Origin of the sequence: Paraglaciecola aquimarina, assembly GCF_032464635.1 — a bacterium.
Taxonomy (GTDB): Bacteria; Pseudomonadota; Gammaproteobacteria; order Enterobacterales; family Alteromonadaceae; genus Paraglaciecola; species Paraglaciecola aquimarina.
In genome coordinates, this window is sequence record NZ_JAWDIO010000002.1 from 4,343,529 (window position 1) to 4,401,199 (window position 57,671).

Genomic DNA, 57,671 nt, shown 5'->3' on the forward strand with positions numbered 1-57,671 from the left:
CATCGCTAGCATCTGGCACATTGATGTAATCACCACTCTTTAAGGCTACATTTGCAACCCCATTGGACAGTAAATTAACTGTTTTAACTTCTAGCCCTGTTTGTGGCGTTTTGCGAGAAATTTGGACCATATCGAGCGCGCCACTTGGCATCACGCCACCGGCGATTTTTAAAAGGTCTTGCAGTGTTTCGTTTCCTTTTGCCTCGTATATAGCAGGCCTTCTTACATTACCAGCAATACTCACCAACTTTTGCACGGTAGGTATAAATATAACGTCTCCCTGCTGGAGGCGTTTATCATGCTCTGTATTGCCGAAGATTAACAAGTCATACAAGTCAAAATTAGCCACGGTTTTTCCGGCTCTTTTTAATTCAATATTACGTAAAGAGCCAATTGAATTGATCCCGCCGCTTGCGAACAGGGCATGAGTGATAGTGGACAATGAGTTAATGGTGAATACACTTGGGCGATAAGCTTCACCGACCAAATAAATTTGGATAGTGCGCAGCTTGCCCATAGAAATATAGGGGTAACGCCAATGACTTGTTGATTGTATTTTTCTGTTAGTTGAGTTTTTAGCTGTTGGTAGGTTAAACCTACGGCAGACATCGTGCCTAAATTTGGTATCTGAATAACCCCTTCGTTATTCACAAACAGTTCAAACTCCCCTGTCTCCTTACCAAACAGTCTAATATTAATACTGTCTCCATAGCCCCATAACATAATCAGTAGGTACTGGGGTATTTTCAGTGGGCCCCATCGACACTCTACTTTCTGTTTCTTCCGATGCGTTAAATAAGCTATAGCCAAATGGTTTAAGTTTACTGGTTAACTCTTCTACCGCGCTTTGTTTTGATAGTTGAGCCGAAACTTGCTCTTCGTCTACATCTCTATTTACTTGCGGGTCGGTTATCGTTTGGTTATTTTGTTGGCTATTATCACTTGCTCCCGAAAAGTCAGCAGGATCAATACCTAATTGGCGAGCCAGCGCCTCTTGTTGCGCTTTAGACATGTTTTTGAATTGATTAATTTGTTGTTGGCTAGGGGTGAAAGCTTGGGCACTTACTTGACCGGCAAGAATAATAGTCAATAACAATAAAAAAATATACTTAGGCTTATTTAACATACAGCATTCCCTGTTTAAGACAGAATCTTAAAGGGCCTCCCCTTCAACTTCAACGGTGCGGGATAATAACGGAAAACTTACCGTTTTGGAATGCACATGAATGAAATTTAAAGAATTGCTTTACCAGTTTACCTACAAATAATTTCTCACCTTACTATCACTTTTCTGCATCGAATAAATTCAATCGTGCTAATTAAGAGGACATTGAATTTGCATGTGTAATTTTTGTTCATAAAACGCGCATTGTTCACACTATAAGTATGATTCTAGGCACCTATCCCTAGGCGAACTAGTAGTAACAAAGCCTGAAAGGCGTATTCGTCAGAAAAACTAAAGAAACAACGCAAAATTTTACATTGCTACAGTACTTTCTTATTTCATCACGCTTTCAACTAACACAATGACATCACACCGCCTTTTGAGTTTTTATATACTGCGCTGTACTATGAGCATATATGCACTAAACATCAACAGCCTCGGTTAAGCACAAAATTACCCAGCGTGTTAGCACCCATAAAATATGGCACAAACCACATATAAAAAAGTCTCAAAATTTTATCTGTACACCCAGTTTTCTTGAGTTGTTGCCTAGACTCTAGTATAAACAAAACGTTTATAAGAAAGACTTGATCGTAATAATAACATGCACCTTTCAGGGAGGCGTATGGTTACCTTCAACTTTCATTGACCAAAACTATAAAAATATTAAAGGCTGTTTAAATGACAACAGAATCAACGAACAACGATTTAGATACCGGTTTTTTCGGTCATCCTAAAGGATTATCCACACTATTTTTCACCGAAATGTGGGAAAGATTTAGCTATTACGGTATGCGAGCGTTGCTTGTTTTATTTATGACCGCCAGTATTCAAGAGGGCGGATTATTTATCACCGTGGCGTCTGCCTCAGCAATTTATGGCTTGTACACAGGGTCTGTCTACCTTATGGGATTGCCCGGCGGGTGGATAGCGGATCGCCTTTTAGGCTGTCAAAGAACCGTATGGTATGGGGGCTTGATTATTTTTGCTGGGCATTTGGTGTTAGCCATACCTAACGACTCGACATTTTTTGTTGGTTTAGTATTAGTCGTTTTGGGTACTGGTTTACTTAAACCCAATATTGGCGCGATGGTCGGCCAACTGTATGGCAAAACAGATAACCGACGAGATGCTGGTTACACTCTATATTACATGGGAATTAATATTGGTTCTTTTTTAGCCTACTTAACCGTTGGACCGTTAAAAGAACAAGGGCTATGGCACTGGGCTTTCGGCTTAGCAGCACTAGGCATGGCGATAGGGTTAATCCAATACCGTAAGACCATTTACAAACTGGGGGATGCTGGTGCTAAGCCATCTGTGCAATCATCGCCAACCATGATCCGTACCAGTTGGACAGTAATAGGTGCATTTTTAGTAGCCTTAACTGTCATTGTAGGTTTAATTATGGCTGGCAGTATCGTAGTAGATCCGGTGGCAACAGCTGAGTATGCAGCGGTCATTATTACTGCTATATTTTTGGCTTACTTTGCAGGGGTGTTTTTCTTTGGCAACTTAAGCAATAACGAAAAACGTAGTCTTAGCGCCTTATTCTTGGTGTGTTTAGCGTCGGCAGTTTTTTGGGCAGGTTTTGAACAAGCCGGCTCGTCACTCAACTTATTTGCTCAAGACTATACAAATCGACTGATTGGTTCTTTCGAAATTCCTACCATTTGGTTTCAACTCTCCAACTCAGCTTTCATCATTACCTTGTCACCTTTTATCGCGGCATTATGGATTAATTTAGCCAAGAAAATGATTACCCCTTCTTATGGCATCAAATGTGCCTTGGGCTTAATTATCATGGCCAGTGGATTCTTAGTTATGTTCTTTGCCGCGCAATATGCTGCCGCCGGTCTAAAAGTAGCGCCCTACTGGTTAGTGGCTACTTACTTTTTACATACGGTAGGTGAACTATGCCTTAGCCCCGTTGCGTTAAGTGCGGTAAGTAAGCTTTCACCAAAACGTTTTGCAGGACAAATGATGGGCGTATTTGTTTTAACCTACTCGATTGGTAACGTAGTGGCTGGACTACTCGCTGGCAATTTTGACCCGAACAACTTAGATCAAATGCCTGAGCTGTTCATGCAAATTTGTATAGTCAGTGCTGGCGTGGGCGTGGTCGTTGCTGTGTTTACCTTAAAGACAAAGAAGTGGGAAAAATTAGCCGACTAGTCGCTGATACCTATTCCATTAAATAACTATGCACTCAGAATATTTAGTTATTGAAGTTAGCATGACTAAATTTGTGGTGAAGTTAATTAAAATTTAACCATACCGCAAATTTAGCATGCTAGAATACACGCCCAACAGTTAAAATAGTTGGGCGTTTTTGTAACGACCAATTGAGCGATGGCAAGTAGGCCTTTAAAGAATGACCTTGTATTTTTCAACTAAAAAAATTCCCCAGCTACAGCATTTAACATTGCCGCAAAGGTTAGAAGCCCTGCAAATCGCAGAGCGTAAGTTAACCGGCCCCGAAAAGTTACTACTTAATATTTTAAAGTTACTGGTAGTCATTCCAGTATTTGTATTGATTATTCAAATATCCACTAATTGGATGGCCATTTTTTGGGCATTGTTGGTTACATTGTTATACCCACTGATCATCAAACCAGTTCATCATGGTTTATGCGTAAAATACATTCCTAACACACACAGACAAGGAGATTAAGTATGCAAACAATTCTAGTAACAGGCGGTGCAGGTTACATAGGTAGTCATACAGTATTGCAATTATTAGAAGCCGGTAATCAAGTTATAGTGCTTGATAACCTGTGTAATTCGTCTCAAGAATCACTCAAACGAGTAGAAGAATTAACGGGTAAAAAAACAATTTTTGTGCAAGGTGACATTCGCGACCACACCATTTTAGAATTGTTGTTTTCTAAACATAAGATTGATTCTGTCATCCACTTTGCTGGCTTAAAAGCGGTTGGTGAATCAGTGGCTAAACCGTTAAATTATTATAATAACAATGTATACGGCACCCTAACGTTATGCGAAGCCATGAAAAAGTATGGTGTGAAGAACTTAGTATTTAGTTCTTCAGCAACAGTTTACGGCGATCCAGTAGAGTTGCCTTTACGTGAAGATATGCCAACAGGCCAACCGACTAATCCTTACGGTATGTCAAAATTAATGGTTGAACTGGTTCTACGTGACTTATACAAGTCAGACAACGAGTGGAACATTGCCTTACTCAGATACTTTAATCCGGCTGGTGCTCACCCATCTGGACGTATTGGTGAAGATCCAAACGGCATTCCAAACAACCTTATGCCTTTCATCACTCAAGTAGCAACAGGTAAGCGCGAATCACTTTCTATCTATGGTAACGACTACGACACACCAGACGGCACAGGTGTACGAGACTACATTCACGTAGAAGATTTAGCCGCAGGTCACTTAAAAGCGCTAGAAAAACTACAAACAGGTGTAGGTATTGTGACGTATAACCTAGGTACAGGTCAGGGTTACAGCGTTTTAGATATGGTTAAAGAATTCGAAAAGCAAAGTGGCCAATCGATCCCTTACCAATTTGCAGAACGCAGAAGTGGCGACGTCGCATCATGTTATGCCGATCCTAAAACGGCCAGTGAGGCATTGGGCTGGAAAGCAACACGTGGACTTCCTGAAATGTGTCGTGACTCATGGAATTGGCAGTCTTCTAACCCAGAAGGTTACTAACTGCCAATCAAGGACGAGTGGCGCAGAATGAAGCTGTAAGCAGCATAAACTGCCCCACTCTGCCTTTGTTTTGTATCTGCTAATACGCCCAAAGGGCAAGCTATACATTATCCTGAGTTCTGGATAAAGTTCTGGATAAGAAGTACCGTTTAAGCTAAACACTAGTTTACGCTAAGCAATATCATTCAATGGCTTAATATGTTTTTGTCTACATAACCTCAGCTAAATGTTACTCGGTAACGAAATTTTCGGTGTATAGCAAGGCGGATTGTTTTACGTAATAACGTGTTATTGCTTAACAATTCAACGCCGCTAGACACAAAAAGAGCGTTATCCAGAGGTTCGGCTTATCCAAGATTCAGGTTACATGACTAAATGTCTGCTACAAATCTTCTAAAAAAGCATCCAGTTCATCATCTAACGCTTCTTCTTTAGCCGACTGCTTCACTTCACCATCGTTAACTTTAAATTCTAAATTTTGAAAGTAAGCACTTTTCACAAAAGCGTATGGATCAACTGACGAGTTCAACTGCTGCTCTTGTTCAATCACCGAGGCCCGGGTTTCTAGTACTTTTATGCCTGAACGCAAAACGGTTAGGTAAAAGTTTAATGTATCGATAGGCGAATAAGCACTATCAACCACATCTCCTACACCACTGCGAATATCGCTAGGGCCCATGGCCGGGATCATCAAATAAGGGCCGGTACCTACGCCCCATTTACCCAAAACCTCACCGAATTCTTCTTCCTCAGGCTGTAAACCAATTTCACTCGCCACATCAATTAAGCCTAACAGGCCCACAGTGGAATTAAGTAAAAAGCGGCCTAAGCTAATAAAAGTGCCGTCTATTTTTCCCTGCAATAAATTATTTAACGAGTTAGATGGCTCTTCCAAGTTTTCCGCCACATTGAGTAATCCAGTCCGCGCTATCTGGGGCATATAATCCACATAAGCAATAGTAACAGGGCGCAAAAAATAAGCGTCTAATACATCGTAGTTGAAATCCCAAAGTGTTCGGTTTACTGACTCAAAAGGATCATTTGGATCTTGATATGCAGCCGCTTGCTGTTTAGTTGCCCCCGACGCACAACCCGCTAGCAACAATACAGCGACTAAACCCAATAAAACCTTATGACTCATTTCAACACCTTATTAATTACAATATTTTCTTTGGTTAATTCACTATCACTCAAACTCACTTCCAGCTCACCTTCTAACTCTCCAGAAGCAGGCATAACATTTTCATCTGCTGAAATCCTAGCCACTAGCTTAGCTTGCTTTAATTGCGATAGCGTATAATTGGCCATCATAGCATTCTGATTGGAAAGCTCGACCACCACTGGCAAGCCAGGCAAAGGCATTTTGACTACCGCAGCCGGCATACGCACCTGTCCTGTTGGATCTTGAGCAAACACAAATAAATAGCCAGCTTTAGGAAGTTGACCTTCAAGTTCACTAGCCAATGTGACCGTAACAGCCACTCTTTTATTGCCTGAGTTTTCTACATCTTTCGCACTATTCTCAGTCAAAGGTGCCTCCGCCCCTTTTGAGTCAGCTTGACCGCCTTGTAACTCTATAGTCAATTGCTCTATTCTTTGCCCTATCGCTAAGTAATTCGGATCTTCTTTCGGCACAAATTGTCGCAACTTTTGCCAATTATCTAAAGCAAGTTGTTTATCACCCAGTTCTGAAGCAGCTACGGCTAACATCCCCATAGCGTTGGTGTTATCTGCTTCTACACTTAACACATGCAATAACACTCGCTTGGCTTGCAATATTTGTTGCTCTTGACCCGTCATCAGCAACGCTTGAGCGTAACTCGAAAGGGTGCCAGTATTGTTTGGATCAAGTTCGACTGACTTCTCAAACGCTTTAATTGCATTGTCTACACGATTGATTGCGGCAGATACTCTGCCTAGCAACATCCAGCCAATAGGATCATCTGGCTCTTCAATTAAACGACTACGCAACCCTAACGAAAAGTCCTGCATATCTTCTAAGGTTAAATTTTCATCACCTTGCAGGATCCGTTGTCCTAGCTCGCTGGTAGATTGTTTGGTTTGTTGCCAATGTACAATTTTATCCACTTCATTAGCGTGGTAATACACCGTTAAGCCAACAGCAAGACTGATAACCAAGGCAACCAATACCGCTAACTTACCACTCGACGATTCGCTATCTTTGCTTTTAACTTCATCAAGCAAAGCCATTTTAAATTCATTTTCCGATAGCTGTCTGTCCTTTTCAGACAATAAGCCTTGGTCCTGTTCTGAGGTCAATTCATCAATGCGCTGACGAATAATACCTGTATTGGTTAACGTATCTTCTTGCTTGGCGCTATTTCTTCTTAGCCATGGAAAAATAATGATTACAACTGCGGCCACCAATAACAGAGCGGCGCCTACGTAAAACTGATTCACTCGTCACGCTCCAGAAGTGCTTGGGCTTGTTTAAGTTTTTCGTCATCAACAACGGGTTGTTGTTTTTTCGGCTCATTACAATCCAAGTGAGAGTAACCAAAATAAACAACAGTGGTAATACCCATAACCAAATGGTCATAGAATTTACCGGCGGTTGATAATATACAAAATCTCCGTAACGCTGCTTCATAAAGGCAATAACCTGTTCCTTAGTCTGTCCTTTTTGTACTAAGTCATGAACTTTACGTTTTAGGTCTATCGCTATCATGGCATCCGAATCTGCGATATTTTGATTTTGACATTTAGGGCAGCGCAATTCTTTAGTCAGCTCTAAAAACAAAGCGCTCTGCTCAGGATTATCAAATTGGAACTTATCTTCTATGGCCTGAGTTGCGCTAACAAACAACACCAGCACGCTTACTATTAAGTACTTAAACATATTATTCAGCCACCAACTGGTCGTACAGTGGGGCAAACTTTTTCTCCCACACACGAGGATTAACATCACCAATATGATGTATACGAATTTTACCCTGTTTATCAATCAAATACGTTTCGGGTGCACCTGTCACCCCTAAATCTAACGATAGATCCCGTTTTACATCAAAAATATTGAAGGCATACGGGTTACCTAATTGCGCTAATTTCTCAACAACTTCTTGTTGAACCCTTTGCACCGTTTTAATCCCAAAATCGGGATCAATATCTTGATCATAATACAAGCCCACAATGTGTTTACCTTCTTGCTCTAGCTGTTTCAGATAGGGCAACTCAATCGCACAAGTAATGCACCATACTCCCCAAACATTGAGTAAAGTCACTTTGCCTAAAAAAATATCTTCATTATAGGTCTGTTGAGTATTCATTAAGTCAGGCAACACAAATGCAGGCATTGATTGCTCAAGCAAGGTGGATTCATGTTCTCGCGGATCGGAAAACAACCCTTGGTACAAAAACGCTAACAAGCCCAAAAACATGACTAATGGAATTAAAAAGAATAATGTCTTTTTCAAGATACTTGCTCCTTTAATGGCTTAGTTAAACGACTGTCAGCCTGTGTTTTATCGCTCTTAGCAGGCTTAGACTTAGCCAAGCGAGCCATTCGATAACGTTTATCTGAAATAGACAACACCCCACCAAAGCCCATAATAAATGCCCCTGCCCATATCCAAACGATAAAAGGTTTAACGTATATGCGTATAGACCAATCACCATTTTTCAATTGTTCACCCAAAGCAACAAAAAGATCACGCGTAAATCCTGAGTCAATCCCCGCTTCAGTCATGACGTTTCTTTGCACTGGATAAAAACGCTTTTCAGCGGCTAAAGTGACAATTCTCTGGCCATTTTCAAAAACATCCACCTTGGCAACATCGCCGCTATAATTTGGCCCTGAAAACTGTGACACACCTTTGAATACAAACTCATAACCTTGAACGTCTATTTTATCGCCCACCGCCATACGTACATTTCGCTCATCACTGTAAGCACTCACTAAGGTGATACCAATTAGAGCAACCGCAAAACCAAGATGGCCTAACACCATCCCCCAATGACTGCGGGTTAACTTTTTCAAGTCTGCAAAATTGAAGTCGTTATTTGAACCTTGTGGACGTAATCTTTGATTAATTTCAAGCACAGTCGTCAGCACAATCCAAAAACTCATGGTTAAGCCAAGCGCCGCCATATAGCTAGATTGTTCATAACCTAACGTTATCAGTAACGCGGCACTCACACTTAGGGCAAAGGCTAACAGCAACTGCTTATATAGAGCTTGAGGAGACTGATTTTTCCACCGAGAAAGAGGCCCTATCCCCATAAACAATACAAAAGGCACAATCAAATAGGTAAACATTTGGTTAAAGAATGGTGCGCCAATTGAAATAGACCCCATCCCCAACTCTTTATGCACTAATGGAAATAATGTTCCTAACAACACCACCAAAGTCGCGGCCGTTAAAAACACATTGTTGCCCATTAATAACACTTCTCGAGAAAACAAACTGTACTGTCCATTACTTTTAACTTGCGAAGCACGTAGAGCATACAAGAACAATGAGCCACCAATGATTACTGCCAATAAACCTAAAATAAACAAACCACGGCTTGGATCACTGGCAAAAGCGTGAACCGACACCAAAACACCAGAGCGGATCAAGAACGTACCTAAAAGGCTCAATGAAAATGCGGCTATAGCTAAAAATACTGTCCACGATTTGAACACTTTCCGCTTTTCGGTTACCGCTAAGCTGTGCATTAACGCGGTGCCAGCCAACCATGGCATAAAGGCTGCATTTTCTGATGGATCCCAGAACCACCAACCGCCCCAGCCAAGTTCGTAATAGGCCCACCAACTACCTAAGGCTAAACCCAAGGTTAGAAACGACCACGCAGCTATTGTCCAAGGTCTTGACCAACGAGCCCAAGTCGAATCGAGCTGCCCTGAAATTAATGCAGCAATCGCAAAAGAAAACGCTACCGAGAATCCCACATACCCCATGTACAACATTGGCGGGTGTATGATCATGCCAAAATCCTGTAGAAGCGGATTAAGATCTTTGCCATCTATGGGATAAAAGGCAACAAACGGTCAAATGGGTTTGAAGTGAGCAACATAAATAAATAGAAGCCGATGCCAATTGCACCTAATATCGCCAATACTCGAGCAACCATTTTGACTGGGATCGCTTTACTGAACAGTGCAACAGCTACTGTCCATATAGAAAATATCATCACCCAAAGTAAGAATGAGCCTTCATGGCCGCCCCAAACACCTGTGTACTTGTATTGAATAGGCAAAGAAGTACTAGAAGTATTGGCGACATAAGCCAAACTAAAGTCATCGGTGACAAAAGCATAGGTTAAACAAAAATAGGAAAAAGCCGTAAATAAAAACATGCCAATCGCCAACGGCTTAGCCATGGCCATTAAATGATGTTGATTTTTGTAGGCTCCCCACATAGGACAAACGGCTAACAACACAGCCATCATTAACGCCATGACCAAAGAGAAATTCCCGAGTTCAGCTAACATAATTAATATCCACTCCCAGACTCGTTATTACTTTGATTAGGGTTAACGTGTTTAATACCTTTCATTTTTTCGGCTAACTCTGGTGGCATATATTCTTCATCATGCTTGGCCAATACTTCATGGGCCTGAATATGATTGTTTGCGGTTAGAATACCCGTGGCGACTATACCTTGGCCTTCGCGGAATAAATCAGGCAATAAACCATGGTAACTAACAGTCACTATTGGCCCAGTGTCTTGCAGATCAAAGCTCACATCTAGCGTTTCTTGGTTACGTTTTACCGAGCCTGGTACTACCATGCCGCCAATACGCAAACGTTGACCGACTTGTGGGATCACTCCGTCTTTGCCTGTAATAATTTCACTTGGTGTATAAAACAAATCGATATTTTTGCTTAAAGCAAATAGCATTAGACCAATTGCACAACCGACCACCAGCACAATTGCTGACACGACCAGTAACCGTTTTTTACGTCTAGGGTTCATTTTGATTCTCCACTTTCAGGCACCTGAAGTTTTGTTTTTTGCGCTGCAGCCTTAATTCGAGCCTGACGAGTTTGCTCTGCGAGAATTTCGCCAAATAATTTGCGTTTAGTCATAATCGAGTCCAACCATAAAATGATTAAACTTAAAAATCCTAAACCAAAAGACAACCAAACATACAGACCATAACCACTCATGGCCCAAAATTCGTTGATGTTTTCAAAATGCATGTTAAATCCTAATCGCCGTTATCGCGCTTTTTGCGTCTTTTTTGCTAACGCTTTTGCTTGTACGTCGCCGGCCAATTTTACTACCCATGGACGTTTCATTTCTCTTCTTAAAATTTCATTCTGTATACGTAACAATGTAATGGCACCGCAGGCCATTAACCAACCAACTAAACACACTAAAAATGGCAATAGCATTTCTAAGGGCATAGAGGGTTCATCTACTTTCATTAGGGTCGCCCCTTGATGCAAAGAATTCCACCATTCCACTGAATAATGGATGATCGGCAAATTGATTATGCCAACAATGGCCATAACAGCAGCGGCTTTGCCTGCTTGTTGCTTATCTTCGAAAGACTTATAAAGAGACATCACACCAAAAAACAAAAAAAGCAACACCAATTGAGAGGTCATTCTGGCATCCCATTCCCACCACGTTCCCCACATAGGTTTACCCCAAGCAGCCCCGGTTATCAAAGAAATAAATGTAACCAACGCCCCCACTGGCGCCAAGGCAACCATAGACATAAAGGCTGTCTTCACTTGCCAAACTAAACCAACAAATGCTGCGATGGCCATGCTGGTATAAAGGCTCTTAGACAAAATAGCGCTTGGCACATGAATATAAAAAATTCTGAATGCGTCTCCCTGCTGATAATCCGGCGGCGCAAAAACGAGCCCCCAAACAGTACCTACCGCCAAGGCAATTAAGCCCAGCCCTGTAAACCAAGGTAATAAGGTTTGACATAAGTTATAGGTATTTTCAGTTTTTGCGTAAGGATGTAACCACTTCCACATCAGGTTTGACTCACTCTAAGTGCATAGGCAATGGCGAATGGTGCCAAAGCCAAAGAAAAAGAAACATCGCGCCAATAATTGCTAATTGGCCAGAATATTGTAATTGCATTGCCGCCGATTCTACTGCCGAGGTGGCAAAAATTAGCAGAGGGATAAACACTGGCAATAACAGTAAGGCGAGTAACACGCCTCCACGATTTAATCCAACGGTTAAGCCCACGGCTATGGCACCGATTAGACTTAAAATTGGCGTGCCTAATAAAAGTGTGGCTAACAAGGCCCAGTACATTGATTCGTCTAAATGTAAGAACAACGCTAATAAAGGTGACAACACAATTAACGGCAAAATACTAGTTAACCAATGCACAAGCACTTTTACTAGTGCAACTGCCGGCAAGAATGTAGCAGATAAAATCAATTGTTCCAAAGAACCATCTTGAAAATCATCTCGAAATAAGCGCTCTAACCCTAACAACGATGACAAAATAGCCGCGACCCAGATAACCCCTGGGCCGATAACCCTTAACATATTGGATTCTGGCCCAACCGCAATCGGAAATAAGGTGATAACCAAAATAAAGAACAAGATGGGCTGCATCAACTCCGCGCGCTGACGATAAGCCAGCGCTAAATCTCGTGTGAATATTGCTTTGAGTGCTGACATTAAATTCGATATTCCAAGGTTAACTCTTGCGTGGGGTAATCCAATTCCAAACTTTGATGAGAGGTCATGATAACCGCTCCACCTTGCGACAAATATTCAACTAATTTTTGACTCAACACCCTAATACCTTGAGTATCTAACGCGGTAAAGGGTTCATCTAAAATCCACAGTTTTGACTCTGTTTTTAACCAAAACCTAGCCAATGCGGTTCTACGTTGCTGTCCTGCCGACAAACTCCCCACAGCAACATCTTCTAAGCCTACTAAACCAAGTAATTCGAGTACTTCATAGATTTTAGTATCACTAACCTTAACGTTGTGCACGGCACACCAAAAGCGCAAATTTTCTACGGCGCTTAACGTATGGTTAACGCCCAACTTATGCCCAAAGTAGATGAGTTGCTGTTGATAGCGCTGCGCACATTCCTTTATATTTTGTTGCTCAAATAATACATCACCAGAATCAGCCGCAACTAAACCTGTTAACACCCGTAACAAGCTGGTTTTACCGGCACCATTAGGGCCTTTGACGTACAACAAAGCGCCCTGTTGCACAGAGATATTGACTTGCTCGAACAATAATCTATCTCGTTTAACCACGGATAAATTATAGGTAGAAAGTACCGCCAAAAGATTCCTCAAATAGGTGCCAAAAATTTGAAGGATAATATCATAGGCTTTAGGCTCAACCTACTGAACAGATGACAAAATAGTAACAAAATAATTGTAATAAAATTTGCCATTACTCAACTGTTTAAAATTTGCTATAAACTAGTTTAATATTTTACTCTCTAGGCCGATAACAACAACATGCCTACGACTACTCAACCCACAAATAATTCTGCCCTGCCTCAAGCGCTAAATGAATTACAAAAATCTACTGCGACTTTTGACTCAACAAAACAGGCCGTCACGGTAATAGTGAAACATTTGAGTGGCAATCTACTCAATCTATCCTTAGCAACAGGGTTGTTAAACAAGCCCGCTTTATTAGCAAATCCCGTTATTCAAGGGGAATTATCAAATGGCCAAGCTCATCAAATTAGAATCACCGACGGCAGCCCACCAGATATAGCGTTTTTCTCGGCCAATAAACCAGCAGAAAAAACCTTGATAAATCTTAATAATCAACAAGTAGACACGCTAGTAAAGTTGTCAGCTAAACAACTGATGGCATATTTGGCCCAGTTTAAGAGCGTAACATTCAATGCCACAGTATTAGCCAACTCTACCTCACTCATACCCACAGATACCTTAAGTTTAAGTCAACAATCGGCGCAACCCGCTGCCCCTTCTTTGGCACAAGGAGTGAATCAGTTACTGAAACTAAAGTTAACTGGCATGCCCGCGACAGCAGAAATTGAAATTCAATTGAAACAACCGCACAAATTTTCGGGAGGAGAGAAACTAGCCCTGACAGTCGTACCTAAAGGGGTAAATTGGCAAGTTAATTTAGCAACAACTGGCCAACAAGACATAAAACAACCCCAGGCTACTAGCACCAACAGGCAAGCGCCTTTGCCCTATTCACAATCTGTTTTAGTCGCACCAGACCAGTCCTTAAACTTAACAAAATCAGTCATTCAGCAACTTAGTCACTCGCAATCGGCAGACATTCCCCTGTCAACAAAACTCGTGTTACAACAATTAAAGCTCATTGCCAATTCATCTACGGCCGCCACTTCTGCTGTGCAACAATTGACACAAGCTTTGCAGACGCAGCCCATCGATAAATTAAGCCTAGTGTTAAATGAGCAAAGTCACTTTCAGTTGAAGATTGAAACAAATCAACCTACTGCGACAATCCCTATAACCAAAGAAATAGCCCACGCTTTGGCACCACTCAAACTGCCTGAACAACAAAGATTAATTAAACTAATTAATCAAGCAGCCGCCAGTGAACTATCGCCCTCGCCAAGCGATACACAGACCGTCAAACAAACGCCCGTCGACATCCATAGTCAAAGAAGATGCAGCGAAACCTATGACTAAAATATTTAGCCAATTAGGCGAGGCAGCGAAAAAAGTCCTGCAGCTGAATAAAGAGCCCTTAGCGCCAGGGCCACAACATATTCAGAAAAACGAAGATGCTGGCAAATCAACCTTGCTCAAACAAGATAGCCAATTGACATTAAAGGAACTAGCCAACCAATTACTGGAAAGAGTAATAAGTAGCCCCCTTGAGAAAAGCGTTATTACACCAAAGTTACTAACCAGCACGCCACAGCAAGTCGGGTTAATACAACAAATGTTGCGCGTCGCGCAAGCTAAAGCAGAAACCCTCAATGTCGGCATGCAGAACATTGAGCAAGCGCTAACCGACCCAGAACTGGTTAAGCAAGGCACAGATCCCAATCATAAACAGTTGGTCGAGCAACTGCTCCAACAAACCAAAACCACTCTACCTCAAGGAAAAGAAAGCGACGCCCAACAAATAAAACAGTTACTTACCTCACCTGCGATAAATTTAACGCCCTCGCAATTAGTGTCGGCCACTACCAATCAGGGCTTTATCAGTGGTTTAGTTGCCATGTTACAAATGTCGCTCAGTGCACGACTTACCCGAGCTCAAACCAGCAGAGATGATCATGTTGCCAGAGCGCTAAACGCTATTTTACCGCAAAGCGCTAAAGCAAAGTCAGCATTGACAGGCAAAGGACTGAATGAATTTCTACAGCTAGAACAAAAGCATCAATTAGCCCGAGAGATTGGCCGTTTATTTGCCGGTCATCAGACGAACAAATTGCACAATGCAGAGCAATTATTGCAAGGCCAAGAAAGTGTGTACTACAACATACCAGCACTTATGAATGGTACCTTTCAAGATGTCGAGCTATTAATAAAACGAGAAGAACAACAAAAAGAGCAAAATGACCAAGCCGCGAGTAGCCATAAAACATGGCAGTTGACGATGAAACTGACTATTGGTGAATTAGGAGAATTACTTACTAAAGCTAAACTGAGGCCCGACAATCTAGAGGTTGACTTTTATGCATCGAACCAAGAAGTCAAAATTCAAGTTATGAACTACCTACCTTTATTAAAAAGAAAACTAGAATCATTGGGTATAGAAGTCAGTAAGAGTCAATGTCAATTGGGTAAAATCCCAGATTCCTTGCAGCAGAGGCCCTATCATGTGTTTCAAACTAAGGTGTAAAAATGAGTGCTGATCATACAAGTAAGCAAAAACAAAAAACGGCTGTTGGCTTAAAATATCAGCAAGGAAACAAAACCGAAGCGCCCAAAGTTATCGCCAAAGGGTTTGGTGACTTAGCCGATGAAATAGTGGCTATCGCCAAACAAAACGGCGTATTGGTGCACCAAGATCCTTACCTAAGTGACTTTTTAACTAGCTTAGATTTGGGTCAGGAAATTCCCGATCAACTGTATCATGTCATTGCCGAGCTGATTGCATTCTCCTTTGTTTTACAAGGGAAAATACCTGATAGTTGGGCAAAATATCATGGTAAAGTGTCGAAAAAAGTATAGGTCTAGGGCGAATAATGCCAAACCAAAATATTTTAGTTTGTTAGAAACTGTTTTGTTATGATGGCGCGAAGGATGACTTATTCTGTACCCGTGCCACTGCAAATGGAAGGATGAACAATATTGTCTGCAAACTTTAATATTCTCAATGTTTTATATTTGTTCATTGCATCGATACTTGCCATTGTCTGTCATCAAATGGGATCATTCGACATAGAATTACCTCTGCTCGATACGACAATATCTAATGGCATATATAAAGGGATTTCTAACGATGAAGAAAACCTCAGCTATACAGGTGAGACGCCCAGCGCCGTTTGCCACTTAACCCAAATTACTGATGAATACAGCGTGTGCGGCGTGTCTCTGCCAATAGGAAATCAAGAAACAGGGATAGGCCGAGATTTATCTGGGTATAAAAATATAGAACTGAGCGTAAGTATAGACGCCCCTATCGACAATTCTAAAATCCGTGTTTCGCTTCGTAATTTTCATTCCAATTATTCAACCCTCGATAATTTAGTCACATTAAAGTTTAATTCCATTACGTACATACCAGATAAGTATAGTGGCACGATCAAGGTCCCATTAAATGCATTTCAAGTAGAAACGTGGTGGATAGACGAATTTAATATCGATTTCAAAGATGCTTTTCTAGATTTTTCAAACATACTCAGCGTTGATGTTGTTACCGACCAAATGCCCATACCGGGCAATTATTCCATTACAGTGCAAAAAGCAACACTATATGGTGAGCTAATTTCTGAAACAGAGTTGTTACAGATAATTTTGCTGTGCTGGCTGGTAGCAATCATTTTACTTATCTCGATTCAGAGAAACAAATTAAGCCAAGCGTCGATTACCGACCCATTGACCAAATTAATGAATAGACGCGGGGCCAACAGGTGGGTTGCAAAAAATTTAGCGCGATTCTCAGACAACGACCCTTTGACCATGTTCTATGTTGATTTTGACGACTTTAAAAAAGTAAATGATTCATATGGGCACCTTAGTCGGCGATGAGTTGTTATGCAAGTTTAGTGAAACCATCAAGCAAACTATTGCTGATAGTGTTGATCTCCGATTACATATTCTGTCGCTTGTCAGGAGATGAATTTTGCATAGTGATTAAAGACATAACAGCGTCTTTTCAAAGCCAATTTGCCGACACTTTAATTAGCTGTTTAAGAAACGGTATGCTGTTAAGCGTAGGCGAATTGAGAATCAGCATAAGTATAGGAATAGCCACGAGTGAGCCCAATACCAAGTCTTTTGAAGATTTGATGGCTCTCGCGGATGCCGCTATGTATTACGCGAAAAAACGAGGTAAAAATCAATATAAACTATTTGACCAAAGTATTGCGCAAGATGTTCTATTTCGAAAACAGGTGGCCGAAAAACTGCGAGTCGCACTAGAGAATAATGAGTTTCACTTAAATTTCATGCCAATTTATCATGTTGATTCATTAAAGATACATAGTGCAGAAGTGTTAATACGCTGCAATGCCAAAAGTTTACAAAGTATTGGACCTGATATATACATTCCTATCGCTGAGGAATTTGGTTTAATTAAAGATATCGATTTATGGGTTATTGAAACTACCTTTGCTCTGATATCACAGCATTCAGATTTCATTGAGCAAGCTCAACTTAGCATTGCTATTAATATTTCTTCTTTAGAGTTACACAACACACTGTTTATTCAAGATATAAAAAAGCTCATCACCGATTACAATATCGATACTCAATGTATTCAAATGGAAATTACAGAAACCAGCTTAATAGAAACAGATGAGCTGACCATCACAACGCTACAAGCATTACAAAACCTCGGCATTAAATTGGCGCTAGATGATTTTGGTATGGGTTACACCGCATTTAGTCAACTGATTAACTACCCTGTGGATTGTTTGAAAATTGATAAGTCGTTTATTGACAGTTTGATGTTGTACAAAGAATCAGAAAAATCAGTGTTGAAGGCGATATTTTCTATTGCAAACGCTTACCACCTTTCAACGACAGCCGAAGGCGTAGAAGAAGTGGCACAATTAGAATACATCAGAAACAACAACTGTGATTACGTGCAAGGATACTTATTATCTAAGCCAATGCCGTGGGACTCATTTGTAAAAGAAGTCACCAGCCCCAAAACACACGATCTATAACATGCGTTTTATAAAACCCGCTCATCTTGCAGTTGTAGCAGAATAATAATGTAGCGTTACTGGTGTAAGTAACGCTACTTGTCATGCAAAAGATTTAGTCGTGATTTACTGAGCCAATACTATGAATGCTCAAATCAGCGCCATTGTACTCTTCTTCATCCGTCATCCGTATTGCAGTAATTTTACTCAGTAACCCATACACGATGAATCCCCCAATAATTGCTACCACTATCCCAGCTAACGTACCGATTAGTTGCGCGGCAAAAGACACGCCTCCCATACCGCCAAGAGATTCTAAGCCGAAGATACCTGTAGCCAAACCACCCCAAGCACCGCACACACCATGCAATGGCCAAACACCCAGCACATCATCTAACTTTTTAGTTTGCTGGATGAAAGTAAATAACTTAACAAAAATAATACCGGCGATTACACCTACAAATAACGAGCCAATGGGGTGCATAACATCTGAACCCGCACATACCGCCACCAAGCCAGCTAAAGGACCATTATGAATAAAACCAGGATCATTTTTACCCACCCATAGAGCGGCAATAATTCCGCCGACCATAGCCATCATAGAGTTCATTGCCACAAGTCCACTTATGCCATCCATACTTTGCGCAGACATAACATTAAAGCCGAACCAACCAATACACAGAATCCATGTTCCTAATGCCAAAAATGGAATGTTAGAAGGCGCAAATGCAATGAGGCGCCCTTCTTTCATTCGACCGGCTCTCAATCCTAAGAAATATACCGCCACAAGCGCTAGCCAACCGCCCATGCCATGAACCACAACAGAGCCAGCAAAATCATGAAAGGTCGCGCCTGTAGTTTGTTCTATCCAATCTTGAATTCCATAATTGCCATTCCAAACGATCCCTTCGAAGAATGGATAAATGACCGCAACGATGAAAGCAGAGCCAATTAAAAACGGGTAAAACTTTGCTCGCTCGGCGATACCCCCAGAAATGATCGCAGGGATCGCAGCAGCAAAGGTCATTAGAAAGAAAAACTTCACTAAATCGTAACCGTTATTCGATGCTAATTCGCTTGCGCTATTAAAAAAGGTTGTGTCATAGGCAATCCAATAACCTATAAAAAAGTAGGCGATACAAGAAACGGCAAAGTCTGTAATAATTTTAACCAGAGCGTTCACTTGGTTTTTGTGACGTACAGTACCCACCTCTAAAAAGGCGAAGCCCGCGTGCATTGCGAACACCATAATGGCGCCGATAAGTAAAAAGTAGGTGTTGGAGCTTTGCACTAGTGTTTCCACAGCGCTGTTCATATCTTGCATAGTATTCTCAATTTTAAATTTTTGTGATGCTAGTTATTAATAGAGTGCTACGTTTGCGATTTATACCGCGTCGTCGTTTTCTTCACCTGTTCGAATGCGAATTGCTCTTTGTACGTCAAAAACAAACACCTTACCATCCCCTATTTTACCTGTGTTTCCGTGCGTCACTATGGTTTCAATACAGCGTTCAAGATGCTCGTCTTGGATCACGATTTCTAATTTGATCTTGGGTAAAAAGTCAACATGATACTCTGCCCCTCGATATGTTTCTGTGTGACCTTTCTGCCTACCAAAGCCTTTGACTTCTGTGACAGTTAATCCAGTTATGCCCACTTCTGTCAGGGCTTCTCTTACATCGTCTAATTTGAAAGGTTTAATAATGGCTTCAACTTTTTTCATCGTGACTTCCTATTTTCTACCGTTAATTCAGTAGTTTATTATGATTTTTGTAGTGTTGTAGAGTCCAATATATGAACTCGAAACAAATTTAACACAAATAATAAAAGCCATCATTGTTAAATAATTAACAAAATTAGCGATGACAAATAGACGCCCATACTCAGAACATGAAATAATCGACCGTACATTTAAGCGTTAAAAGCAACATTTTACCAAGGCAAGTATTAAATATGACAATGATTAAAAGGGCATCTTTGTTCTCGATTATTACACTGGTAAGTATATTGATCGATCAAGCAACAAAGTGGTACGCCGCTGAATTTTTACCTAAGTTTAAAATGACCAGCTATTTAGCTGACACCTTAAGAATTGGTTATGCGGAAAACACAGGGGCATTTTTGGGCTTAGGAAGTGGATTGAGTGATAGCACTAAATTCTGGATTTTTGTTTGTGCAGTTGGAGTGATTTTATTAGCGTTGTTGGTGTATATTTTTAAAACCAAATCTCAGCCTATTAACGGTATTGCCGCATTGTCATTAATATTCTCCGGCGGAATTAGTAACTTTTATGATCGCGCGACTAACAATGGCGCAGTCATTGATTTTCTCAATTTAGGCATAGGTTCATTTAGAACAGGAATATTTAACGTAGCAGACATGGCGATCATGTTAGGCGTGTTTATATTACTATTTGTGAAAACTGAGGACGGCAAGCAAAACGCACACTAATCTCCTAGATCATTGCTTTGTATTTAAATAACCACATTTAAATACAAAGTATTGGTCAAATTCATAGTATATTTTGTCACTTCGATGATATTTAACTCTCATTTAGTTACCTAAACTACCATTGTTAAAAAAATTAACATTCTGTAGTGCGCTTTTTACTCCATGAATAAGCGCAATTTATTAGCGAGAGTTGACCTAAATGAAAACCCTAATCCTTCTTGTAGCCTTGTCATTTCTGAGCATGAGTTACACAGTGACAGCCAGTTCCAATGCCCAAGTAAGACACGTTTATGACTTTAATTTTGACTGGAAATTTCATTTAGGCGATGTTGAAAGCGCTTTTTTGCCAAATGGAATAACCCCAAATAACCCGGCATGGAAAACAGTACGAGTGCCACACGACTGGTCGGCGTATTTACCTTACACTCAGACAAAATCGGCCTCTAGTACTGGTTTTAAAGCGGGCGGGATTGGTTGGTATCGAAAACAATTTAAGCTTAGTCAAGATGAACTAAATAAAGTCATTTGGCTCGAGTTTGATGGGATCTACAATAATTCACAAATTTGGATCAACGGCCATTTTGCTGGGCAAAGGCCCAGTGGCTACAGTAGTTTCGCCATCAATGTCTCTGAACATGCAGTAGCCGGTGAAAATTTAGTTGCTGTTCGTGTTGACCGCACCGCATACAACGACGCTCGCTGGTATACAGGCTCAGGGATATATCGGGATGTGCGTTTAGTCAAAACCAACGCTAACCATATTGCCCACTGGGGCGTACAAATATTAACCCCAGACGTGTCCGATAAAAAAGCTAAACTAGCCATCAATACTCAACTAAACATATCCCCCGCGAGTTCATCAAACTTGTACTTGGATATCAATATTCTAGACAACGCAGGCAAAGTTGTCGCTAAATCGAGCCAGAGGATAAAAGGTAAAGGTCGGCTAGCGATTGATAGTGAAATATCCATTAAACGTCCTTTACTGTGGACGTTGCAATCCGCCAATTTGTATTCAGCTGAAGTGGTGTTGCGTGAAAACAGATATCCCTTAGATAATACCCAGCATACGTTTGGAATTCGTAGTATTAACTTTGACCCCAACAAAGGTTTCTTCCTAAATGGAGTGCAAACCAAAATTAAAGGCGTGAACTTACACCACGACGCAGGCGTTGTTGGTGCCGCTGTGCCTAAAGAAATCTGGCGTTATCGTTTACAAAAATTGCAATCTATCGGGGTCAATGCAATACGCTTATCGCACAATCCGCACTCGCCAGATTTGCTAGACTTAGCAGATGAAATGGGCTTGTTGGTCATGGCCGAAATGTTCGATGACTGGTTAAAACCCAAGGATAAAAGCGTGGTATTTTTAAGTGACAACGCTGGTAAAGGCGATGCTGTTAAATCTTACACTGAACATTTTTCAGAATGGGCAGAAACTGACTTATCTGACTTAGTAAGAAGAGATTTCAACCACCCATCGGTAATCATGTGGAGTATAGGCAACGAAATTGAGTGGACCTATCCCTACTATCAAAAATCTCTGGTTTATGCTCCTGGCGATAGTGATTATCACAAAGCTCCACCTCTTTATTTACCTCAAGAAATTAAAGAAAAATTCAATAAAAACAAAGGTTCAGAGCCAGATCAATTAGCATTAACGGCGCAGTTTTTAGCTAAGGTAATAAAAAAAATAGATACATCACGCCCTGTCACATCTGGGTTAGTGATCCCGTCAGTAAGTTACGTCAGTGGCTACACCGACGCCCTCGATGTAGTGGGTTTTAATTACCGAAGAAAAGAATATGACATCGCTCACCAGACATACCCAAACAAACCAATCATTGGCTCTGAAAATTGGGGAACTTGGCCTGAATGGCAAGCCGCATTGGAGAGGAGTTTGTTCCGGGCATTTTTGTTTGGACAGGTTTTGCATACAAAGGTGAAGCGGGCCCGTGGCCTCGTAAAGGCCTAGAAATATCATTTTTTGATTATGTGGGCAATAAAACCCCAAGAGGCCATCAGTTCGAAAGTTTTTGGCTCAACCAACCTAAAGTTTATTTGGCCACTATTGAAGCTGAAAAATCTGAATATCAATATGACTCAGAACAAGGTTGGCTATTCACTGAGCGAACCAATCCAAACAAAAGAATGCAGTGGTTACGCAAATGGGAATGGTTTAACGTTCGCGAAACCTGGAATTACCCAGCCAACCAAGATGTGATAGTGCACGTTTATTCGAATACAGATGAAAGCGAGTTATTTTTAAATGGTCAATCTTTAGGTAAACAACGAATCACCGATGACAATGACCGCATTTTATTTTGGCAGTTGCCCTTCACAGCCGGTGAGTTAAAAGTGGTGGGGTATAACAATGGAGTTAAGCAAGCAGAGTACAGCTTAAATACACACAGTGAAGTAGCGGCCATCAAGCTATCCACCAATAAAAAACAGCTTAGCGCCGATAATTATGATGTGGCCCATGTCAATGTAAAGTTAGTAGACAAGAACGGTTTCACGGTTAACGCCCAAGCCCATAAAGTCAACTTTGCACTAAGTGGCAATGGCCAAATGCTTGGAGTGGATAACGGCTGGGAAATGAACGTTGAAAACGCAATTAAAGAAAATGTTCAGTCTTATTTAGGTAAGGCAATGGCAATAATTCAAGCCACTGATGAACCAGGTAACATCACCCTAACTGTGAGCTTAGACAATGGCCTATCGAGTTCCATTACCTTAATCAGCAAAGCAGTCACATCAAAAGAAGGAGGTAAATAATGAAACAAAATCTTCTTAAATTAACGTGCATGACTGGCATCCTTGTGCAATCAACATTAACACTGGTGGTTGCACAAGAATTAACGATACCACCACCGGGTTATACAGACGTGATAAAACGGTCTGACTTCGTTAAACGCCAAAATAGTCAGTTTCCTTTGTCTGACCAAACCAATAAAGGCAAGTGGACGTTAAACCAACAATTTACTGATGAGTTCGATAGCCCAGAACTTAACACTAAGCGTTGGCACCCAACCAATCCATCATGGAAAGGACGGCCGCCTACTTTTTTCATGCTGCCAATACTAAGCTTGAAAATGGTGAATTAGTGATGCGCATCAATCAGCACGGAGATACCAAGCTGCCAGAAGGTTACACCCACACCTCTGGCTTTATCAAATCTAAGCAAACAATCCTATATGGCTATTTTGAATCAGAAGCAAAATTAATGGACGCGCCTTGGGTATCTGGGTTTTGGTTAACAAATGGCACTAAACAGTGGTGGACCGAAATAGATATTGCCGAGAACTGCCCCTGTGTAGATGGACAACGGCATGATATAAATAGCAACGTGCATGTATTTCGTTCACCGAAAGAGCATGGCAATGTCAAAAAACACTTTTCAAAATCTAAAAAGTACTACCACCCAGACGAAATTCAAAATGATTATCACGTGTGGGGCTTAGAATGGAATAAAGATGTGATCCGGTTTTTCATTGATGGCGTCATGTTTAGAGAATTAGAAAACACACACTGGCACCAACCGCTAAGCGTAAATTTAAATAACGAGTCAAATAAATGGTTTGGTGCGTTACCCGACGATAACCGTTTGGACCAAGAATATAGAGTAAAATACGTCAGAATTTGGCAATAGCGTTTATTAAATTTAATTATGGAGTTACGTTTTAATATTTACTTTAGGATTATCAAAAGAGTTAACGATAAAGTAGACTGTTATAAAAACATCAAGGATTTATTAAAATAATGAAAAAACTAGCTGCTTTGATGGCTTTCACCACCGCATCAGGAATAGCCATTGCCCAAAACACCAACGACATTGATCCCAAGTTAACAGAAGTGTGGGATCCTGTTCCGCCAGTCATTACACCATCTCCCGTGCCATCCGATGCCATAGTACTATTTGATGGCACTAACTTAGATCAATGGACAGGTAAAAATGGCCCAGCAAAATGGACAGTAGCCGACGGAGTAATGACCGTAGCCCCAAATACTCATGGCATCACTTCTAAAGAAAAATTTTGTGATATGCAATTACATGTGGAATGGCGCTCTCCACCGAAAGTACCCGGCAAGAAAGGCCAACAAGTAGCTAATAGTGGGATCTTTTTACAAGGGCGCTACGAAATCCAAGTACTGGACTCCTATCAAAACCAAACCTATTCAAACGGTCAGGCTGGTTCGGTTTATAAGCAAAGCATTCCTTTAGTAAATGCCATGAAACCTACAGGCGAATGGAATACCTACGATATAATTTATAAGGCGCCTACTTTCACCGATGAAGGCGACGTACAAAGCAAAGCCTATGTCACAGTGTTACATAACGGTGTATTGATCCAGAATCATACCGAAATTCAAGGTGGAACCACTTACCGAGGAAAAGCCTCTTATAAAAATGCTCATGGCTGTGCGCCAATTTATCTACAAGATCACGGCAACCCTGTCAGCTTCAGAAATATCTGGGCCAGAAAACTGTAAAAACGCTTTTAGATAATCCACAAAAAAGCCTAGAGCATGATCAATGCACTAGGCTTTTTTATTGACCATCAAGCAATATTGACGGCCATCAAATTCACAGTTGTAAATAACTAACCTAAGTTCTGGATAAGAAGTATCGTTTAGGCTAAACAATCCAACACAGCTAGACGCAAAAAGAGCGTTATCGAGAGGTTTGGCTTATCTAGGATTCAGGTTAACTAGTCTTCTTTACTCACACTTTCTTCAGTTGCTGCAGGCTTAGCCAATAACAAGGCTCGTAAACGAGTGTCAATGTCTTTGGCCATTTCTGGGTGTTCTTTAAGGTAAGTAATTGAATTTGCTTTACCTTGGCCAATACGTTCACCATTGTAGCTGTACCAAGCACCTGCTTTTTCAACCATTTTATGAGTCACACCTAAATCGATCAACTCACCATGGCTGTTAATCCCTTCCCCGTACATGATTTGGAATTCGGCTTGCTTGAAAGGAGGAGATATTTTGTTCTTCACCACTTTCACTCGCGTTTCATTGCCGACAATTTCATCACCGGCTTTTACTGCACCAGTACGACGAATATCTAAACGAACAGAGGCATAAAATTTAAGCGCATTACCACCAGTAGTCGTTTCTGGTGAACCAAACATTACCCCAATCTTCATCCGAATTTGGTTGATAAAAATCAACATAGTATTTGATTGCTTCAAGTTACCTGTTAGCTTACGCATTGCTTGGCTCATCATTCTAGCCGCTAAGCCCATATGTGAATCACCAATATCGCCTTCTATTTCAGCCTTAGGAGTAAGGGCGGCTACCGAATCCACCACTATTACGTCAACCGCACCAGAACGGGTCAACATGTCGCAAATTTCTAATGCTTGCTCACCGGTATCGGGTTGCGACACCAATAATTCTTTAACATCAACACCTAACTTGGCAGCATAAATTGGGTCAAGGGCATGCTCTGCATCAATAAAAGCACAAACTTTACCGTTACGTTGTGCTTCAGCGATCACTTCAAGGGTTAGCGTTGTTTTACCACTTGATTCAGGGCCATAAATTTCAACGATACGACCAAGGGGTAAACCACCTGCTCCTAATGCAACATCCAAACCTAATGAACCTGTAGAAATAGTTTCTACATCCATAGATTTGTTATCGCCTAATTTCATGATAGAGCCCTTACCGAATTGTTTTTCAATTTGGCCTAAGGCGGCGCTTAACGCTCTGGTTTTATTCTCGTCCATCAGGTTGTCCTTCATGGTTATGCTACAAACCAAAATGCTTTTTCTATGGTTTGAGTCGTACAGTAGTTATGGCAGAAGTATACTGTATGGTTATACAGTTACAAGTGGAATTTAAAAAAATTTGGCTTTTACGCAGTTTTAAGCAACTTTACCGTATTTGATAAAGCAAACTCTATGGCTTTCATCCTAACAGCTTCGCGGCCTCCATTAAATTGTTGTTTTTTAGTCACCACTTGGTCTCGTACAAAGAACCCAAACCAAACCGTTCCCACTGGCTTATCGGCTGTGCCACCATCTGGCCCGGCAATGCCACTAACCGAAATAGCCACATTGGCGCTAGCTTGTTGCGCAGCGCCTCGCGCCATTTCTTCTACCGTTTGGGCAGACACAGCACCATATTCAATCAAGGTATTTTGTTGTACCCCTAACATTGCTTGTTTAGCCTCATTGGAGTAGGTGATAAATCCTTTTTCAAACCACTGAGAACTGCCAGCCGTACTCGTAATAGCAAAACCGACCCCACCGCCTGTACAAGATTCCGCACAACTGATATGCCACCCTTTGGCAAGTAATTGACCACCTAATATTTGGGCCAAATTGTTAATGTCTTCAGTCATAGGTAGCCTAATCAAGTTTCTATAAAATATAAAAGTACAATATTATGCCGCTAATTGTTATTTACAACCTACTACTTTTCATTTTTTATGGATGGACTAACCAAAAATAATTCTATTTGTACTGACTTGATGGAGAGGACGGCTCGCTAAATCAAAATCATTAACGAAAACCGCAGCGCTAACACAATACAAGGCAAAAGCCCTTTTCGCTTTTAACGACAAGTTCATTTTTTGTTAACTCGGCAAGCAGTTTGAATTCAGCTAAAACATAGCAAAAAACAACGTGAGAATTAGCTATAAAAAATCAAAGAGCCTTAATTATTGGCTCTGGATTTTTTGCTTCACTTTAGATTTTCTAGCTCTTTCTGTATCCCGCTGCATGAAAGTACGAGAACCCTGAATTTCGCCATTTGCGTCTGGTGTTCTCAGCCACTCTTTAGGAAATTTCGCTTCTTTAGAACGTGTCGCTTCACGTAATACTGCTCCAGTTGAAAATCGCTCAGTATAGGGGACGGTAGTTTGACCTTCGTTATTGACTAACTTGGCAAATAACCTTTTTCTTAGATCAGCGATGATCGACAAATAACGTTCATCGTGGATCAAATTGTGCATTTCTTTAGGGTCGTTTTTGATGTCATACAGCTCTTCTGTATCCCAAACACCATGATAAGTAATAAATTTATAATCATCAGTACGTAAGGCAAACGTAGTAGGCGTACTCGGGTAGTTAAACTCCCAGTAATATTCATACAATAACTCATCACGCCACTCAGCTGTTTCTTGGTTTTTAGCTAAAGACAACCAGCTTCTTCCTTCTAGCTGTTTAGGCATATTTTTGACCCCAGCGATATCTAAAAAAGTAGGGGCAATATCAATGTTAGCGGCGATTTCATCGACCTTAATATTTTCCGCAATTATGCTCAGTGACCACGGACTAACAGAGGCACTCGCATTGACTCTTCATAGGCATTACGCTTATCAATTAAACCATGCTCGCCAAACATAAATCCATTATCTCCCATTAATACCACTATAGTATTGTCGTCATTGTCAGTTTTTTCTAACCAGTCAAAGATCCTTCCCAATGAATCATCAACCGCTGATAACGCTCTGTGATATTGCATTTTGTAGGACTGCACATCTAAAGTACTGTGGTAAGGAAAGTCCACTCCATGCCAGCTATTTCGCTGATTTTTTACCCATAGAGGTTTGCCTTCATAATTTTCTTCAGTATTGGCTTGAGATAAAGGAATTGGGATGGTACTTCCTTCATATTGGTTTTCATGACGTTTGGCAGGAGAAAAATCAGCGTGTACCGCTTTGTGAGATAAATATAAAAAGAATGGTTTATCGGTCTTTTGTTTATTAAGCCAATCTATTGAGTAGTCAGTTAACTCATCCGTAATATAGCCTTTTTGAGGTACACGTTTCCCATCTACATTTAAAGTGTAAGGTTGGCCATTTTTTAAAGTAGAAGGGTAATACATCCCCTGCCCAGTAAAACTAACCCAATGATCAAAGCCTGGTTGAGGGGCATCTTTTGCCCCTTTCCCTTGAGACTCTCCCATATGCCATTTACCCACAAAAGCGGTGCTATATCCTGCTTGTTGCAAATAACTTGAGAAAAATGTGGTGCCCTCTTTAGGCGGTTTATTGTTATCTACCACTCCATGATTATGCATGTATTGCCCGGTTAGAATTGACGCTCGGCTAGGTGAACATAATGCAGTGGTTACAAAAGCATTCTTAAAATGGGCACCTTCAGTGGCCATTTTATCCATATTAGGCGTGTCTATCACCGAATTCATAAAACCGAGTTCGTCATATCGTTGATCATCTGTGAGTACAAAAATAATATTCGGTTGTTTTTTTGGAGACGGATAATTATCAGAATTTGCTTGAACAGCAGCGCTGCAACTGGTCAACATCAGTAAACAGGAACCAAATGTTAGCAAATCTGATAATGTTTGTTTGAATTTTCTAACTGTAATTTTATTTATCATTTAATCTTCTCGTAAGTAAAAACGATTGAGTGTTATGTGACCTAAGGTTAAATCTGATTATGCAAAAAAGTATCCCTCAACCTTAAGAATGTGTATCAAATTGTCGCAAAAATATTCTTATACCAGCTAAATCAGTGCTTGTTCAGAGTAAAGACATCCAAAGTCTACAGGGCCGTCGCCACTTTTAATCGACTAGTCCCCGAATAAAGCACACATACAAGTTAACAAACATTTAAACAAAATGTACATTGTAATTTACGTGAGACAAAGGGAATACTGACGCCATCTGTTTTATCCAAAAGAATCAACAAATATGCGTTTCAATTTCACTACACTCCGTGTTATCCATCCTCTTCTCGTTATATGTGCCTGCAATCTTTACAATAAGACAGTTATCGATAAGCTAAGATTAACGCCCGATTATTTGTCGTCGGCTCAAATGGGGCAGGCACTAAAAAGTCAAGAAAAGACTCATGGCAAATTCTAGTCACACTATAAAGTTAGTGGCAAAAACTTATATCATCACGCTGGCAAATACAAAAAAGGGTAATAGCATCACTGCTATTACCCTTTTTAAAAGTGCATCAATTTTAAAAGACTAGTGGCCTTCGCTGACCATATTGACTGTGTATTTAGGAATTTCAACGACTAGATCTTCATCTTGAATAATGGCTTGGCAACCTAGTCTTGAGTCTGGCTCTAGTCCCCATGCCTTATCAAGCATATCTTCTTCGAGTTCATCACCTTCGTTTAATGAATCGTAACCCTCACGAATAACCACGTGACAGGTAGTACACGCGCACACTTTTTCGCAAGCATGCTCAATTCCAATCCCATTTTTTAAGGCTAAATCTAAAACAGATGTGCCTTTTTCACCTTCTAATACTGCGCCGTCTGGGCACAATTCATCGTGGGGTAAAAAGATTACTTGTGGCATAGTTAATTCCTAATATTCGATAATTTAATTTGTTCAACGCTATTGGCAATCATTGCTCGATTATATTTTTTCTACTGATTGTCCAGAAAACGCTTTTTTAATAGATTGATCCATTCTACGTTCCGCAAATACTTGGCTTAATTTATCTACGTTTTCTATGGCGACTTTTATGGCTTCTTTGTCAGTACCTTTCGCTATAGTTTGCAGTTCAGTTAACCCAGCTTCAATAATTTGTTGCTCTTCCGTTGATAGTAATGCTGCATCTGCGTTTAGTGCTGCTTGTAGCGTTTCATGCACTCTCGCCGCTTCAACCTGTTGCTCTTTCAACATACGGTCTTGCATGTCGCTTTCGGCATTTTCCATTGACGCCTTGAGCATTTCGGCAATCTGGTTATCTTCTAGGCCATAGGACGGCTTCACTTGAATTTGAGCTTGCACCCCCGTAGATTTTTCCATGGCGCTCACACTTAGTAACCCATCTGCATCTACCTGAATGTCACCCGAATGTGGGCAGCACCAGCGGCCATCGGTGGAATACCTTTTAGGGTAAACTTGGCAAGAGAGCGACAATCTTTAACTAATTCACGTTCACCTTGTACTACGTGTACCATCATGGCCGTTTGACCATCTTTAAAAGTGGTAAACTCTTGGGCTTTAGCAATGGGGATTGTGGTATTGCGATGAATAACTTTTTCAGTTAGTCCACCCATGGTTTCAATCCCTAATGAAAGCGGTAACACGTCTAACAACAACATATCACTATCAGGTTTATTACCCACTAAAATATCGGCTTGAATCGCCGCGCCTATGGCGACAACTTTATCCGGATCAATGGATGTTAATGGCGTTGTTTGAAAAAACTCACCGACTTGTTTACAAACATAAGGCACCCGAGTTGAACCACCAACCATCACCACTTCAATAATTTGCTCTTTTTCAAGTTCGGCATCTTTTAGCGCTCGTCGACAAGCGCGTAATGTATTCTTAACCAGTGGCGCTATCAGTTTCTCAAAGTCCTCGAGTGTTAGTTCAATAGACTGCATTTCATTGGCATCATCAGCAAAGCTCACGGTAACGTTAGCTGCAAAACTTAGAGCCTCTTTTGCTTCTTTGGCCTTATCTAACAACGTTCGGTGCAGGCGTTTAGATAACGCTCCCTGTTGATTAGTTTGCTGGCGAATATATTCTACTAAGGCCGCATCAAAATCATCACCTCCAAGAGCAGAATCGCCACCTGTAGAAAGCACTTCAAACACGCCCTTACTCAAACGCAAAATAGAGATATCAAACGTACCGCCACCTAAATCATAAACGGCAATAATACCTTCTTGGCCAGTATCTAAACCGTAAGCGATAGCGGCGGCTGTCGGCTCATTTAATAAGCGCAATACATTTAGTCCAGCTAGGGTAGCCGCATCTTTTGTACCTTGACGTTGACTGTCATCAAAGTAAGCTGGCACTGTTACGACTGCACCTTGGAGTTCGTCACCTAAGGTGAGTTCAGCACGTTGCTTTAACACCTTGAGAATTTCAGCGGAGACTTGAACGGGGTTAACTTTGCCTGACACCACTTGCATTTCTGGTGAAGAAGAGTCGGTAAATTGGTAAGGTAAATTTGGATAAGCTTTAGCAATATCCTCTAGCGAGCGCCCCAAAAATCGCTTGGCTGAGACTATGGTGTTAACTGGATCTGCACTCGCTTGCTTCATTGCCGCTTCACCCACCACCGTACCTTCGGCTAGATAATGAACCACTGAAGGTAATAAATGATGACCATCTGGATCAGGCAAAGTCGAGGTTTCGCCACTACGTACAGTGGCAACCAGCGAATTAGTCGTACCCAAATCGATACCAACTGCCAGTTTACGTTGATGAGGAACGGCACTTTGGCCAGGTTCAGAAATTTGCAATAATGCCATGATGTAATTCGTTCTTTTTTTGTGAGGTTAAACGTCGCTGAGGGCTTCTTCTTTTAGCGCTATCTCGGTACGCATTTTATATAGAAATTTTAGCTTACGAACTAATTCAGCTGCTTGCTGATTGCCATTTTGTGCGAGATAGGATGCTAATTGTCTTAACTCTTTAGATATTTCTTGACTGATTGTATCGTCTAGAGCTTCCAGTGCATCTAACGGATCACTTTGATACGCTATTTCAGCCAACTCTTCACGCCACTCCATTTGCTGCATTAAGAATTGTGTATCTTTTACCGTTTGCTGCTCGTGTTGAAGATCAAAACCTCTTAGTTCGAGCAGATATTCAGCTCGTCTTAAGGGCGATTTCAACATAGTATAGGCATCGTTCACTTGTGCATTTTTTTGCACCGCAAGCAGCTTTTGCTGTTCACTGCCTCCGGCAAATTTATCAGGGTGAGTTAAACGTTGAAGTGTTTGGTAAGTTTCAGCAACACCTGCAAGGTCAACATCGAATGATTCAGGTAAATTAAACAACTCAAAATAGTTCATTAATATTGCGCAAACTTACAGGTTATACGTTGAAACTTTCACCACACCCACATTCGCCATTGGCATTTGGGTTGGTAAACTGAAAACCTTCATTTAAACCATCTTTGGTAAAATCTAAATGAGTGCCGTCTAAATATACTAAGCTTTTACCGTCGATAATGATTTTAATACCATTGTCTTCAAACACTTGGTCATCGTCATTTACTTCATCAACAAACTCAAGTACGTAAGCTAATCCAGAGCAACCAGTTGTTTTAACACCTAGGCGCAAACCAATTCCAGACCCTCTATTCTCTAAAAAGGTACGGGCTCTTTGAGCGGCGGTATCAGATACTTTAATTCCCACTGGTTACTCCTATCGACTGATTAAACTTGACGGCTTTTGTAATCTTCAACTGCTGCTTTAATGGCATCTTCTGCCAATATTGAACAGTGAATTTTTACTGGCGGCAATGCTAACTCTTCAGCAATATCAGTATTGCTGATAGCCGTGGCTTCATCTAAAGATTTGCCTTTCACCCACTCAGTAACGAGTGAGCTAGACGCGATAGCAGAACCACAACCATAGGTTTTAAACTTTGCATCTTCAATAATGCCATTAGCATCAATTTTAAGTTGTAACTTCATTACATCGCCACAAGCTGGTGCACCGACCATACCAGTAGCAACACTTGGATCATTTTTATCGAATCCACCTACGTTACGAGGGTTTTCGTAATGATCGATTACTTTTTCACTATAAGCCATTGTCTTTACCTCTGTTGATCTGGATTAAACATGTTAACCCAGCAAAATTTTAAATCTGTTACGTCGCTGTACAATCTTAGTGGTGTGCCCACTCAACTGAATTTAGGTCTATACCTTCTTTGTACATATCCCATAGTGGCGACATTTCACGTAACTTATCAATAGCGTTACGGATGACACCTACTACATAATCAATTTCTTGTTCTGTAGTAAAACGACCAATAGTAAAACGAATTGAACTATGGGCTAATTCATCATTTAAGCCTAAAGCTCTTAATACATAAGACGGCTCCAAACTTGCCGAAGTACATGCAGAACCTGAAGACACAGCCATATCTTTTAATGCCATGATCAGGGATTCACCTTCCACATAAGCAAAGCTCACATTTAAGTTACCGGCGATTCTATGTTCCATATCACCATTTACGTAAACAGCTTCAATGTCTTTGATACCATCCCATAAGCGATTACGCAGTGATAAAATACGATCATTCTCGTTGTGCATTTCTTCTTTAGCAATTCTAAAGGCTTCGCCCATTCCGACAATTTGGTGAGTCGCCATAGTACCTGAACGCATTCCTCGTTCATGACCGCCACCGTGCATTTGTGCTTCTAGACGAATACGAGGCTTACGTCTAACATACAACGCACCAATACCTTTTGGTCCATATGACTTATGGGCAGAAAAAGACATCAAATCAACTTTCAATGTTTGTAAATCAATATCTACTTTACCCGTACTTTGGGCAGCATCCACATGGAATAAAACTTTACGCTCACGGCATAACTCGCCAATTGCAGCGATATCTTGAATGACACCGATTTCGTTATTTACGTGCATAATACTGATCAAAATAGTATCTGGACGAATCGCTGCTGTTAATTTATCTAAGTCGACTAAACCATTTGGTTCAGGATCTAAATAAGTAACTTCGTATCCTTCACGCTCTAACTGACGGCATGTGTCTAACACGGCTTTATGTTCAGTCTTCAGGGTAATCAGGTGCTTACCTTTTTTACCGTAAAAATTTGCCGCACCTTTAATAGCAAGGTTATTAGATTCTGTCGCACCTGAAGTAAATACAATTTCTCTAGGATCTGCGTTAATCAAATCAGCGATTTGGTTACGGGCAATATCCACCGCTTCTTCAGCAACCCAACCAAATTTATGCGACCTTGACGCAGGGTTTCCAAATACACCATCAGTGGTCAAACAGTCAGCCATTTTTGCTGCCACTCTAGGGTCAACAGGTGTAGTTGAAGAATAATCCAAATAAATTGGAAGCTTAAGTTCGCTCATTTTTTACTCCGCTTATAACTGCAAGCTAATATTAATATCGCTCAACGCTATATGATTAAGGTTTTTATTTTTGTCTTGTCGGTCAGCAATTTGTTTTACATCTTGCTGTTCCATTAACTCACCCAGTGTAATGCCATCAAGAAACACACTAATCCGTTCGCTTAAACCTTCCCACAAACTATGTGTAAGACAACGAACGCCGCCCTGACAGCCTCCTTGTCCTTGGCATTTAGTAGCATCAACTGACTCATTTACCGCTCGAATCACTTCACCAATTGAAATTTCACTGGCTTGGCGGCCTAATTTATACCCGCCACCGGGACCACGAACACTATCAACCAAGTTTTCTCGGCGCAGCCTAGAAAACAATTGCTCTAAGTAAGAAAGTGAAATTTCTTGGCGTTCAGAGATATCAGCTAATGACACAGGACCACGTTGAGAGTGTAAAGACACATCCAACATAGCAGTGACAGCATAACGACCTTTAGAGGTTAATTTCATAACGCAACCCAAGATTAAACATGGGAGAATTTTCACATACCCGACTAATTTAGTCAAGTATATAACCTAGTAAATTAGTCAAGTACTTGGCCTACACATCTACAATCAAATGTGTGGGTCAAAAGCCTCACTGGCTTTCTGTATATCCTTTGCTAACTCATTATCAGTAAAGTCTTTTAACTCTAGATTAGGCAAGGCTTTACCACAGACATCACCGCCCATTTTATTGATCTCTTTACACATTTCTTCCACTTTGGTGTCAATAAGATGCACATGATCAACCATCACGCCAATAGCCTGCGCGATAGGATCTGGGTTGTCAGTAGCGACTGCGTAAGCATCAAAGCCATATTTTTCAGCAATTTTTTCGCGATGGCCGTTAGTGGGGGCTTCAGGTTTTTTCTGAGATACCACTACTCGTCCAGTAATACCAATAACAGTTGCCCCTTCAGGCACGTCTCGCACAACTACCGAGTTTGAACCGACTTTTGCACCTTTACGCATGGTAATAGGGCCCAGAACTTTCGCGCCTGCGCCTATGACGACATTGTCTTCTAACGTTGGGTGACGTTTACCGGCATTCCAACTTGTGCCCCCTAAAGTTACGCCATGGTACAAGGTCACATCATCGCCTATTTCAGCGGTTTCTCCTATTACAACCCCCATTCCATGGTCAATAAAAAACCGACGACCAATGGTTGCGCTCAGGATGAATTTCAATACCGGTTAACCAGCGAGAAAACGTCGATATAGTACGCGCCAGCCAGTACCAGTTATTTTTCCATAACCTATGACTTAAACGATGAAACCAAATCGCATGTAAACCCGGATAGTTAGTTAAAATTTCAAAGGTGTTACGAGCAGCAGGATCTCGATGAAATACACTTTTCACATCTTCTTTTAGAGTTTTAAACATGATTACTCTTTTTATCTGGTCAATTTATCCACCGAGGCTAAAATACCCCGTAAAATATTTAATTCTTGGCTTTCTGGTCGTGCGCGGTTAAATAAACGTCGCAATTTAGTCATGACCATACCTGTAGGTGTTTAGCCACGATAAAGTTAGTTTTTGCTAACGTTTGTTCTAAGTGCTGATAGAACCCTTCCAAATCTTCAGATAAAGGATATTCATTGTCAGATACTTGCCCAGACAAGGGATGTCGAGTCGCATTCAAATAAGCCATGCGTACTTCATAACATAGGGTTTGCACTGCCGCCGCTAGGTTTAACGAACTGTAATCTGGATTGGCAGGAATACACACATGAAAATGACACTGTTGTAATTCCTCATTACTCAAACCATTATTTTCTCGGCCAAAAACTAACGCCACGGTATAATTGGCTACTTCTGAAATGAGCTTTTCACCACACTCTCTTGGCTCTAACATGGGCCAAGACAAGGTACGTGAACGAGCACTGGTGCCTATGACTAAACCACAATCGGCAACAGCTTCGGCTAAAGTAGGCACTATTTTAGCATTTGCTAAGACATCACCCGCCCCCGCCGCTAATGCGCTAGACTTACCATCTGGTGGTGAAACAGGATCGACCAACACCAATTGGCTTAAGCCCATGGTTTTCATTGCTCTGGCAGCAGAGCCAATATTGCCTGTATGCGAGGTATTGACCAATACCACCCGGATATTTTCTAACATAATGATTTTGCTACCTGAGCCCTATAAATTGAGGGCGCGGATGATAGCACAATTTACCCCGTTATTTAGCCCATAACCTTTAACTTGTTTCGATCTTTTATAGTTAATTTAGGGATAACTAGCTACCGCTAGTATTTACGCTAGGTGTGTTGAAGGGCGATGTAACGTACCTAAAATGGAAATTAATGCAGATTCTAATTGCTAAATATATTGGCTTTGGTACACTGCGCGGCGATTTTTTGTTCGACTTTTAGGCGTTTGTTTAACGAGTCGACTCATTTACTGTTCTTTTAAAATTGGTGGTTTAACTATGCATCCTATGCTGAATATAGCGGTCCGTGCTGCGCGCGTCGCTGGCAATATCATTGTAAAAGGGTTTGAAAATCAAACCGACTTACTTACTCAAGCAAAAGGCGATAACGATTACGTTACTCGCATTGACAAAGAAGCTGAACAAGCAATTATTCATAAAATTAAACAGTCTTTCCCTGAGCATTGTTTTGTGGGAGAAGAAGGCGGCATAGTTGAAGGTAGCGAAACCGAGTTCAAATGGGTGATTGATCCATTAGACGGCACCACCAACTTTATTAAAGGCATTCCCCACTTTGCGGTATCCATCGCACTCATGCACAAAGGTCGCCTTGACCAGTGCCGTGGTTTTTGATCCAATACGCGGCGAACTATTTACAGCAAGTAGAGGCGCTGGCGCTCAGCTAAATGGCTTTAGAATCCGTTCAAGTAAAGCCAAAGAGCTTAGCCAAACTATTCTCGCCACTGCTTTTCCATTTAAGGACAAAACGAATTATCCGCAGTTCCAAGAAAATTTCAGTAAAATTTTCATGCAAGCTGGTGACATTCGTCGCTCGGGTTCAGCAGCATTAGACTTGGCCTATGTCGCATCTGGGCGTTACGATGGTTATTGGGAGCAAGGCCTCAAACCTTGGGATATTGCTGCAGGTGAATTGCTGGTTAGAGAATCTGGTGGTTTGGTCACCGATTTTGCAGGAGGTAACGATCCTATGCACAAAGGTGAAATTGTTGCCGGTAGCCCGAAAATTGTCCAAACGTTGGTCAAGCATTTAAAGTCATAGACTGGCGCAAGTAGCCCTACCAAAAGTTAAGTAAGTAACCTTCAGTTTCTTGCTTAACTTATTCATATTCATTCAGAATATATTATAGTTCTTTAGTAGCACATTTGGTGTCATTTGTTGACCTAACAATTATCTAACAGATAGAATGTTTTACGTCGTATACGCTACGATATAACAAAACAAATAAAATGTTGGTGAGCAATGTCGAATCAAAGCTTCGAAGAAAAGTTACAAGAATTACGCAATTTTTTCATATCGACTACACTACCGGATTACATGCAAGCTATTACATCTCGTTGGCAAAAGCTTCAACAAGACTGGGATCAAGAAAGTTGTAGAAAATGCATATTCGAACTGCACAGTTTAAAGGGTTCAAGTGGCACTTTAGGCTACGATCAAATCAGTGACGTATTAAACCAATTCATCAAAAACTTAAGAGCGATTGATGCCAGTAGCCAACCTCCTAGCAAATTGCAACTAGTTGAGCTAGAAGTATTGTTTGCGAGTTTAACATTCTCGCATCAGGCATTGTTAAATAAACGCCAACACCCAACCGATCGTCACGCAATAGCCGCACCTAAACATAGTCTTCGCCCCATAACTTTGAATCCTCAAGAAATTAAAATATTAATTGTAGAGCATAAGCAATCAGAAAACGCCAGCATACAGAAACAATTGGCCGAGTTTGGATTTGATACCCACCATGTGCATTCATTAAATGAAGCCAAAGTTTACGTAACGCAATACCCTGTAGAGCTCGTCATGCTTGATCTAGCGATACCCAATGTCGCTGCTGATGACATTTATCAATTCGCCGCCAGTTTAGAAGAGAACGATATTCGTAGTTTTATCGTTTCTGAACACGATAATTTTGAATTGCGCCTTGGGGCAGTCAATGCAAATGTAAGCAATTACGTGATAAAACCATATCAAGTTACTAACTTGGTAGCCAAAATTCGTAGTGCGTTATTACTCGACATGATGCGACCGTTCAAAGTTCTATTGGTAGACGATCAGCCCTTGTGGCTAGCTATTTCAAATCCACACTAGAACATCACGAAATGGAAGTGAATATTCTAAATGAGCCCAGCCAGATACTTGAAGCACTGGTTGACTTTGAACCTGACATATTTTTACTCGATTTATACATGCCTAAAGTCAATGGCCTAGAATTAGCTAAAATAATACGTCTGCTTGATAAGTACGATTCTATACCAATCGTATTTTTGACGTCTGAAAATAGCATGCAGACGAAATTACAGGTGTTAGAGTGCGGTTGTGATGATGTGCTATCAAAAAATATCGCGCCCGATATTTTAGTTAAACAAATAGTCAGCCGCTTGAAACGCGGGAAAACGATAAAATATTTACATAGCCGCGACAGTTTAACTGGACTATTAAATCACGGCCAAATTATGGAAGCGGCCAACAATGCTTTGCAACAAGGTGAAAGACGGGGCTCATCAACCGTCATCGCTATGATTGATTTAGATCACTTCAAACTAGTAAACGACCGTTACGGCCATGCTGCTGGCGACAAGGTAATAATAGGTTTAGCTCAGCTTTTATTGCAACATATGCGACAAACGGATTACATTGGACGCTACGGAGGTGAAGAATTTCTAATAGTCTTTCCTGACGCCAGCATAGACGCAATAGAGAGAAAAATTAATCGTATAAGAGACATTTTATCTACACTACAATTTAAGCACGGCGACAGCAACATCTGTGTCACCTTAAGTGGTGGCATAGCCAGTTCTGACAATTTTGACTCCATGGCGAGCATATCAGCTGCAGCAGATAAAGCTTTATACTCCGCCAAAGAAAAAGGCAGGAACAACATTCAACTAGCTAAGATATAGAAACAAGTCTTAGTGACTATGCATGCCACTATGAGGCTGTTGATGATGCAATAATTCCACATCGCCCACAGGAATCGCGTTATCAATACTGATAAAAGGTTGTTCCCTAAAATTAGCTCCACGCAATTGGATCATCACACGGCCAAAGGCATTTTCACTTTGCATTTTTTTATAAAAACCAAGTACATCATCCCGTTTAACATTATTTAAGGCTGATACAAGGCGATCTTTACTATCAAACGTTACATTATTTAACCGCCAATCATCTAGTAAATACGCAACTTCAGCATGCAAATGTTTGGCTGGCTCGAGCAATTTTCGTAAGACACTATTTTTTACCGTGACGAATTCTTGCTCGGACATTTGGTGTAACTGCTCAATAAAACCTGCCCTGAATTGCGCTATTCTTTGGTAAGCCGTTGCTACCCCCGCTACTGGTGACTGAATATAATAACCAAACAATATCTGCTCATTAATTTTCTGACTAAAAAAGCCTAGAGCATAAGCCAACTGCTCTTCTGTACGAATTTGTTGGAATAAAGCTGGTTGAATAAATTGCTCTAATATTTGCAGAGCGGCAAATTGATGAATATCAAAAGGTGCTAAATAGGTGTCAACAAAAGCCACATCGGTCATATTGACATCTTCGCGCCAATCATACCCCTGCCCTGCTTGAGGGTTTAGTTCTGCAGATAAATAAAAATCAGAAAAATCTCGTTCTTTAGGTAGAGCTTCTAGCACTTTATTAGCCATAAAAATGGCCTCTTCTTGTTGATAATTTCCATAAGCAAAAACACTCAGATTCGCTTTTTTCAATAATCCGTCTTTAAAAGCAAGTAATTCATTAACGCTGATACCCTGCACTTGATCTAACAAATCACTGTCGTTGTAGTTATCCAAATTTAGAACCTTTCTATACTTGGGGAACAATTGGTCTAATAGAATTTGACTTTTTGCGCTTTCGATATCTGATTTAAAGTCGGCAATGTAATTCTCTAAATCAGCTTGAGTAATATTTAGGGAAGATATGTTATCTAAGATGTTTTGCAGCAACTCTCCTTGGCGCTGAGTAAAACCACTGAGTGTTAACGAAACACCGTTGTTGATGCTAACCTTTAGCCCCATACCAGCAATATAAGCTTCTGATTGTAACTCAGTACTTTGTTGTTCGAGTACACGTCCTAGAATATTAGATAGCACATGGTTTCGTGGTGATTGTTTCGCAAAACCTGTATTCAATTCAACAAAGAACAACCCTTTAGGTTCTGCAAACAATTTCGAATGACCTAAATACAGCTTATATCCCAGTTGCTTCACCAAAGCTTTAGGACTTACGGTAAACTTAGCTGGCACGATGGCGAAATCCACAGGCATAAAGTTATTGGCTCTAGGCAGGTGCAAGGTATATTCACTGGCCAATTCTTGCCACTTGTTAAACTGCTCGTCATTAATCTCACTCACCGAATACTGGCCTACAAAATTTTTCATTTTTGTATTCACAGGTTGCTGCTTATCAATGTAAAAAATACGCGCATTGGTCAATCGAAGTTGAGCCAATACATCTTCAATCGCCGCAGCGTCAAAACGCTGATATGTAAAATCGCTACTTAGCACATATTCTGTGGGGACGTATTGTAAGTTGGCGGCAATTTGCATGGCATATTCATAATCGTTGGCTTTTTCTTTAAAACGAAAAGAATTGCGCAAAGATTGACGAATTTCTTTGAAGTACTTCTCGTTCACGCCCTTGTCTCTTAGCAACCCCAAATAACGCTTCACTATTGCCATAACGTGATCTCGATGCTCCACACCGTTTTCAGTTAAATCGATATACAAACTAAAATCACCGGCATTCATATATTTATCGGCATCATAACTAGCATAAACGGCTTCACTTAGCCCTTGCTCTCTAAGCACGGCAGCTAAGGTACCAAGGCATTTCATTACTTAATAAATATTCAACGTAGCCATTAGGATTGACAGCAAATTGAGCAGAGTTATTTTCCATAACAAATTTAATTTGTATCTGACGCATATCTGTTTGCGGCGCATAATGAACAATTTTCTTTACATCAGATGCCTTGGCTGCAGGGGCTGCTAATTTAGGCTTAACCACTTTTTTATTCGGAATTTGAGTGAAATATCGCTGTGCTAAAATTTCCATTTGCTCAATTGGGAGATGACTGATCATACTCGCTTTCATTAAGTTTGCAGAATAATAGGTGTCATAAAACTGTTGCAAGGCTGATTGCAACGATTGATTTTTTCGGTTAGTTAAAGACCCTAAATTACCCCAATTAAATCTAGCAATTGGATGTGCAGAATTTAGAGTTAAACCATTTAATTGCTCTAGGATCACCCAGTCATTAGGGCTTTTCATAGACCATTCAGAATGCACCGCATGACGTTCCTTGTCTGCATATTTGGGGTCTAAATTGGCGTCATAAAAAAAGCCGCTAAAGCGCGATAGCACTTGTTCGAATGCGTCGTTATTGACCGCCACCATATAATTTGTGTGGTCGAGTTCAGTATACGCATTTTGCAGTCCACCATTGCGGCTCACAAATTCACTATAACCATTTACTTCGGGGTAGCTTTTGGTCCCCATAAATAACATGTGCTCTAAGTAGTGAGCGAGGCCTGGGAAAGCATCAGGCTCTTGGAAAGACCCCACCCCGACCGATAAGGCAACGGCAGACTTATCTATACTTGGATCTGAAACCAGCACAACTTCAAGTTCATTAGGCAAAGTGATGGATGCATATTGCCGATTGTCATTTACGCTTTTGATGATCCTGCTTTGCTGGTCAGTAAGGCTTGCTATTGACGTCGCATTTTTTAACGAACAACTACTCAACAACAAACTAGCCGTCAACAGACAGGCCGTGTTCCAACTTAAACCATGCAGTAATCCGATTAATTTCATACCTTTAGCCTTTTAAAACACACTTAATATTTGGCCAAAAAAACCAGCACGATATGCTGGTTTTAATTAGCTATATGCAACTACACCATTTGCCTAAATAACAGCATCTTGATCAGCGCCTTCTTTTTCTATTTCAGTTGGCATTAAATCTTCTTTGCTTATACCTAACTTTAATGCAACCAGGCTTGAAACATAAATAGAAGAATAGGTCCCGATAACAACACCAAACAGTAAAGCTGTAGCAAAACCATGAATGGTTGCGCCACCTAAAGAAAACAACGCAATCAACACTAAAATGGTAGTTAACGAGGTAACAATCGTACGGTTTAAAGTTTGGGTCAAAGAAATATTGATGATTTCTTCGGCTTCACCTTTACGCACCTTTCTAAAGTTCTCCCTAATGCGATCACATACCACTATGGTATCGTTCAGTGAGTAACCAATAACCGCTAACACCGCAGCTAGCACGGTTAAGTCGAATTCCAATTGAAATACCGAAAATAACCCTAAAGTGATAATCACATCATGCGCTAGTGCTGCCACAGATCCTAAAGCAAAACGCCACTCAAAGCGCATAGCCACATAAATGAGTATACACAAAAGTGCGACTAACATTGCCAAACCGCCTTGCTCAGTTAGTTCTTCACCTACGCTAGAACTAACATATGAGCTACCACGCATTTCAGCGGTACTGTCGGCTTCTTGTAAGACCTTAATTGCGGCATCCCCTAGTTCAGAAGGCTTGACCCCTTCACGAGACGCTAAACGTATCAATACGTCTTGGCTACTACCAAAGTTTTGTACAACCGCATCTTTAAAGTCAGAGATTTCTAATTGTTGACGAATTTTATCCAGATCAGCCGCTTGCTGATAGCCCACTTCAATTTGTGTACCTCCGGTAAAATCGAGGCCCCAATTTAATTGGTTTACAGCAAGTGAAGCAACTGACCCTACTATCAATAAAATTGACAATATTGCAGCAGGGGTCTTAAGCGACATAAACGCCACGGTTTCTTTCATATTTAATATTTGCATCAGCCCTTCCCTATATCGACAACTTGGTTAGACGTTTGCCGCCCCACCATGCGTTAACTATTGCACGAGTGACAATAATTGCGGTGAACATTGACGTGGCAATACCTATCATTAAGGTAATTGAAAAGCCTTTGATAGGTCCTGTACCAATAGAAAACAAAATTAAACCGACCAAGAAAGTCGTGATATTGGCATCTAAAATGGTAGAAAAGGCACTATCGTAACCATGATGTATTGCTTGCTGCGGACTCCGTCCTTCTGCTAGCTCTTCACGAATTCTCTCGAATATCAGCACGTTAGCATCAACCGCCATACCTACGGTTAACACAATACCTGCCATACCGGGTAAACTTAAAGTGGCCCCAGGGATCATTGACATAATGCCAACTATCATGACAAGGTTTAAGCTAAGCGCAATATTGGCTACAAAGCCGAATTTTTTGTAATACACCAACATAAAAATTAGAACTGCTACAAAGCCCCAGATAATGGCTTGCATACCTAAATCAATGTTTTCTTGACCTAAGCTTGGTCCAACGGTGCGTTCTTCAATAATTTGTACAGGTGCAATCAAGGCGCCAGCTCGAAGTAATAACGCTAAATCATGGGCTTCTTTTGGCGAGTCTAAACCGGTTGTCTCAAATTGATTGCCAAAGACACCATTGATAGTCGCAACACTAATAACCCGTCTATTTTGTTCAAAGATTAACTTATCTTCAGCGTCTCTCTCACCCGTAGTTTTATACTCAATAAAAACCACTGCCATGGGTTTACCCACCGCTCGTTTAGTGAAATTAAGCATTTTAGCGCCGCCTTTCGAGTCTAATGAAATAGATACTTTAGGCATACCGTTTTGGTCAACACCACTATTGGCATCAATAATTGAACTACCTTTAACAATTACCCGTTTTTTCAGTAGTTGTGGTCCTCGACCTTCATAGTCTATAAGTTCTGAACCAGCTGGAACACGTCCAGTAATAGCATCTCTTACGTCATGCTCGATATCCACTTCACGATATTCTAAAGTCGCCGTAGCGTTCAAAATTTGCTTCGCCTTAGCCGTGTCTTGGATCTCCTTAGCAATTGCACAACGATACGATCTGGGCCTTGTTTTTGTACAGTGGGCTCAGCTACGCCCAATTGATTTACCCGATTTCGAATAATGGTGATATTTTGTTTAACTGCATAATCTCGTGTTTCACTAAGCTTTTGCTCAGACATAGTTACCGAAATAACCAGACCACTTTTTTCTGTGAACACTAAATCACGATTACGATTTTTTAGAAAATAATCCGCTTTATCTAAGGTATCCTGGTCGCGAAAATAAATATCTACCCCGTCATCTACCTGTTTAACGGTACGGTAACGAATGCCCTCTTCACGTAATGCTGTTTTAAAATCGCCTTCCATGTCTTCGAAAGATTTGGCCATGGCTGATTTCATATCCACTTCCATTAAGAAATGTACGCCACCTCGTAAGTCCAAGCCTAATTTCATAGGTGTTCCACCCAATGCTTCTAACCAATCTGGCGTATCTGGAGCCAAATTCATCGCAGCAATGTAATCATCACCTAACAATTTCTCGATTTTTTCTCGGGCAATTAGCTGACTATCAGAGTCATTCAATCGCACTAAAACTTGCTCGTCTAAAAGCTCAATATCTTTGATTGAAATATTGGCTGCTTGTAACTCATTTTTGACTTTTTGGATTGTTGACTCATCAACAACAGCATTTTTACTCGCTGAGATTTGTACGGCATGATCTTCACCGTATAAATTTGGAGAGGCGTATAAAGCACACATGCCGACCACTAGGATCACCAAAATATACTTCCATAGCGGAGTTTGGTTTAACACAAGAAATTCCTTCCGTTTATCTAACAAAAAAGGGCATAAATTTAATTAACGAATTGTTACTTTAAAATTTAGGCCCTTGATTGTTGATGGCTTATATTGCCTTCATTGTACCTTTAGGTAAAACAGCTGAGATCGAAGATTTTTGTACAATAATGTTCGTACTGTCATTCAGACTTAATTCTACAAAATCTTTTTCATCAGATACTTTGGAAATTTTTCCAACCATACCACCTTGGGTTAACACCTCATCGCCCTTACCCAACGAAGCCACTAAATTTTTGTGCTCTTTAACACGTTTAGCTTGTGGACGATAAAGCATGAAATAGAAAATCAAACCAAATACACCCAACATGATTAACATTTCAAAACCGCCACCAGCAGCGCCGCCTGAAGCAGCTTGTGCGTGTGCATCTGATATAAATAAACTCATAATTACCTCTTTAGTTAGTTATTTTTTGTTCGTACCACTTATTTGGATAAGGGAGGCACTGGCATATCTTTTTGCTGATAAAACTCAGCGACAAATTCATCAAGCTGATTAGCAGCTATGGCATCACGTAAACCTTGCATGACTCTTTGGTAATAACGCAAATTATGAATTGTATTTAGCCGTGCTCCGAGTATCTCATTGCACTTGTCCAAGTGATGTAGATATGACCTAGAATAATTTTTACAAGTGTAACAGTCACATTTATCGTCTAAAGGCCCGGTATCTGTCTTATGTACGGCGTTACGAATTTTGACTACCCCATCGGTGACAAACAAATGCCCATTACGTGCATTTCGAGTTGGCATCACACAATCAAACATATCAATACCACGACGCACTGCTTCAACGATATCCTCAGGTTTACCCACTCCCATTAAATATCGAGGTTTATCGGCTGGAATTTGATCGGTGGTATGATCAAGAACTTTGATCATTTCTTCTTTTGGCTCACCTACCGATAGACCTCCAATAGCATAACCATCAAACCCTATTTCTTCTAATCCGCGCAAAGAAATATCTCGCAAGCCTTCGTACATTCCGCCTTGGATAATACCAAATAGTGCCGAACTGCTATCACCGTGTTCTTCTTTGCTACGCTTAGCCCAGCGCAATGAAAGTTCCATCGACACTCGCGCTTCGCTTTCTGTTGCTGGGTAAGGTGTGCATTCATCGAAGATCATAACAATGTCTGAACCCAGATCACGTTGTACTTGCATAGATTTTTCTGGAGTCAACAGAATTTTTTCACCATTAATGGGAGAACGAAAGGTCACACCGTTTTCAGTAATTTTGCGAAGTTCGCCCAAGCTAAAGACTTGAAAGCCACCGGAATCAGTTAGAATCGGTTTGTCCCAGTGCATAAAGTCATGCAAATCACCATGTTGTTTGATGATCTCTGTTCCCGGACGCAACATTAAGTGAAAAGTATTACCTAAACAAATGTGTGCCCCCGTATCTTTTAGCTCTTCAGGCGTCATGCCTTTAACAGTACCGTATGTACCCACTGGCATAAAAGCGGGAGTTTCAACCACACCACGTTCAAAAATCAAACGTCCTCGACGAGCTTTACCGTCGGTATTTTCTAACTCAAATTTCATTAATAGTTCCTAGTGCCAAACACTACATTTCGTAATAAGCATGTTGAGCGACACAACTTATACCAATTCCACTAAATAACTATGCACTCAGAACGACACAGCGCTTTTTGAACAAGACGACGATATGCGAAAGGGTCATTCCCTTCAAATACCGTTAACCTATTGCAATATCCGCTGGGATGTTCCCGTGGTGAGCTTTAGAAGCAGATACTCTGCGTTGCTAAAACGCACTGCCTTCCTTATTTTAATCGCTAGTTACTCATTTAAAACGCTCATTCAGGCGTCTTGATGTTGAGCGATTAAACGCTCGCTGAGTGTACATTTACTTATTGGGGTTGGTATTAGTCACGCCCAGCCCTAAAAGTCGAAGGATTATATACGAAACTGATAGTAATCAATACCACTAAGTGAACACAGAAATATAAATTACAGGCAATAAAAAAGCCGACTAATGACTTAGTCGGCTTCGTTATATGGCGTCCCCAAGGGGATTCGAACCCCTGTTACCGCCGTGAAAGGGCGGTGTCCTAGGCCTCTAGACGATGGGGACAAAAATCTTCTTTGCAAAGCAAACTTTACAGATTTTTTATCAGGTGAAGTGAACCAGCAAACTGAGCAACTTCATCCAACATAGAAACTTTGTTCTCGAAGTAAACTTCGAAATTCTCTGTAAGTTGAGTCATTCCTAAGACAGAAACAACAATCTTAAATCATCTTACAAAAACAAAACTCTATCAAACTTTATATTCATTGGCCTAGGCGGTAATGAATAATCCTTGTTTTGTAACTTAAATCACATCCTGTAATTTAATCAATATGGCGTCCCCAAGGGGATTCGAACCCCTGTTACCGCCGTGAAAGGGCGGTGTCCTAGGCCTCTAGACGATGGGGACAACAATTTTGTTTATCAAAGCAAAAGCGTTGATAAATTGTTGTTAGGATAAGTCAGCCTGCGAACTGAGCAGCACTATCTTTTCCGAACAACTAAAAATATTGTCTGCGATAAATAAAATACTTTAGGCATTCATTTATCTGCTTTATCTTTTTATCTACTGGCCTAGGTGGTAGTAGACAATCCTTGATATTGGTGGAGCCAGGCGGGATCGAACCGCCGACCTCTTGCATGCCATGCAAGCGCTCTCCCAGCTGAGCTATGGCCCCTAATCAATAAAAAGCTAATTGCTCTTTTTGAATAACTGGGTGTCGTTCCGTGACAGCGGGGCGCATTCTAGGCATCTGCTCTTTTTATGTCAACGCTTTTTTTAAGAATTTTCTCTGTTTGCTATAAATTTAAGCGCTTTGGTTATCCGTTGTTCAATTTTGGCCTGATTTAGCAGGTTTAAAGTCACATCTAATGAAGGTGAATTTCCAGAACCTGTAACCGCAACACGTAAAGGCATACCGACTTTTCCCATCCCAACATCTAATTCTTCAGCTGTTTCATTAATTGCTGCATGAATAGTTTCGGGATTCCAATCAGCAATAGCTGCCAACTTAGTTTGCACCAGTATTAACGCTTCCTTTGCAACAGGTCGCAAATGTTTTTTCGCAGCTTTTTCATCGAACTCATCATACTCTTGATAGAAATATGCACTAATAGCCGCTAATTCTTTTAAGGTTTTCACCCTATCAGCCTGAGCGGTAATCACATCCTCCAGAGCCGGACCTTTAGATATGTCGATCCCTTGATGGTCGAAATGCCATTTAGCATGCTCTGCCACTTCACTTGCCGGAAGCGCCTTTATATAATGCTGATTCAACCAAATTAATTTATCGGTATTAAACGCCGATGCTGACTGACCAATAGCGTCTAAGCTAAATAGCTCGATCATTTCTTCCATCGAAAAAATCTCTTGGTCACCATGAGACCAACCTAAGCGCACCAAGTAATTAAGTAAGGCTTGCGGTAAATACCCATCATCACGAAATTCCATTACGCCTACAGCGTTAGTACGCTTGGACAGTTTTTTACCGTCGTCACCCAATATCATAGACACGTGAGCATATTCGGGAATAGGCGCACCTAATGCTTGTAAAATATTTATTTGTCTAGGTGTATTGTTAATATGGTCTTCGCCACGTACCACATGGCTAATGCCCATATCCCAATCGTCTACTACCACGCAGAAATTATAGGTAGGGGCACCATCGGTACGACGTATAATTAAATCATCTAGTTCTTCATTGGCGATAACAATATCACCGCGAATGTGATCTTTAATGGTTACATTACCTTCAAGAGGCGTCTTAAACCGAATAGCAAAAGGTTGTCCTTCAGGGTGATCGGTACGATCACGCCAAGTACCTGGATAACGAGGCTTTTCACCCTTGGCCATTTGTTGTTCACGAATGGCATCAAGCTCTGCTGCAGGCATAAAACACTTATATGCTTTACCTTCTGCAAGAAGTTGATCAATTAGCTGATTATATCTATCAAATCGTTTAGTTTGATAATATGGGCCATCATCCCAATCTAGCCCTAACCATTGCATACCTTCTAATATGGCATCAATAGCAGCTTGGGTAGAGCGCTCTATATCTGTATCTTCAATACGTAAAACAAATTTCCCACCTTGGCTTTTAGCATACAACCAAGAATAAAGGGCAGTACGTGCACCGCCAACGTGTAAATAGCCTGTAGGGCTAGGAGCAAATCGAGTTACCACTGTCATGGAAAAGTTAATCCTCTAAAAAAATTGGCGCTATTTTACCAGCCAATGCCGTTAATTTATATCTAGAAAAATACTTTTACTGAAAACCACAACACTCTCTTCTATTTGAAGTCGGTCTAACGTGCCTCGTAAAAACAAACGGAGTCGTCTTTTGCTTAAAATCCAGCGCTCTGTGAATTTGAAAGGGAACTATCATTCCTGCATACTCACGACTTGCTCAGAGAACGCTGGATGTATTCCTGGAGTCTCTTATAAATATGGGCTGCAATCAGGTGTTTTCTGACACACCTCGCCAGTTTTCTCTCAGATCAGCTAAAGTAGGATCCAAAAATATGTCAGCATTATCTACACATTCATTATTTGTTTCTGGCATAAAAGATACGTTTCCGCTTGTTGTAGCAGCCATGCCTTTTGGACTAGTTTTTGGAGCGATGGGCCAAGCTCAAGGCTTAGCGGACTGGGTCACACTGAGTATTTCAATTTTTGTCTTTGCAGGCGCTTCACAGTTTATTGCAATTACGATGCTAGCTTCTGGAGCGGCACTGCCGATCATAGTATTAACTGTATTGATCGTTAATCTTAGGCATATGCTGTATAGCATTTCACTTATTCCAATGGTGCATGACCTTAGCCAAAAATGGCGTTGGCCCATGGCATTTACGCTTACCGACGAGACTTTTGCGGTGGTTTACCACAAAATGTCTATGATTGGTGCACATCAACATCTGCCCTTTTATTATCTTGGCTCAAGTGCATTTATGTACCTAAATTGGATATTATGTACTTGGTTGGGTATTACCCTTGGCAGCCAACTTCCTACGCTCACTAGCTTCGGACTCGATATCGCCATGGTTGTAGCGTTTATTGGCATTGTTGTTCCTCACTTAACACTACCCAGTCATTGGATTTGCGCGCTCACAGCGGCGATTGGCGGGGTGTTAACCTACCATTGGCCACATCAATCTGGCCTCTTGGTATCTAGTTTATTGGCAATCATAGTAGGGGTTATGACGGAAAACCGCTTAGCAAGTAATGCGCACGATGCGCCAATAGAGCAGTATGACAATGAATGAAGCATTTTTAATCCTTGCAATGGCGACAGTGACTTTTGTTCCAAGGCTGCTGCCTTTTGCTTTAGCTAGTCGCCTAAAGTTACCTAAATTTATGCAACAAGCTTTATCTTATGTGCCCATCGCCATTCTTACGGTGATCATAGTGCAGAGTATTTTTTATCGAGACCAAGGTACTAGCGGTGAATATCACTAATCCATTTTTGGGGGCAAGTGTGGTTGCATTTTTGACTGCATTGCTCCAAAAACGCCTATTTGTAACCATTTTGATGGGGCTGCTGAGCTATGTAGTTTTGAAATTTTACTTAATTGTCTAGTTGTCAAATGTCCCATACCCACACGCTCAATTGCTATAAACAGCTAAAAATGGACAGTTTTTATTCAGTTAAACGATAAATTTAATTTAGATGTTGACAGTTTCAAGTGCATACATATAATAGCGCTCCACTTAAGGCCGTAGGCTTAAAGTGAAATATATATAGACACTTAGCTCAGTTGAAAAAGACAGAGCATCGCCGCTCTTATAAAAAGAATGGCAAGGGTCACTGGTTACAAGCCAGTATAAATAATATCGGACGCTTAGCTCAGTTGAAAAAAGACAGAGCATCGCCGCTCTTATAACAAGAATGGCAAGGGTCACTGGTTACAAGCCAGTATAAATAATATCGGACGCTTAGCTCAGTTGAAAAAAAGACAGAGCATCGCCGCTCTTATGACAAGAATGGCAAGGGTCACTGGTTACAAGCCAGTATAAAAAATTCGGACGCTTAGCTCAGTTGAAAAAAGACAGAGCATCGCCGCTCTTATAACAAGAATGGCAAGGGTCACTGGTTACAAGCCAGCATAACAAATTTGGACGCTTAGCTCAGTTGGGAGAGCATCGCCCTTACAAGGCGAGGGTCACTGGTTCAAGCCCAGTAGCGTCCACCACTTTACAAATTTTATTGGTTTCAAGCCGATAGAACATAAAAAATTCAGACGCTTAGCTCAGTTGAAAAAAGACAGAGCATCGCCGCTCTTATAACAAGAATGGCAAGGGTCACTGGTTACAAGCCAGCATAACAAATTTGGACGCTTAGCTCAGTTGGGAGAGCATCGCCCTTACAAGGCGAGGGTCACTGGTTCAAGCCCAGTAGCGTCCACCACTTTACAAATTTTATTGGTTTCAAGCCGATAGAACATAAAAAATTCAGACGCTTAGCTCAGTTGAAAAAAGACAGAGCATCGCCGCTCTTATAACAAGAATGGCAAGGGTCACTGGTTACAAGCCAGCATAACAAATTTGGACGCTTAGCTCAGTTGGGAGAGCATCGCCCTTACAAGGCGAGGGTCACTGGTTCAAGCCCAGTAGCGTCCACCACTTTTTCTTCACTCCATGTTAGCACTTATTAGTGCATCGCCTCCTCTTATAAAACAAAGGCGAGTGGTTCAAGCCCAGTAGCGTCCACCACTTTTTCTTCACTCAATGTTAACCTTATCAGTACATCGCCTCCTCTTATAAAACAAAGGCGAGTGGTTCAAGCCCAGTAGTGTCCACCACTTTTTCTCCACTCCATATTAACTTTATTAGTGCATCGCTGATTTTTGCTTGAATAGATCAAGTCAATATCTCTGCTTCAATGAATAATCGTTTTGCTGCTAGTTTTGTCTATTCACTTCCATATATTTACTTTCTAATGCTGTTTAAGCATTTTTCACTATCTGCGCCCTGTAAGCTTCTATTTCATCTCGCAAACCGGCGGCTTTTTCAAAATCTAACTCTTTAGCTGCTTTGAACATAATTTTTTCTAGTTCGGTAATTTTCTGCAATAGCTGCGGCGTACTTAATGCTTGATACTTTTTCGCCCCTTCGGCTACTAGTCTAAGCTTCACTTTATTGCCCTGAGCAGAACTTGAATCGCCAACATCCATTATATCGGTAATCGGTTTATTCAATTGCATTGGGGTGATGCCATGTTTCAAATTATGGGCGATTTGTTTTTCCCGCCTGCGCTCTGTTTCTTCCATCGCTCGTTGCATTGACCCTGTGATCTTATCGCCATATAAAATAGCGCGACCATTGATGTGTCTAGCTGCTCGTCCAATAGTTTGGATCAACGATCGATCCGAACGCAAGAATCCTTCTTTATCTGCGTCTAGAATGGCCACTAATGAAACCTCTGGCATGTCTAACCCTTCTCTTAGTAAGTTAATGCCCACTAGCACATCAAATTTACCAATACGTAGATCTCGAATAATTTCTATACGTTCAACCGTATCAATATCTGAATGTAAGTAGCGTACTTTTACCCCATGCTCATCTAAATAATCACTTAGGTCTTCAGACATACGCTTGGTTAAGGTCGTCACTAAAACCCGTTCATTCTTAGCAACACATTTGTGAATTTCAGACAACAAATCATCGACTTGAGTACCTACTGGGCGTACTTCAATCTCCGGATCAATTAACCCCGTTGGTCGTACAACTTGCTCCACTATGTCTTCTTCAGGCACTTCCGCTAACTCAAATTTTCCATAGGTGTAGCAGACACATAAATAGTTTGTGGGCTGATGCGCTCAAATTCTTCGAACTTAAGTGGCCTATTGTCCAGTGCGGAAGGTAACCGAAAGCCATACTCCACTAACGTTTCTTTTCGAGACCGATCTCCTTTGTACATAGCGCCTATTTGTGACACTGTGACATGTGATTCGTCAATAAACATCAAGCCATCTGCAGGAAAATAATCAATTAAAGTGGGCGGCGGATCGCCTGGTGGACGTCCCGACAAATATCGGGAATAGTTTTCGATTCCAGAGCAATAGCCCAGCTCTTGCATCATTTCAATATCAAATTGGCAACGTTGTGAGACGCGCTGTTCTTCAACTAGCTTATTCACTGACTTAAGTTGCTCACGCCTTTCTTGTAGCTCTACTTTAATATGCTCGATTGCATCAAGAATTTTCTCTCTGGGTGTTACATAATGAGTCTTAGGAAACACCGTCGCTCTGGTCACGGTTTTCTCAATAGCTCCGGTAAGAGGATCAAAAATACTTATTCTTTCAATTTCTTCATCGAACAATTCTACCCGAATTCCTTCCCGCTCCGAATCCGCAGGAAACACGTCAATGACATCCCCCCTAACCCTGAATGTCCCCCTTTCAAATGCCACGTCATTGCGAGTATATTGAATTTCAGCTAAGCGACGTAAAATGTCGCGCTGATTCATAATGTCACCTTGACGAAAGTGCACTAACATCTTCATATACGATTCAGGGTCTCCCAAACCATAAATAGCCGACACGCTAGATACAATAATAACATCGCGCCTTTCCATTAAGGATTTAGTCGCTGATAAGCGCATTTGTTCTATGTGTTCATTGATAGACGCGTCTTTTTCGATAAAGGTATCGCTAGATGGCACATAGGCTTCAGGCTGGTAATAATCATAATAAGAAACAAAGTACTCAACAGCATTATTTGGAAAAAACTCTTTCATCTCACCATATAACTGCGCAGCCAGTGTCTTATTATGGGCCAGAATTAAAGTGGGCCTTTGTACCTGCTTAATAACATTGGCCATAGTAAAGGTTTTACCAGAGCCAGTAACACCTAGTAAGATTTGCCGAGCTAAGCCGTTATCTAAACCTTCTACTAGCGCGTTAATCGCTTTTGGTTGATCGCCTGCTGGAGAATATGATGACGAAATTTCAAAACTTCTACTCATAAAAACTAATGACTCACTTTAGTTAAATTAAACTTACGATTTAGTACTTTCTTACACCAATAGACCGCGATACACCCTACCAACAAATTAGCCACTACTGTGCCGATGAAGATCCCCGTGAGATCAAACCATAGGCTACCCACATAAGAAATAGGTACAACAAATACAAATAACCTTAATGCATTGAGAACTAAGGCTGACATCGGCATATGCATAGCATTAAAAGAGGAATTGGTTAAAATAGTTACACCTTGTAGACCATAACCTAAAGGTACCATCAATAAAAACAGCACTATGGTATCGGACACTTCTTTCTCATTGCTAAAAATAACAGCGATAAACTGTGACAACAAAGCAACAATAACAAACATCAGCAATTGCCAAGCCAACACGAACTTAACGCATAGGCTATAAGCTTGATTAACCCGGTCTAGTTTATTTGCTCCATAATTCTGGCTAATAAAAGGTGGCAAAGACATGGATAGTGCCAATACAACGATCATCGCGATAGACTCTAACCTTCCCCCTACTCCCCAAGCTGCAACCGCAGAATGACCATATGTTGCGACGATAGCTGTCACTATACCTGTCGCAATAGGAGTTAACATATTAGCGCCAGCAGCGGGCAATCCAATTTTCAGTATACCGCCACTGCTGCGTCTGAACTCATGCCAGTTTAATAATCTGGGTCCCATGAGTTTTCGTTTAATCGCGAGTAAATATAAAATATAAAACAAGCTAACCGCCCATGCGATCAACGTGGCGATTGCCGCTCCTTGGATCCCTAGCGCTGGTACTGGGCCCCAGCCAAAAATCAATATGGGATCAAGGATCGCATTAACGAAGCCCCCAAAGGCCATGACCAAACTAGGCGTTTTTGTATCACCCGACGCGCGTAACACACTATTGCCAACCATAGGCAGGGCTAAAAATAAGCCAGCAAGATACCAAACCACCATATAATCATGTATTAACACCAGTAAAGCCGCGTCGGCGCCAAGTAGTTTGAAGATTGGCTCAATAGTTAACACACCTAATACGGCTAGACTCACAGCCAATACTAAGGTTAACATTAATGCCCCAGTTGCCGTCTCTTTGGCCTTGATACTGTCACCAGCCCCCACTATTCGCGCAATAACGGCCGATGTACCAATCCCTAACCCTATATTTAAACTAATAACAGTAAAGGTAACGGGAAACGTAAAACTAATTGCCGCTAATTCTTGGGTCCCTATCATGCCAATAAAGAATGTGTCGACTAAACCAAATGTCATTAACATAACCATGCCAACAATCATTGGCAGCGTCATTTTGTACAAAGTATGACTGATATCATTATTCAACAAATCAGGGGATCGAGAATGATTAGTTTGAGAACTCAATATTTTTCTCACTTCAAATAGCGAATTAGACGAATTAACTGAACCGCTGAAGACATCTAAAGTTAATAATTAAAGCAGCCATGATACGCGAATTTTATGACTTCAATAGCTAATTTTAGCCTGCAATTTGTTACAAAAATGTAACTCTTGTGAAAAATATAAAACGTCTCTTTTTAGATACATTTGTCAACTATTTTAATTGTTGTTTTTCTATACTACTTTTTAATACTTAGCATTTTGTCAACTATATGACAGAAATAAAACATAGAATATTTCTGTTAAAACCTAGTCTTTTAGCAATTCTAAAAAAATTTCTTAAAAAACAACACACAAGCAAAATACAAACAAAACACACATTTAAATTGAAAATAAACCAGCGCCCAAAATATTCAATAAACACTTGTATTAAAAGGATTTTATTATTTATAGCGCCATTTCTAACAACTACTCTTGACATTAAACATCTAGTAGATCCATATGGATCTATAAATTAATTCACACACTTATCCACAGGTTTCGTGGATAAGTAACGCCAACCTACAAACCACGTAGTTTAGACCTGATCTTGTCTATTCTATGCATTAGTGTTCACTAACCTTAGGAATGCCCTTGTAAGGTTACAGTTTTATGAAATACTGATTATATAACCAGTAATCAATCATTTATTAATAACTAATCAATATAAAGAACGTAAAAATGGATCTTTAAAATTAACAGTAAAATTTTGATTGGTTACAACAAAAATATTTCCCAAAAAAGCTTAAATAAAGCTTGTTTATTTCTGGAAACGATACTTTTGTTTATATTAAATACAATATTAAAAAAATATCGAAAAATACTTACTTTGAGTATTGACAGCAGGCTGCTTGCTCATTAACATTCGCCACCGTTGAAAAGCAGCCCAGTTTATATAAACTTGATTGCTTAACAACGGAACTGTAATTCCCCCTTAGCTCAGCTGGTTAGAGCGACGGACTGTTAATCCGCAGGTCCCCCGTTCGAGTCGGGGAGGGGGAGCCACTACAGTTATTTAAATAGTTAACTGTTTAAATAAAAAATTTGAATTCCCCCTTAGCTCAGCTGGTTAGAGCGACGGACTGTTAATCCGCAGGTCCCCCGTTCGAGTCGGGGAGGGGGAGCCAAATTTTGGCTCATATCTGATTACATTTCTTCTTAATTCTCAATTTTATTTATATTATTTACTTTAAAGAGCATAAACTTTTTAATATCAAGTTGTTAATGGCTTCTGAAACTAAGATAATAACCAAGATTTTTCTTCCTTCGGTAAATACCCACTAAAAATGACAGAATTTTTACTTCTATTAATTGGCACCGTGCTGGTTAACAATTTTGTACTAGCGCAATTTTTAGGTTTGTGCCCTTTCATGGGCGTGTCTGGCAAACTTGAAACAGCCATAGGCATGTCAATGGCAACCACCTTTGTATTAACACTTGCCTCACTATCTAGTTATTTGGTTGAACATTACATATTAATGCCTTTAGGCATTGGTTATTTACGCACTTTGAGTTTTATTTTGGTGATAGCAGTAGTCGTGCAGTTTACCGAAATGGTAGTGCACAAAACTAGCCCTACTCTATATCGCCTACTAGGCATATTTTTGCCTTTAATCACAACTAACTGCGCAGTATTAGGGGTTGCTTTACTTAACATCAATAAAGATCACAACTTTGTTCAATCGATCATTTACGGATTTGGTGCCGCAGCGGGATTTTCATTAGTGCTCATTTTGTTTGCGGCTATGCGGGAAAGGTTAGCGGTAGCCGACGTCCCAAAACCGTTTAAAGGCGCGTCAATAGGTATGATTACAGCTGGCTTAATGTCACTCGCCTTTATGGGCTTTACTGGCTTGGTGAAGTTTTAATGTCTTTTACTCTAGTCATAGTTACCGCGCTAATTACCATTGGCATAATGGCGCTAGTATTTGGCTCGATACTAGGGTT

At 40.8% G+C, this 57,671-nt stretch carries 50 protein-coding genes, 8 tRNA genes and 9 pseudogenes (2 of these 67 cut by a window edge); 27 read left to right on the forward strand and 40 right to left on the reverse strand.

All coding sequences use genetic code 11. The annotated features are described in order from the left end of the window. The 3 genes and pseudogenes from RS130_RS21525 to RS130_RS21535 all read right to left on the reverse strand — a co-directional run. Positions 1 to 349 (reverse strand): annotated as a pseudogene (locus RS130_RS21525) (SLBB domain-containing protein) (its annotated part extends 623 nt beyond the left edge of the window); the annotation flags it as partial. Between the two features lie 17 nt (positions 350 to 366). Then, on the reverse strand, positions 367 to 723 hold the full coding sequence (locus tag RS130_RS21530; RefSeq protein WP_316027629.1) for a polysaccharide biosynthesis/export family protein: 357 nt from the start codon (positions 721 to 723) through the stop codon (positions 367 to 369). Continuing rightward, positions 695 to 1,126, reverse strand: coding sequence for a hypothetical protein (locus RS130_RS21535; protein WP_316027630.1), 432 nt, complete (start codon positions 1,124 to 1,126; stop codon positions 695 to 697). The genes RS130_RS21530 and RS130_RS21535 overlap by 29 nt, the downstream gene beginning before the upstream one ends. 720 nt (positions 1,127 to 1,846) lie before the next feature. Between RS130_RS21535 and RS130_RS21540 the strand changes: the two genes are divergently transcribed. The 3 genes from RS130_RS21540 to galE all read left to right on the forward strand — a co-directional run bounded on the left by RS130_RS21540 (position 1,847) and on the right by galE (position 4,855). Beyond that, the gene (locus tag RS130_RS21540; protein ID WP_316027631.1) at positions 1,847 to 3,340 is read left to right on the forward strand and encodes a peptide MFS transporter; all 1,494 of its coding nucleotides are present in this window, start codon (positions 1,847 to 1,849) and stop codon (positions 3,338 to 3,340) included. A gap of 199 nt (positions 3,341 to 3,539) precedes the next feature. Continuing rightward, positions 3,540 to 3,839 (forward strand): DUF6170 family protein, encoded by a 300-nt coding sequence (locus RS130_RS21545; protein WP_316027632.1) that lies wholly within the window; start codon positions 3,540 to 3,542, stop codon positions 3,837 to 3,839. Between the two features lie 2 nt (positions 3,840 to 3,841). Continuing rightward, complete coding sequence (gene galE, locus RS130_RS21550) at positions 3,842 to 4,855, forward strand: UDP-glucose 4-epimerase GalE (protein WP_316027633.1); 1,014 nt, start codon at positions 3,842 to 3,844, stop codon at positions 4,853 to 4,855. 382 nt (positions 4,856 to 5,237) lie between these two features. Here galE and RS130_RS21555 read toward each other — a convergent pair whose 3' ends face one another. From RS130_RS21555 to ccmA, 10 genes and pseudogenes are all read right to left on the reverse strand, one after another. Further along, complete coding sequence (locus RS130_RS21555) at positions 5,238 to 5,996, reverse strand: MlaA family lipoprotein (protein ID WP_316027634.1); 759 nt, start codon at positions 5,994 to 5,996, stop codon at positions 5,238 to 5,240. Further along, positions 5,993 to 7,276 (reverse strand): c-type cytochrome biogenesis protein CcmI, encoded by a 1,284-nt coding sequence (gene ccmI / locus RS130_RS21560; RefSeq protein WP_316027635.1) that lies wholly within the window; start codon positions 7,274 to 7,276, stop codon positions 5,993 to 5,995. The genes RS130_RS21555 and ccmI overlap by 4 nt, the downstream gene beginning before the upstream one ends. After that, positions 7,194 to 7,715 (reverse strand): cytochrome c-type biogenesis protein, encoded by a 522-nt coding sequence (locus tag RS130_RS21565; RefSeq protein ID WP_428982823.1) that lies wholly within the window; start codon positions 7,713 to 7,715, stop codon positions 7,194 to 7,196. Before RS130_RS21565 ends, ccmI begins: the two co-directional genes overlap by 83 nt. A 1-nt stretch (position 7,716) precedes the next feature. Then, positions 7,717 to 8,289: a DsbE family thiol:disulfide interchange protein gene (locus RS130_RS21570; protein ID WP_316027636.1), complete on the reverse strand. Its 573-nt coding sequence runs from the start codon at positions 8,287 to 8,289 to the stop codon at positions 7,717 to 7,719. Continuing rightward, positions 8,286 to 10,309: pseudogene (locus tag RS130_RS21575) on the reverse strand (heme lyase CcmF/NrfE family subunit). The gene RS130_RS21570 and the pseudogene RS130_RS21575 overlap by 4 nt, the downstream one beginning before the upstream one ends. Before the next feature lie 2 nt (positions 10,310 to 10,311). Then, the gene (gene ccmE, locus RS130_RS21580; RefSeq protein WP_316027637.1) at positions 10,312 to 10,794 is read right to left on the reverse strand and encodes a cytochrome c maturation protein CcmE; all 483 of its coding nucleotides are present in this window, start codon (positions 10,792 to 10,794) and stop codon (positions 10,312 to 10,314) included. Beyond that, a complete protein-coding gene (gene ccmD / locus RS130_RS21585; protein ID WP_316027638.1) occupies positions 10,791 to 11,021 on the reverse strand; it encodes a heme exporter protein CcmD in 231 nt (76 codons plus the stop codon). The genes ccmE and ccmD overlap by 4 nt, the downstream gene beginning before the upstream one ends. Before the next feature lie 18 nt (positions 11,022 to 11,039). Continuing rightward, positions 11,040 to 11,816 (reverse strand): heme ABC transporter permease, encoded by a 777-nt coding sequence (locus tag RS130_RS21590; RefSeq protein ID WP_316027639.1) that lies wholly within the window; start codon positions 11,814 to 11,816, stop codon positions 11,040 to 11,042. After that, positions 11,816 to 12,480: pseudogene (gene ccmB, locus RS130_RS21595) on the reverse strand (heme exporter protein CcmB). The gene RS130_RS21590 and the pseudogene ccmB overlap by 1 nt, the downstream one beginning before the upstream one ends. Further along, positions 12,480 to 13,109: a cytochrome c biogenesis heme-transporting ATPase CcmA gene (ccmA, locus tag RS130_RS21600; RefSeq protein ID WP_316027640.1), complete on the reverse strand. Its 630-nt coding sequence runs from the start codon at positions 13,107 to 13,109 to the stop codon at positions 12,480 to 12,482. Before ccmA ends, ccmB begins: the two are co-directional and overlap by 1 nt. Positions 13,110 to 13,289: 180 nt before the next feature. Here ccmA and RS130_RS21605 point away from each other — a divergent pair, with 180 nt between their 5' ends. From RS130_RS21605 to RS130_RS21625, 5 genes are all read left to right on the forward strand, one after another. After that, positions 13,290 to 14,471, forward strand: a complete 1,182-nt coding sequence (locus tag RS130_RS21605; protein WP_316027641.1) for a hypothetical protein — start codon at positions 13,290 to 13,292, stop codon at positions 14,469 to 14,471. Continuing rightward, positions 14,377 to 15,636 (forward strand): flagellar hook-length control protein FliK, encoded by a 1,260-nt coding sequence (gene fliK / locus RS130_RS21610; protein WP_316027642.1) that lies wholly within the window; start codon positions 14,377 to 14,379, stop codon positions 15,634 to 15,636. Before RS130_RS21605 ends, fliK begins: the two co-directional genes overlap by 95 nt. 2 nt (positions 15,637 to 15,638) lie before the next feature. Beyond that, positions 15,639 to 15,968, forward strand: a complete 330-nt coding sequence (locus RS130_RS21615; RefSeq protein WP_316027643.1) for an EscU/YscU/HrcU family type III secretion system export apparatus switch protein — start codon at positions 15,639 to 15,641, stop codon at positions 15,966 to 15,968. Between the two features lie 120 nt (positions 15,969 to 16,088). Beyond that, positions 16,089 to 16,988 carry a GGDEF domain-containing protein gene (locus tag RS130_RS21620; RefSeq protein WP_316027644.1) on the forward strand — a complete coding sequence of 300 codons (900 nt, stop codon included), beginning with the start codon at positions 16,089 to 16,091 and terminating at the stop codon, positions 16,986 to 16,988. Continuing rightward, positions 16,985 to 18,130 (forward strand): putative bifunctional diguanylate cyclase/phosphodiesterase, encoded by a 1,146-nt coding sequence (locus RS130_RS21625; protein WP_316027645.1) that lies wholly within the window; start codon positions 16,985 to 16,987, stop codon positions 18,128 to 18,130. The genes RS130_RS21620 and RS130_RS21625 overlap by 4 nt, the downstream gene beginning before the upstream one ends. A gap of 94 nt (positions 18,131 to 18,224) precedes the next feature. On the opposite strand, the gene RS130_RS21630 is transcribed toward RS130_RS21625, so the two are convergent. Further along, entirely contained in the window at positions 18,225 to 19,433 is a 1,209-nt protein-coding gene (locus RS130_RS21630; protein ID WP_316027646.1) for an ammonium transporter, read from the reverse strand. A gap of 60 nt (positions 19,434 to 19,493) precedes the next feature. Continuing rightward, positions 19,494 to 19,832, reverse strand: a complete 339-nt coding sequence (locus RS130_RS21635; protein ID WP_316027647.1) for a P-II family nitrogen regulator — start codon at positions 19,830 to 19,832, stop codon at positions 19,494 to 19,496. Between the two features lie 230 nt (positions 19,833 to 20,062). Here RS130_RS21635 and lspA point away from each other — a divergent pair, with 230 nt between their 5' ends. The 6 genes from lspA to RS130_RS21665 all read left to right on the forward strand — a co-directional run bounded on the left by lspA (position 20,063) and on the right by RS130_RS21665 (position 25,054). Then, complete coding sequence (lspA, locus tag RS130_RS21640) at positions 20,063 to 20,560, forward strand: signal peptidase II (protein ID WP_316027648.1); 498 nt, start codon at positions 20,063 to 20,065, stop codon at positions 20,558 to 20,560. A gap of 199 nt (positions 20,561 to 20,759) precedes the next feature. After that, positions 20,760 to 22,535: a glycoside hydrolase family 2 TIM barrel-domain containing protein gene (locus RS130_RS21645; protein ID WP_316027649.1), complete on the forward strand. Its 1,776-nt coding sequence runs from the start codon at positions 20,760 to 20,762 to the stop codon at positions 22,533 to 22,535. Next, positions 22,436 to 23,338, forward strand: coding sequence for a DUF4982 domain-containing protein (locus RS130_RS21650; RefSeq protein WP_316027650.1), 903 nt, complete (start codon positions 22,436 to 22,438; stop codon positions 23,336 to 23,338). The genes RS130_RS21645 and RS130_RS21650 overlap by 100 nt, the downstream gene beginning before the upstream one ends. Next, positions 23,338 to 23,667, forward strand: coding sequence for a LamG domain-containing protein (locus RS130_RS21655; RefSeq protein WP_316027651.1), 330 nt, complete (start codon positions 23,338 to 23,340; stop codon positions 23,665 to 23,667). The genes RS130_RS21650 and RS130_RS21655 overlap by 1 nt, the downstream gene beginning before the upstream one ends. Beyond that, positions 23,604 to 24,212, forward strand: coding sequence for a family 16 glycosylhydrolase (locus tag RS130_RS21660; RefSeq protein WP_316027652.1), 609 nt, complete (start codon positions 23,604 to 23,606; stop codon positions 24,210 to 24,212). Before RS130_RS21655 ends, RS130_RS21660 begins: the two co-directional genes overlap by 64 nt. 110 nt (positions 24,213 to 24,322) lie before the next feature. Continuing rightward, positions 24,323 to 25,054, forward strand: coding sequence for a 3-keto-disaccharide hydrolase (locus RS130_RS21665; RefSeq protein ID WP_428982824.1), 732 nt, complete (start codon positions 24,323 to 24,325; stop codon positions 25,052 to 25,054). A 218-nt stretch (positions 25,055 to 25,272) separates the two neighbouring features. Here the strand turns inward: RS130_RS21665 and recA are convergent, their stop codons facing one another. The 13 genes and pseudogenes from recA to trmJ all read right to left on the reverse strand — a co-directional run bounded on the left by recA (position 25,273) and on the right by trmJ (position 36,523). Continuing rightward, complete coding sequence (gene recA / locus RS130_RS21670; RefSeq protein WP_316027653.1) at positions 25,273 to 26,298, reverse strand: recombinase RecA; 1,026 nt, start codon at positions 26,296 to 26,298, stop codon at positions 25,273 to 25,275. A 128-nt stretch (positions 26,299 to 26,426) separates the two neighbouring features. Continuing rightward, positions 26,427 to 26,915, reverse strand: a complete 489-nt coding sequence (locus tag RS130_RS21675) for a CinA family protein (RefSeq protein ID WP_316027654.1) — start codon at positions 26,913 to 26,915, stop codon at positions 26,427 to 26,429. A 318-nt stretch (positions 26,916 to 27,233) separates the two neighbouring features. Further along, positions 27,234 to 27,839 carry a sulfatase/phosphatase domain-containing protein gene (locus RS130_RS21680; RefSeq protein WP_346433351.1) on the reverse strand — a complete coding sequence of 202 codons (606 nt, stop codon included), beginning with the start codon at positions 27,837 to 27,839 and terminating at the stop codon, positions 27,234 to 27,236. Then, a complete protein-coding gene (locus RS130_RS21685) occupies positions 27,836 to 28,918 on the reverse strand; it encodes a sulfatase-like hydrolase/transferase (RefSeq protein WP_316027656.1) in 1,083 nt (360 codons plus the stop codon). Before RS130_RS21685 ends, RS130_RS21680 begins: the two co-directional genes overlap by 4 nt. A 598-nt stretch (positions 28,919 to 29,516) precedes the next feature. Further along, positions 29,517 to 29,855, reverse strand: a complete 339-nt coding sequence (fdx, locus tag RS130_RS21690; protein WP_316027657.1) for an ISC system 2Fe-2S type ferredoxin — start codon at positions 29,853 to 29,855, stop codon at positions 29,517 to 29,519. A 60-nt stretch (positions 29,856 to 29,915) separates the two neighbouring features. Beyond that, positions 29,916 to 31,774, reverse strand: a pseudogene (gene hscA / locus RS130_RS21695) (Fe-S protein assembly chaperone HscA). 27 nt (positions 31,775 to 31,801) lie between these two features. After that, positions 31,802 to 32,320 (reverse strand): co-chaperone HscB, encoded by a 519-nt coding sequence (gene hscB, locus RS130_RS21700; RefSeq protein WP_316027658.1) that lies wholly within the window; start codon positions 32,318 to 32,320, stop codon positions 31,802 to 31,804. 22 nt (positions 32,321 to 32,342) lie between these two features. Beyond that, a complete protein-coding gene (iscA, locus tag RS130_RS21705) occupies positions 32,343 to 32,666 on the reverse strand; it encodes an iron-sulfur cluster assembly protein IscA (protein ID WP_316027659.1) in 324 nt (107 codons plus the stop codon). Positions 32,667 to 32,686: 20 nt separating this feature from the next. Then, positions 32,687 to 33,067 (reverse strand): Fe-S cluster assembly scaffold IscU, encoded by a 381-nt coding sequence (gene iscU / locus RS130_RS21710; protein ID WP_316027660.1) that lies wholly within the window; start codon positions 33,065 to 33,067, stop codon positions 32,687 to 32,689. Positions 33,068 to 33,143: 76 nt separating this feature from the next. After that, complete coding sequence (locus RS130_RS21715) at positions 33,144 to 34,367, reverse strand: IscS subfamily cysteine desulfurase (RefSeq protein WP_316027661.1); 1,224 nt, start codon at positions 34,365 to 34,367, stop codon at positions 33,144 to 33,146. 12 nt (positions 34,368 to 34,379) lie between these two features. Then, the gene (iscR, locus tag RS130_RS21720) at positions 34,380 to 34,868 is read right to left on the reverse strand and encodes a Fe-S cluster assembly transcriptional regulator IscR (protein WP_316027662.1); all 489 of its coding nucleotides are present in this window, start codon (positions 34,866 to 34,868) and stop codon (positions 34,380 to 34,382) included. Between the two features lie 105 nt (positions 34,869 to 34,973). Then, a pseudogene (cysE, locus tag RS130_RS21725) lies at positions 34,974 to 35,784 on the reverse strand (serine O-acetyltransferase). 11 nt (positions 35,785 to 35,795) lie between these two features. Next, a pseudogene (gene trmJ / locus RS130_RS21730) lies at positions 35,796 to 36,523 on the reverse strand (tRNA (cytosine(32)/uridine(32)-2'-O)-methyltransferase TrmJ). A gap of 310 nt (positions 36,524 to 36,833) precedes the next feature. Here trmJ and suhB point away from each other — a divergent pair. The 3 genes and pseudogenes from suhB to RS130_RS21745 all read left to right on the forward strand — a co-directional run bounded on the left by suhB (position 36,834) and on the right by RS130_RS21745 (position 39,476). Next, a pseudogene (gene suhB, locus RS130_RS21735) lies at positions 36,834 to 37,614 on the forward strand (inositol-1-monophosphatase). Positions 37,615 to 37,815: 201 nt separating this feature from the next. Further along, entirely contained in the window at positions 37,816 to 38,664 is an 849-nt protein-coding gene (locus tag RS130_RS21740; protein ID WP_316027663.1) for a response regulator, read from the forward strand. Positions 38,665 to 38,675: 11 nt separating this feature from the next. Then, positions 38,676 to 39,476: a GGDEF domain-containing response regulator gene (locus RS130_RS21745; RefSeq protein WP_316027664.1), complete on the forward strand. Its 801-nt coding sequence runs from the start codon at positions 38,676 to 38,678 to the stop codon at positions 39,474 to 39,476. Positions 39,477 to 39,485: 9 nt separating this feature from the next. Here the strand turns inward: RS130_RS21745 and RS130_RS21750 are convergent, their stop codons facing one another. From RS130_RS21750 to gltX, 10 genes and pseudogenes are all read right to left on the reverse strand, one after another. Then, entirely contained in the window at positions 39,486 to 41,420 is a 1,935-nt protein-coding gene (locus tag RS130_RS21750; protein WP_316027665.1) for an insulinase family protein, read from the reverse strand. Next, a complete protein-coding gene (locus RS130_RS21755) occupies positions 41,386 to 42,402 on the reverse strand; it encodes an insulinase family protein (RefSeq protein ID WP_316027666.1) in 1,017 nt (338 codons plus the stop codon). Before RS130_RS21755 ends, RS130_RS21750 begins: the two co-directional genes overlap by 35 nt. Before the next feature lie 93 nt (positions 42,403 to 42,495). Continuing rightward, on the reverse strand, positions 42,496 to 43,437 hold the full coding sequence (gene secF, locus RS130_RS21760; RefSeq protein ID WP_316027667.1) for a protein translocase subunit SecF: 942 nt from the start codon (positions 43,435 to 43,437) through the stop codon (positions 42,496 to 42,498). A gap of 10 nt (positions 43,438 to 43,447) precedes the next feature. Continuing rightward, a pseudogene (gene secD, locus RS130_RS21765) lies at positions 43,448 to 45,294 on the reverse strand (protein translocase subunit SecD). A 91-nt stretch (positions 45,295 to 45,385) separates the two neighbouring features. Then, entirely contained in the window at positions 45,386 to 45,724 is a 339-nt protein-coding gene (yajC, locus tag RS130_RS21770; RefSeq protein ID WP_316027668.1) for a preprotein translocase subunit YajC, read from the reverse strand. Positions 45,725 to 45,762: 38 nt separating this feature from the next. Further along, positions 45,763 to 46,881, reverse strand: a complete 1,119-nt coding sequence (gene tgt / locus RS130_RS21775; RefSeq protein ID WP_316027669.1) for a tRNA guanosine(34) transglycosylase Tgt — start codon at positions 46,879 to 46,881, stop codon at positions 45,763 to 45,765. Between the two features lie 474 nt (positions 46,882 to 47,355). Then, positions 47,356 to 47,431: transfer RNA gene (locus RS130_RS21780), tRNA-Glu, on the reverse strand. Positions 47,432 to 47,698: 267 nt separating this feature from the next. Then, positions 47,699 to 47,774 (reverse strand) — tRNA-Glu (locus RS130_RS21785). Positions 47,775 to 47,966: 192 nt separating this feature from the next. Continuing rightward, positions 47,967 to 48,042, reverse strand: a tRNA-Ala gene (locus RS130_RS21790). Positions 48,043 to 48,143: 101 nt separating this feature from the next. Next, positions 48,144 to 49,553 carry a glutamate--tRNA ligase gene (gltX, locus tag RS130_RS21795; RefSeq protein WP_316027670.1) on the reverse strand — a complete coding sequence of 470 codons (1,410 nt, stop codon included), beginning with the start codon at positions 49,551 to 49,553 and terminating at the stop codon, positions 48,144 to 48,146. Positions 49,554 to 49,885: 332 nt separating this feature from the next. On the opposite strand from gltX, the gene RS130_RS21800 reads away from it, so the two are divergent. The 6 genes from RS130_RS21800 to RS130_RS21820 all read left to right on the forward strand — a co-directional run bounded on the left by RS130_RS21800 (position 49,886) and on the right by RS130_RS21820 (position 51,983). After that, entirely contained in the window at positions 49,886 to 50,626 is a 741-nt protein-coding gene (locus tag RS130_RS21800) for an AzlC family ABC transporter permease (RefSeq protein WP_316027671.1), read from the forward strand. Continuing rightward, positions 50,619 to 50,819: an AzlD domain-containing protein gene (locus RS130_RS21805; protein ID WP_316027672.1), complete on the forward strand. Its 201-nt coding sequence runs from the start codon at positions 50,619 to 50,621 to the stop codon at positions 50,817 to 50,819. Before RS130_RS21800 ends, RS130_RS21805 begins: the two co-directional genes overlap by 8 nt. A gap of 19 nt (positions 50,820 to 50,838) precedes the next feature. Next, entirely contained in the window at positions 50,839 to 50,940 is a 102-nt protein-coding gene (locus RS130_RS24010; protein ID WP_428982880.1) for a hypothetical protein, read from the forward strand. A gap of 537 nt (positions 50,941 to 51,477) precedes the next feature. After that, positions 51,478 to 51,553: transfer RNA gene (locus tag RS130_RS21810), tRNA-Val, on the forward strand. 139 nt (positions 51,554 to 51,692) lie between these two features. Then, a tRNA-Val gene (locus RS130_RS21815) sits at positions 51,693 to 51,768 on the forward strand. Positions 51,769 to 51,907: 139 nt separating this feature from the next. Further along, positions 51,908 to 51,983, forward strand: a tRNA-Val gene (locus RS130_RS21820). A gap of 323 nt (positions 51,984 to 52,306) precedes the next feature. On the opposite strand, the pseudogene uvrB reads toward RS130_RS21820, so the two are convergent. Then, positions 52,307 to 54,327: pseudogene (uvrB, locus tag RS130_RS21825) on the reverse strand (excinuclease ABC subunit UvrB). Positions 54,328 to 54,332: 5 nt separating this feature from the next. After that, complete coding sequence (locus tag RS130_RS21830; RefSeq protein ID WP_316027673.1) at positions 54,333 to 55,709, reverse strand: MATE family efflux transporter; 1,377 nt, start codon at positions 55,707 to 55,709, stop codon at positions 54,333 to 54,335. 943 nt (positions 55,710 to 56,652) lie between these two features. On the opposite strand from RS130_RS21830, the gene RS130_RS21835 reads away from it, so the two are divergent. The 4 genes from RS130_RS21835 to rsxB form a co-directional block, all read left to right on the forward strand. After that, a tRNA-Asn gene (locus tag RS130_RS21835) sits at positions 56,653 to 56,729 on the forward strand. Positions 56,730 to 56,774: 45 nt separating this feature from the next. Further along, positions 56,775 to 56,851 (forward strand) — tRNA-Asn (locus RS130_RS21840). Positions 56,852 to 57,010: 159 nt separating this feature from the next. After that, a complete protein-coding gene (gene rsxA, locus RS130_RS21845; RefSeq protein ID WP_316027674.1) occupies positions 57,011 to 57,592 on the forward strand; it encodes an electron transport complex subunit RsxA in 582 nt (193 codons plus the stop codon). Continuing rightward, positions 57,592 to 57,671 carry the 5' end (the start) of an electron transport complex subunit RsxB gene (gene rsxB, locus RS130_RS21850; protein WP_316027675.1) on the forward strand. It continues 487 nt past the right edge of the window, so only the first 80 of its 567 coding nucleotides appear in the window; it begins with the start codon at positions 57,592 to 57,594; the stop codon falls past the right edge of the window. Before rsxA ends, rsxB begins: the two co-directional genes overlap by 1 nt.

Bases quoted from the DNA above. Each gene is read 5' to 3' on its own strand.
- RS130_RS21530 (WP_316027629.1), bottom strand. From the start codon at position 723: ATGTTATGGGGCTATGGAGACAGTATTAATATTAGACTGTTTGGTAAG.
- RS130_RS21535 (WP_316027630.1), bottom strand. From the start codon at position 1,126: ATGTTAAATAAGCCTAAGTATATTTTTTTATTGTTATTGACTATTATT.
- RS130_RS21540 (WP_316027631.1), top strand. From the start codon at position 1,847: ATGACAACAGAATCAACGAACAACGATTTAGATACCGGTTTTTTCGGT.
- RS130_RS21545 (WP_316027632.1), top strand. From the start codon at position 3,540: ATGACCTTGTATTTTTCAACTAAAAAAATTCCCCAGCTACAGCATTTA.
- galE (WP_316027633.1), top strand. From the start codon at position 3,842: ATGCAAACAATTCTAGTAACAGGCGGTGCAGGTTACATAGGTAGTCAT.
- RS130_RS21555 (WP_316027634.1), bottom strand. From the start codon at position 5,996: ATGAGTCATAAGGTTTTATTGGGTTTAGTCGCTGTATTGTTGCTAGCG.
- RS130_RS21565 (WP_428982823.1), bottom strand. From the start codon at position 7,715: ATGTTTAAGTACTTAATAGTAAGCGTGCTGGTGTTGTTTGTTAGCGCA.
- ccmE (WP_316027637.1), bottom strand. From the start codon at position 10,794: ATGAACCCTAGACGTAAAAAACGGTTACTGGTCGTGTCAGCAATTGTG.
- ccmD (WP_316027638.1), bottom strand. From the start codon at position 11,021: ATGCATTTTGAAAACATCAACGAATTTTGGGCCATGAGTGGTTATGGT.
- RS130_RS21590 (WP_316027639.1), bottom strand. From the start codon at position 11,816: ATGTGGAAGTGGTTACATCCTTACGCAAAAACTGAAAATACCTATAAC.
- RS130_RS21605 (WP_316027641.1), top strand. From the start codon at position 13,290: ATGCCTACGACTACTCAACCCACAAATAATTCTGCCCTGCCTCAAGCG.
- RS130_RS21615 (WP_316027643.1), top strand. From the start codon at position 15,639: ATGAGTGCTGATCATACAAGTAAGCAAAAACAAAAAACGGCTGTTGGC.
- RS130_RS21625 (WP_316027645.1), top strand. From the start codon at position 16,985: ATGAGTTGTTATGCAAGTTTAGTGAAACCATCAAGCAAACTATTGCTG.
- RS130_RS21630 (WP_316027646.1), bottom strand. From the start codon at position 19,433: ATGCAAGATATGAACAGCGCTGTGGAAACACTAGTGCAAAGCTCCAAC.
- RS130_RS21635 (WP_316027647.1), bottom strand. From the start codon at position 19,832: ATGAAAAAAGTTGAAGCCATTATTAAACCTTTCAAATTAGACGATGTA.
- lspA (WP_316027648.1), top strand. From the start codon at position 20,063: ATGACAATGATTAAAAGGGCATCTTTGTTCTCGATTATTACACTGGTA.
- RS130_RS21645 (WP_316027649.1), top strand. From the start codon at position 20,760: ATGAAAACCCTAATCCTTCTTGTAGCCTTGTCATTTCTGAGCATGAGT.
- RS130_RS21650 (WP_316027650.1), top strand. From the start codon at position 22,436: ATGGCAAGCCGCATTGGAGAGGAGTTTGTTCCGGGCATTTTTGTTTGG.
- RS130_RS21655 (WP_316027651.1), top strand. From the start codon at position 23,338: ATGAAACAAAATCTTCTTAAATTAACGTGCATGACTGGCATCCTTGTG.
- RS130_RS21660 (WP_316027652.1), top strand. From the start codon at position 23,604: ATGGAAAGGACGGCCGCCTACTTTTTTCATGCTGCCAATACTAAGCTT.
- RS130_RS21665 (WP_428982824.1), top strand. From the start codon at position 24,323: ATGAAAAAACTAGCTGCTTTGATGGCTTTCACCACCGCATCAGGAATA.
- recA (WP_316027653.1), bottom strand. From the start codon at position 26,298: ATGGACGAGAATAAAACCAGAGCGTTAAGCGCCGCCTTAGGCCAAATT.
- RS130_RS21675 (WP_316027654.1), bottom strand. From the start codon at position 26,915: ATGACTGAAGACATTAACAATTTGGCCCAAATATTAGGTGGTCAATTA.
- RS130_RS21685 (WP_316027656.1), bottom strand. From the start codon at position 28,918: ATGATAAATAAAATTACAGTTAGAAAATTCAAACAAACATTATCAGAT.
- fdx (WP_316027657.1), bottom strand. From the start codon at position 29,855: ATGCCACAAGTAATCTTTTTACCCCACGATGAATTGTGCCCAGACGGC.
- hscB (WP_316027658.1), bottom strand. From the start codon at position 32,320: ATGAACTATTTTGAGTTGTTTAATTTACCTGAATCATTCGATGTTGAC.
- iscU (WP_316027660.1), bottom strand. From the start codon at position 33,067: ATGGCTTATAGTGAAAAAGTAATCGATCATTACGAAAACCCTCGTAAC.
- RS130_RS21715 (WP_316027661.1), bottom strand. From the start codon at position 34,367: ATGAGCGAACTTAAGCTTCCAATTTATTTGGATTATTCTTCAACTACA.
- iscR (WP_316027662.1), bottom strand. From the start codon at position 34,868: ATGAAATTAACCTCTAAAGGTCGTTATGCTGTCACTGCTATGTTGGAT.
- RS130_RS21740 (WP_316027663.1), top strand. From the start codon at position 37,816: ATGTCGAATCAAAGCTTCGAAGAAAAGTTACAAGAATTACGCAATTTT.
- RS130_RS21745 (WP_316027664.1), top strand. From the start codon at position 38,676: ATGGAAGTGAATATTCTAAATGAGCCCAGCCAGATACTTGAAGCACTG.
- RS130_RS21750 (WP_316027665.1), bottom strand. From the start codon at position 41,420: ATGAAATGCCTTGGTACCTTAGCTGCCGTGCTTAGAGAGCAAGGGCTA.
- RS130_RS21755 (WP_316027666.1), bottom strand. From the start codon at position 42,402: ATGAAATTAATCGGATTACTGCATGGTTTAAGTTGGAACACGGCCTGT.
- secF (WP_316027667.1), bottom strand. From the start codon at position 43,437: ATGCAAATATTAAATATGAAAGAAACCGTGGCGTTTATGTCGCTTAAG.
- yajC (WP_316027668.1), bottom strand. From the start codon at position 45,724: ATGAGTTTATTTATATCAGATGCACACGCACAAGCTGCTTCAGGCGGC.
- tgt (WP_316027669.1), bottom strand. From the start codon at position 46,881: ATGAAATTTGAGTTAGAAAATACCGACGGTAAAGCTCGTCGAGGACGT.
- gltX (WP_316027670.1), bottom strand. From the start codon at position 49,553: ATGACAGTGGTAACTCGATTTGCTCCTAGCCCTACAGGCTATTTACAC.
- RS130_RS21800 (WP_316027671.1), top strand. From the start codon at position 49,886: ATGTCAGCATTATCTACACATTCATTATTTGTTTCTGGCATAAAAGAT.
- RS130_RS21805 (WP_316027672.1), top strand. From the start codon at position 50,619: ATGAATGAAGCATTTTTAATCCTTGCAATGGCGACAGTGACTTTTGTT.
- rsxA (WP_316027674.1), top strand. From the start codon at position 57,011: ATGACAGAATTTTTACTTCTATTAATTGGCACCGTGCTGGTTAACAAT.